Source organism: Desulfovibrio inopinatus DSM 10711 (assembly GCF_000429305.1).
GTDB classification, from domain to species: Bacteria; Desulfobacterota; Desulfovibrionia; order Desulfovibrionales; family Desulfovibrionaceae; genus Alteridesulfovibrio; species Alteridesulfovibrio inopinatus.
In genome coordinates, this window is sequence record NZ_AUBP01000002.1 from 403700 (window position 1) to 461370 (window position 57671).

Annotated in this window: 43 protein-coding genes (2 of these 43 running past the window's edge); 25 read left to right on the forward strand and 18 right to left on the reverse strand. The window is 49.4% G+C overall.

Annotated elements, in window-relative coordinates; all coding sequences use genetic code 11:
- From G451_RS32270 to tssH, 12 genes are all read left to right on the forward strand, one after another.
- On the forward strand, positions 1-2168 hold the 3' portion of the coding sequence (locus G451_RS32270) for a hybrid sensor histidine kinase/response regulator (protein WP_051261110.1). It extends 1021 nt beyond the left edge of the window; the window shows 2168 of its 3189 coding nt (coding positions 1022-3189); the start codon falls outside the window, past its left edge; the stop codon is at positions 2166-2168.
- Positions 2169-2172: 4 nt separating this feature from the next.
- On the forward strand, positions 2173-2964 hold the full coding sequence (locus G451_RS27475; protein ID WP_156921502.1) for a L,D-transpeptidase family protein: 792 nt from the start codon (positions 2173-2175) through the stop codon (positions 2962-2964).
- Between the two features lie 125 nt (positions 2965-3089).
- Complete coding sequence (locus G451_RS0104120; protein ID WP_027183266.1) at positions 3090-5513, forward strand: Lon protease family protein; 2424 nt, start codon at positions 3090-3092, stop codon at positions 5511-5513.
- Between the two features lie 135 nt (positions 5514-5648).
- On the forward strand, positions 5649-6563 hold the full coding sequence (locus G451_RS0104125) for a transposase (protein WP_027183267.1): 915 nt from the start codon (positions 5649-5651) through the stop codon (positions 6561-6563).
- 288 nt (positions 6564-6851) lie between these two features.
- On the forward strand, positions 6852-8531 hold the full coding sequence (gene tssA, locus G451_RS0104130; protein ID WP_084448359.1) for a type VI secretion system protein TssA: 1680 nt from the start codon (positions 6852-6854) through the stop codon (positions 8529-8531).
- Positions 8532-8688: 157 nt separating this feature from the next.
- Entirely contained in the window at positions 8689-9195 is a 507-nt protein-coding gene (gene tssB, locus G451_RS0104135) for a type VI secretion system contractile sheath small subunit (RefSeq protein ID WP_027183269.1), read from the forward strand.
- Between the two features lie 9 nt (positions 9196-9204).
- Positions 9205-10692 (forward strand): type VI secretion system contractile sheath large subunit, encoded by a 1488-nt coding sequence (gene tssC, locus G451_RS0104140; RefSeq protein WP_027183270.1) that lies wholly within the window; start codon positions 9205-9207, stop codon positions 10690-10692.
- A 108-nt stretch (positions 10693-10800) separates the two neighbouring features.
- A complete protein-coding gene (gene tssD, locus G451_RS0104145) occupies positions 10801-11286 on the forward strand; it encodes a type VI secretion system tube protein TssD (RefSeq protein ID WP_027183271.1) in 486 nt (161 codons plus the stop codon).
- Between the two features lie 68 nt (positions 11287-11354).
- Entirely contained in the window at positions 11355-11771 is a 417-nt protein-coding gene (tssE, locus tag G451_RS0104150) for a type VI secretion system baseplate subunit TssE (protein ID WP_027183272.1), read from the forward strand.
- An 11-nt stretch (positions 11772-11782) separates the two neighbouring features.
- The gene (gene tssF / locus G451_RS0104155; protein WP_027183273.1) at positions 11783-13516 is read left to right on the forward strand and encodes a type VI secretion system baseplate subunit TssF; all 1734 of its coding nucleotides are present in this window, start codon (positions 11783-11785) and stop codon (positions 13514-13516) included.
- The gene (gene tssG, locus G451_RS27480; RefSeq protein ID WP_051261112.1) at positions 13480-14523 is read left to right on the forward strand and encodes a type VI secretion system baseplate subunit TssG; all 1044 of its coding nucleotides are present in this window, start codon (positions 13480-13482) and stop codon (positions 14521-14523) included. Before tssF ends, tssG begins: the two co-directional genes overlap by 37 nt.
- The gene (gene tssH / locus G451_RS27485; RefSeq protein WP_051261113.1) at positions 14520-17192 is read left to right on the forward strand and encodes a type VI secretion system ATPase TssH; all 2673 of its coding nucleotides are present in this window, start codon (positions 14520-14522) and stop codon (positions 17190-17192) included. Before tssG ends, tssH begins: the two co-directional genes overlap by 4 nt.
- Positions 17193-17372: 180 nt before the next feature.
- On the opposite strand, the gene treY is transcribed toward tssH, so the two are convergent.
- The 4 genes from treY to G451_RS0104185 all read right to left on the reverse strand — a co-directional run bounded on the left by treY (position 17373) and on the right by G451_RS0104185 (position 23962).
- Positions 17373-20165, reverse strand: coding sequence for a malto-oligosyltrehalose synthase (gene treY, locus G451_RS0104170; RefSeq protein ID WP_027183274.1), 2793 nt, complete (start codon positions 20163-20165; stop codon positions 17373-17375).
- Positions 20162-22585 carry a DUF3536 domain-containing protein gene (locus G451_RS0104175; RefSeq protein ID WP_027183275.1) on the reverse strand — a complete coding sequence of 808 codons (2424 nt, stop codon included), beginning with the start codon at positions 22583-22585 and terminating at the stop codon, positions 20162-20164. Before G451_RS0104175 ends, treY begins: the two co-directional genes overlap by 4 nt.
- A gap of 197 nt (positions 22586-22782) precedes the next feature.
- Complete coding sequence (locus tag G451_RS0104180) at positions 22783-23391, reverse strand: NAD(P)H-dependent oxidoreductase (protein ID WP_027183276.1); 609 nt, start codon at positions 23389-23391, stop codon at positions 22783-22785.
- A gap of 13 nt (positions 23392-23404) precedes the next feature.
- Positions 23405-23962 (reverse strand): DJ-1 family glyoxalase III, encoded by a 558-nt coding sequence (locus tag G451_RS0104185; protein WP_027183277.1) that lies wholly within the window; start codon positions 23960-23962, stop codon positions 23405-23407.
- 210 nt (positions 23963-24172) lie between these two features.
- On the opposite strand from G451_RS0104185, the gene G451_RS0104190 reads away from it, so the two are divergent.
- Both G451_RS0104190 and wrbA read left to right on the forward strand, forming a co-directional pair.
- On the forward strand, positions 24173-24475 hold the full coding sequence (locus tag G451_RS0104190; protein WP_027183278.1) for a hypothetical protein: 303 nt from the start codon (positions 24173-24175) through the stop codon (positions 24473-24475).
- Between the two features lie 175 nt (positions 24476-24650).
- Complete coding sequence (gene wrbA, locus G451_RS0104195; protein WP_027183279.1) at positions 24651-25262, forward strand: NAD(P)H:quinone oxidoreductase; 612 nt, start codon at positions 24651-24653, stop codon at positions 25260-25262.
- Between the two features lie 140 nt (positions 25263-25402).
- Here wrbA and G451_RS34040 read toward each other — a convergent pair whose 3' ends face one another.
- The 5 genes from G451_RS34040 to G451_RS32275 all read right to left on the reverse strand — a co-directional run bounded on the left by G451_RS34040 (position 25403) and on the right by G451_RS32275 (position 32889).
- Positions 25403-25564 carry a hypothetical protein gene (locus tag G451_RS34040; RefSeq protein ID WP_156921503.1) on the reverse strand — a complete coding sequence of 54 codons (162 nt, stop codon included), beginning with the start codon at positions 25562-25564 and terminating at the stop codon, positions 25403-25405.
- A gap of 342 nt (positions 25565-25906) precedes the next feature.
- A complete protein-coding gene (locus G451_RS0104205; protein ID WP_027183280.1) occupies positions 25907-26314 on the reverse strand; it encodes a bacteriohemerythrin in 408 nt (135 codons plus the stop codon).
- Between the two features lie 172 nt (positions 26315-26486).
- Positions 26487-29561 carry an HD domain-containing phosphohydrolase gene (locus G451_RS27490; protein ID WP_084448360.1) on the reverse strand — a complete coding sequence of 1025 codons (3075 nt, stop codon included), beginning with the start codon at positions 29559-29561 and terminating at the stop codon, positions 26487-26489.
- Between the two features lie 579 nt (positions 29562-30140).
- Positions 30141-30518, reverse strand: coding sequence for a hypothetical protein (locus tag G451_RS0104220; RefSeq protein WP_027183282.1), 378 nt, complete (start codon positions 30516-30518; stop codon positions 30141-30143).
- A 31-nt stretch (positions 30519-30549) separates the two neighbouring features.
- Positions 30550-32889 (reverse strand): sensor histidine kinase, encoded by a 2340-nt coding sequence (locus G451_RS32275; RefSeq protein ID WP_156921504.1) that lies wholly within the window; start codon positions 32887-32889, stop codon positions 30550-30552.
- 290 nt (positions 32890-33179) lie between these two features.
- Here G451_RS32275 and G451_RS32280 point away from each other — a divergent pair, with 290 nt between their 5' ends.
- Positions 33180-35000, forward strand: a complete 1821-nt coding sequence (locus G451_RS32280; RefSeq protein ID WP_027183283.1) for a sensor histidine kinase — start codon at positions 33180-33182, stop codon at positions 34998-35000.
- Between the two features lie 91 nt (positions 35001-35091).
- Here G451_RS32280 and G451_RS0104235 read toward each other — a convergent pair whose 3' ends face one another.
- On the reverse strand, positions 35092-37035 hold the full coding sequence (locus G451_RS0104235; RefSeq protein WP_027183284.1) for a metallophosphoesterase: 1944 nt from the start codon (positions 37033-37035) through the stop codon (positions 35092-35094).
- A 311-nt stretch (positions 37036-37346) separates the two neighbouring features.
- Here G451_RS0104235 and G451_RS0104240 point away from each other — a divergent pair, with 311 nt between their 5' ends.
- From G451_RS0104240 to G451_RS0104260, 5 genes are all read left to right on the forward strand, one after another.
- A complete protein-coding gene (locus G451_RS0104240; RefSeq protein ID WP_027183285.1) occupies positions 37347-37748 on the forward strand; it encodes a TadE/TadG family type IV pilus assembly protein in 402 nt (133 codons plus the stop codon).
- A complete protein-coding gene (locus G451_RS0104245) occupies positions 37745-38152 on the forward strand; it encodes a TadE/TadG family type IV pilus assembly protein (protein WP_027183286.1) in 408 nt (135 codons plus the stop codon). The genes G451_RS0104240 and G451_RS0104245 overlap by 4 nt, the downstream gene beginning before the upstream one ends.
- A gap of 17 nt (positions 38153-38169) precedes the next feature.
- Positions 38170-39360 (forward strand): pilus assembly protein TadG-related protein, encoded by a 1191-nt coding sequence (locus G451_RS27505; protein WP_051261116.1) that lies wholly within the window; start codon positions 38170-38172, stop codon positions 39358-39360.
- Positions 39361-39601: 241 nt separating this feature from the next.
- Entirely contained in the window at positions 39602-40789 is a 1188-nt protein-coding gene (locus G451_RS27510) for a pilus assembly protein TadG-related protein (protein WP_034640561.1), read from the forward strand.
- A gap of 144 nt (positions 40790-40933) precedes the next feature.
- Entirely contained in the window at positions 40934-41329 is a 396-nt protein-coding gene (locus G451_RS0104260; RefSeq protein WP_027183287.1) for a response regulator, read from the forward strand.
- Between the two features lie 191 nt (positions 41330-41520).
- Here G451_RS0104260 and G451_RS0104265 read toward each other — a convergent pair whose 3' ends face one another.
- Entirely contained in the window at positions 41521-43092 is a 1572-nt protein-coding gene (locus G451_RS0104265; protein WP_027183288.1) for a type VI secretion system contractile sheath domain-containing protein, read from the reverse strand.
- Positions 43093-43298: 206 nt separating this feature from the next.
- Here G451_RS0104265 and G451_RS0104270 point away from each other — a divergent pair, with 206 nt between their 5' ends.
- Positions 43299-44177 carry a metal ABC transporter solute-binding protein, Zn/Mn family gene (locus G451_RS0104270; protein WP_425387477.1) on the forward strand — a complete coding sequence of 293 codons (879 nt, stop codon included), beginning with the start codon at positions 43299-43301 and terminating at the stop codon, positions 44175-44177.
- 102 nt (positions 44178-44279) lie between these two features.
- Positions 44280-45848 carry an ATP-binding protein gene (locus G451_RS0104275; RefSeq protein WP_027183290.1) on the forward strand — a complete coding sequence of 523 codons (1569 nt, stop codon included), beginning with the start codon at positions 44280-44282 and terminating at the stop codon, positions 45846-45848.
- 274 nt (positions 45849-46122) lie between these two features.
- Here the strand turns inward: G451_RS0104275 and G451_RS0104285 are convergent, their stop codons facing one another.
- On the reverse strand, positions 46123-47037 hold the full coding sequence (locus G451_RS0104285) for a transposase (protein WP_027183291.1): 915 nt from the start codon (positions 47035-47037) through the stop codon (positions 46123-46125).
- Between the two features lie 99 nt (positions 47038-47136).
- Between G451_RS0104285 and G451_RS27515 the strand changes: the two genes are divergently transcribed.
- Positions 47137-47607, forward strand: coding sequence for a pyridoxamine 5'-phosphate oxidase family protein (locus G451_RS27515; protein WP_051261118.1), 471 nt, complete (start codon positions 47137-47139; stop codon positions 47605-47607).
- Here the strand turns inward: G451_RS27515 and G451_RS0104295 are convergent.
- From G451_RS0104295 to G451_RS0104315, 5 genes are all read right to left on the reverse strand, one after another.
- The gene (locus G451_RS0104295) at positions 47602-49146 is read right to left on the reverse strand and encodes an SDR family oxidoreductase (protein WP_027183292.1); all 1545 of its coding nucleotides are present in this window, start codon (positions 49144-49146) and stop codon (positions 47602-47604) included. The genes G451_RS27515 and G451_RS0104295 overlap by 6 nt on opposite strands.
- A gap of 63 nt (positions 49147-49209) precedes the next feature.
- Positions 49210-50439 carry an MFS transporter gene (locus G451_RS0104300; RefSeq protein WP_156921506.1) on the reverse strand — a complete coding sequence of 410 codons (1230 nt, stop codon included), beginning with the start codon at positions 50437-50439 and terminating at the stop codon, positions 49210-49212.
- A gap of 59 nt (positions 50440-50498) precedes the next feature.
- Positions 50499-50762 carry a hypothetical protein gene (locus G451_RS27520; RefSeq protein ID WP_051261119.1) on the reverse strand — a complete coding sequence of 88 codons (264 nt, stop codon included), beginning with the start codon at positions 50760-50762 and terminating at the stop codon, positions 50499-50501.
- Between the two features lie 186 nt (positions 50763-50948).
- On the reverse strand, positions 50949-51290 hold the full coding sequence (locus G451_RS0104310; RefSeq protein WP_027183294.1) for a P-II family nitrogen regulator: 342 nt from the start codon (positions 51288-51290) through the stop codon (positions 50949-50951).
- A gap of 14 nt (positions 51291-51304) precedes the next feature.
- On the reverse strand, positions 51305-52678 hold the full coding sequence (locus tag G451_RS0104315; RefSeq protein WP_051261120.1) for an ammonium transporter: 1374 nt from the start codon (positions 52676-52678) through the stop codon (positions 51305-51307).
- A gap of 495 nt (positions 52679-53173) precedes the next feature.
- Here G451_RS0104315 and G451_RS0104320 point away from each other — a divergent pair, with 495 nt between their 5' ends.
- Both G451_RS0104320 and G451_RS32285 read left to right on the forward strand, forming a co-directional pair.
- Complete coding sequence (locus G451_RS0104320) at positions 53174-54412, forward strand: EAL and HDOD domain-containing protein (RefSeq protein ID WP_027183296.1); 1239 nt, start codon at positions 53174-53176, stop codon at positions 54410-54412.
- Complete coding sequence (locus G451_RS32285) at positions 54409-57273, forward strand: response regulator (protein WP_051261121.1); 2865 nt, start codon at positions 54409-54411, stop codon at positions 57271-57273. Before G451_RS0104320 ends, G451_RS32285 begins: the two co-directional genes overlap by 4 nt.
- Before the next feature lie 2 nt (positions 57274-57275).
- On the opposite strand, the gene G451_RS32290 is transcribed toward G451_RS32285, so the two are convergent.
- A protein-coding gene (locus G451_RS32290) for a LutC/YkgG family protein (RefSeq protein ID WP_051261122.1) crosses the window boundary here: on the reverse strand, positions 57276-57671 show its 3' portion. It continues 342 nt past the right edge of the window; only the last 396 of its 738 coding nucleotides appear in the window; the start codon falls outside the window, past its right edge — the gene reads right to left on this strand; its stop codon occupies positions 57276-57278.

Here is a 57671-nt window from a genome sequence, read left to right on the forward strand (position 1 = left end):
TGATTCATCCCGAGGACATGCATCGCGTGCAGAAGCTGTTTGCCGCACATGCATCTGGGGAAACAGCTTTTTTTCGATGTGAGATGCGCCTCAAAACCCGAGAAGGCGGCTGGCGCTGGACATTGTCTCGGGGGCGGGTGATGGAGTGGGATGAAGGACGCCCCACGCGTTTGGTCGGTTCGCACATGGATATCGAGGAGTACAAACGTACTGAAGCGGCCTTACGCGAGAGTGAGAAAAAGTATCGTGAGCTTTTCGAGCATATTTCGGGGGGGATTTTTCAAAGCACACCGGAAGGTCGTTTTCTCAATGCCAACCCGGCCATGGCTCGTATTCTTGGCTACGACAGCGTTGAGGACATTCTGCAAGTCGATGACCTCGCCAGGGTGATTTATGACGATTTGTTAGACCGGGAAGCCCTTATGCACATCTTAGAAGATTATAGTCGGGTGCAGGGGTATGAAGTGCGAGCAGTACGGAAGGATGGTCGGCATATTTGGTTATCTTTGACCGCTAATGCGGTGCGCGATGAGTCCGGCCGGTTTGTCCGAGTGGAAGGTATCGCTGAAGATGTCACGGCGAGACGACGAGCCGAAGATGAACGTATGCTGCTTGTTGCCGCCGTGGAGCAATCGGCCGAAGGTGTCGTCATCACCAATAGTATCTGGCAAGTCGAATATGCGAATCCGGCGTTTGGTGAAATCATTGGGGTCCACCCCAAAGATATTATCGGCCGCAATGTGTTTGCCTTGTCCAATGCCACGCCCGATCCATCTATGGAAGAGGCTATTCAGTCGGAAATCGAACTGCATGCCGAGTGGTCCGGACTTGTCCGAGGAAAACGTGACGCTCCATTTGTGGTGGAAACGGTTATTGCTCCGGTTCGTGACGATTTCGGTCGGGTCACTTCATATATTATACTGGCACGTGACGTCACGTATGAAGACCGGTTGGAAGACCGATTACGGCAAAGCCAAAAACTTGAAGCCATTGGTACGCTTGCTGGTGGCATTGCTCATGATTTCAACAATATTTTGACTCCGATCATTTTGAATACTGAAATTGCACTGTTTGATATCGATGAGGACGCCCCAATTCGTGGGCCGCTTGAGGATGTTATACGAGCAGGGGAACAAGCCCGCGACCTTATTAAGCAAATTTTGACGTTTAGTCGTCAGGGAGAAGAGGCGAGGCATCCCTTGTTTTTGGCGCCGGTCATCAAAGAAACGCTCAAGCTTATTCGAGCCAGTTTGCCACCGTCTGTAGAAATTGAGCAAGATCTTGATGACGCGGGGTATCAGGTTTTGGCAGGGCCGGCGCAGATACATCAAATCGTTATGAATCTCTGCACAAATGCCACGCATGCCATGGGATTACGCGGCGGAAGGTTGTCCTTGCGCTTGCAGCATAGAGACATTGTCAATCCGAAAACCCAAGCTCGTAGTCCCGAAGTGCGACCAGGAAGCTATTTATGTTTGGATGTGACCGATAGCGGTCATGGAATGAATTCGGATATCGTCGATCGCGTGTTTGAACCGTTTTTTACCACGAAGAAACCTGGTGAAGGTACGGGGATGGGGTTGGCTACGGTCCATGGCATTGTGAAATCGCTTGGCGGAGCGGTCTGGATAGAAAGCGAGTTGGATCAAGGGACAACCGTTCATATCTATTTCCCCGCGATATCAGCGACCAATGAAAGGCATGACCCCAAGCCGATCGACCCGCTGCCAAGAGGACGAGAACACATTCTTATTGTCGACGATCGGGGACATTCCTTGGCGTCGTGTTCCACCACGTTGGAACGACTGGGGTATACCGTGAGTGCGGTGAAAAATCCTGTTCGGGCCGCAGCCATGGTCCAGGCTGAGCCTGATGCGTTCGATCTATTGGTGACGGATCATCTCATGCCGGAGATGAACGGTTTTGAATTGGCGAAAAAAGTTCTGTCCATTCGCCCGGATTTACCGATTATCGTCCTGACAGGATTTACCGGACGTTTCCTGAAGGCCGATGTTATCGAACAAGGGCTGACGGATGTGGTTTATAAACCCGTCGCAGCTTCCCCGCTTGCAAAGGCGGTACGTGCGGCATTGGATCGAAGCCGTCGGCATGTGACCGGGAAAGGCAGAGTCCATGGGCATTATGATACGTTGTTTGATGGGAAATGATGCGATGAAAGTGCAGTGTATCGTATTTCTTTTTTTAGCGTGGCTTGTGGTTGGCCCTGTCGTCTGCCATGCGGGCATGAATGACTTGAAGCTGCAGGACAGTGAGACCGCGGGTGCCATGTCGACGAGCCGGCAATGTGTCGTCGTGACATCGTCTGGTTGGAAGCGTTCTCGTGGGCGGCTCATGGTGTTTCAACGCGATACGCTCACCGCTCCGTGGCGAATGGTCGCGGGACCGTATAATGTCATGTTGGGATTAGCTGGAATGGGATGGGGCGTCGGACGTCATGGGGTGGGGCGACCGGAGGGCCTGGATGGACCGGAGAAACGGGAAGGGGACTTGCGTTCTCCGGCTGGAGTGTTCGATCTGTCGTTCGTATTTGGAGAAACGCATCGTCCAGGATTGGCTATGCCGTTTGTTGCGACACATCAGGATATAGTGTGTGTCGATGATGGAGCGAGCCGCATGTATAATCGTTTCGCTCGTGCTTCGTCAGCAGACAAAGACTGGCGATCCAGTGAAAATATGATGCGGCCTGATGGACAATATCGATTGGGTGTTTTTGTTGAACATAATCCTTCTCCTGCAAAGCCGGGGATAGGGTCATGTATTTTTCTTCACGTTGTCTCGCCTTCCGGCCGTGGAACATCGGGATGTACCGCGATGACACAAGCCCAGCTTGAGCAGGTTGTCGAACGGCTTGACCCCGCGTTACATCCTGTGCTCGTTCAGTTGCCCATGGCAGTCTATACAACCTGGCAAGCTGTTTGGGCGAATGCACCACGTCTTCAATAAAAAACGTGACAATCTCAGGGGAAATTTCTAGTCTATACGATTCCCGATGTCTTGATGTCTCACGCCGCTTGTGCGGCGTTGTTGCATAATCGATATTTCATCCTTTCATTCCCCGAGTATATCACATGACGCGCTCATTACCGTCGCCTTTGTCCCCCGAACAACTTCGCGCCGCGTGCGCTTTGGATAGTCTGCCGGTGGCCGAAGGCTCTGTTGAAATTACTGGTCAACCGTTAGCCGCATTGCATCCTCGCGCAGCCACAGCGCTGAAAACAGCGCTCACCATCGACAGCCCGGAATACAATATTTATTTAGCTGGCGATCCTCATTTGGGCCGGACTCGGTTCCTCAAGGAATTTTTTGAACCAGTGGCGAAAGCCGCCCCGACACCGCCGGACTTCGTCTATGTTTATAATTTTGATGATCCGGACAAACCGAAAATTATTTCGCTCGATCCAGGGCAGGGCAAAGCACTGAAAGCCGAACTGGCGGAAGTGATAGACAACCTGCGTGAAGAGATCCCCATGCGGTTCGAACAAGAGTCTCATGTGGCCAAACAAAACATGCTTGCGAAAACCCATCAGACCATACGTGAAGATCTCCATGCAGAAATGGAAGATTTGGCGAGGGAAGAAGGGTTTAGCATGGACTTCGAGGAATCGGGAACGGTGACGTTGTATCCGGTTATCGAAGGCAAGGCTGTCGGGGGCGAGGATTTTGAACGCTTGCCTTCGGAAATGAAGAAGAGCTTGCGTGCCAAGATTGAAAATATGATGGATCAGTTCAGCGACATTATGCGTCGAGTGAACAAAGAAGATCGGGGATACCGCGAGCAAGAAAAACGTCTTGAACGCGACACGGCCGATCAGGTGCTGTCTGAATTTCTTGACCCGCTCATTGAACGGCATGGACACGTCAAGGACGCGGCGGAGTATTTCGAGGGATTACGGGAAGATATTCTCGATAATCTCGATGCGTTCTTGCCGCGTGGTGAGAGTGCTGCACAGAGCTTTGATCAAGCGCAGGCAGGTGATGACGTTCTGGATCGATACGAAATCAATGTTTTTGTCGATAACAGTCAGACGACGGGGGCTCCCGTTATTATCGAGGGGAATCCTGCCTATTTCAACCTTATGGGATCCATTGAGCGCGAATCTGAGATGGGGGCGCTCTTCACGTCATATCGGCTTATTAAGGCCGGTTCGTTACATAAAGCGCACGGTGGATATCTGATCATCAAGATTGATGATTTGCTGCGCCATCAAGGTTCTGCGTGGGAAGCACTGCTGCGTGCGTTGCGCTTGGGACGTTCTCCGGTGGAAGACCCGGCCGAGTCTGGGGAACAAACGCGGACCAAAACGATTGAACCCGAAGCCATGCCAGCCAAGGTACGGGTCATTCTTGTGGGGACGGACGAGGAGTACGAGTACTTATTGTACGGCGAAGAACGTTTCCGCAAATTGTTCAAGATCAAAGCACACATGCAGAATGATGTCGATCGGACGTCGGAAAATATTGGTCATATTCTGGCGGTGATCAATGGTATTTTGTCTTCGGACAAGCTGCTGCCATTCAGTCGCAAGGGACAAGCTGCACTTATCGAACATCTGTCGAGCATGGCCGATGACCAGGAAAAGCTGTCGCTGCATTTCCCGTTGTTGCGGGAATTGTTGATTGAAGCTTCGGCAATCGCTGCGGGACAACAAAAGGCTGCTGTTGATGACGTCGATGTGGAGACGGCACGCCGGGCCGCGCTGTTCCGGAATGATTTGTTTCAAGAAGAATTTTTGAGTGAATATGACCGTGAGATGATCAAGGTCTCCACCACGGGCCAAGCCATTGGTCGGGTGAACGGGTTGGCCGTGCGTATGTTCGGTGATCATGCGTTCGGGTTGCCGCACCAGATTGCCTGTACCGTCGGCGTGGGGCATGGCGGCATCCTCGATTTGGAACGAGAAGCTGAGCTTGGCGGGCCGATCCATACCAAGGCCATGATGATCTTGAAGAGCTATCTCATTAGCTTGTTTGCGCGAGACAAACCGCTGGTGCTCACCGGTGCGCTCTGCTTCGAGCAAAGCTACGTGGAAGTGGAAGGCGACTCGGCATCGGGAGCGGAACTGGCGGCGTTGCTGTCGGCGTTAGCGGAACGGCCAATTCATCTTGGGTTTGCGTTTACCGGCGCTGTCAGCCAGTCGGGCGCTATTCTGGCGGTCGGCGGGGTGAATCAGAAGATCGAAGGCTTTTTCGCGGTCTGTAAACGCCGCGGCCTGACGGGCTCACAAGGAGTGCTGATTCCGAAAGATAATGTGGTGAACCTTATGCTGCATCCGGATGTTATCGATGCCGTCAAGGCAGGACAGTTCCATATCTATCCGGTGGAAAACATCGAACAGGCGATGGAATTGTTGACCGGTCTGCCCGCCGGCCTTGATCCCCATAGGCCGGGCCTCTTCGCGCTGGATAGCCTCTATGCGTTGGTTGATGAACGCCTCACCCGCCTGGCCCAACTCGCCGTCAAATGGGATCGCGGCAATCGCAACACTCTCTAACCGGCTTCGGCCGGAAGAGAAATAGGGACAGGCAAATTATGTTGACGTGGTTGGGGTATTACGGCAGGGTGTTGCTTGCTTTAACGTCATGTGTCTCGTCCGCGTTCCCATTTAATGCATTTGAGGACTGTCATTATGCCGCGCCTTGCTCGTCTGGTTTGTGATGATCAACCGACCGTTTATCATGTCATGTCTCGTACGGCATTGGACGGTTTCCCCCTTGGCAATGCTGAGAAGGAATTCCTCCTGCAATGTATTACTCGATTTGCCGCCGTGTATTTTGCCGAAGTGCTTGGCTTTTGCATTATGGGAAATCATTTTCATTTACTTGTACGCATGATGCCAGCCGAAATGATGACCGATGATGACGTGGTACAGCGGTATCATCTTGTCTATGGGCCGGATGCTCCTGTGACGGCGGCGAGTCTGGAGCGATGCCGGAGGAAATGGGCGAGTCTTTCCGAGTTCATGCGTGAGGTAAAGCAAACGTTTTCAAGGTATTACAATAAACGGCATGATCGACGTGGATATTTTTGGGGGGAGCGCTTCAAAAGCGTTGTTGTTCAGGATGGTCGGACGTTGGTTCATTGTTTGGCGTATATTGATCTCAACCCCATCCGTGCCGGGTTGGTGCAACGACCTGAAGATTATCGATGGAGCTCCATCGGACATCATGCGCAGACTGGCAATGTTGACGGCTTGCTCAGCCTTGATTTTGGTTTGGCTGATTGGGATATTGAGGACATAAACGAACGCCTTGTTCTCTACCGTCGCTTTCTTTACGAAACCGGCGCACTTGATTCCGTTCATGGCAAATCTTTGGCTTCGCATATTGTTGAGCGGGCTCGATCCGAAGGATATGTGTATACTCGAGTTGATCGAATGCTCTTGCGAACGCGCTGGTTTACAGACAGTGGCGTTATCGGCAGCAAAGAGTTCGTGACGGCGTTACTTGGGAGGGTTTCCCACACGAAAGGCCGGAAACGTTTTCCTCGTAAAATTGACGGATTAGAATTTTACGCGATGAAACGATTGGTAGAAGAATTCTAATCCTCATCAAGATAGACTCGAATTGAGATCTTTTCCAGAATATTCTTCATTTACTTTTTCCTTTCGCTTGATGTTGTATCCCTTCCTCGTTTTGTAAGACGTATCGGTTTTTATTTTCCTGAAAATTGCTTCAGTTTTTCGCAGAATATCTATTCTAACTCCAAAGCGTTCTGCGCAGATGCATTTGCTTATCAAACGGGCATCTCCCTTTCCTCGAATACATAATTCGCCTGTCCCCTTAAAGTTGTCAGCATCAAACGCGAGATTTCTTTTGCGCTGAGATGCGATATGAGGGTAGAAACACGACAATTGGTATTGAAGTTCAACGCTCTTGAAGGATCGACCATGGAATTGATCGAACTGGGTAAAGCGCCCATTGCCGGAGATTCTCCTGTTGGTGAAGACATCCGTTACGACCCGACTTACGATGAATTGCAAACTGAAATCGGGAAGCTTTCCGATGCCACCTCAGGTGGTGTTATTGACTGGAAGCGCGTTATTGAAATGTCTACCGATATTTTATCAAATAAATCAAAAGATTTACTCGTTACTGTCTACTTGGCCGAAGCCCTTGTGCAAACCGAGAATTTTGACGGCATGATGACGGGTTCTACAATCTTACGTGATCTTGTCGTTACGTATTGGGATGGTATGTTTCCGGCCAAGAAGCGGAAGCGAGGGCGCATCAATGCCATAAGCTGGTGGCTTGACCATATGAATGCGTTCACGGAAAATTATCATGGCGACGAGCTTCCCCATGATACCGTGGCCACAATTACCGACAATGTGAACGCTTTGGACGAAGCGTTGAGTGCGGGATACGATGACATGCCGCCGCTACTCCCCTTGCTCAACCGGTTGGGGAATCTTCCTGTTTCGGCTCCGCCTCCGCCACCAGAGCCTGAGCCGGCTCCACAGGAGGCTGCAACCGAGGGGGCTGACTCGGCTCCCGCAGAGGCTTCGACTACCGCGACGCCATCAGCTCCGGCACGACCATCAACGCCTGCTCCTGCTGCCGCACCAGCGTCTGCACCTGCGGAATCGGCTGGTCCGATTGCGTCGGATAGCGATGCTGATCACGCTGCCGCCGAAGCGTTGGGACGTCTTGTCGATGTCGCGCAGTATTATCTTAACAAAATCCCAGCCTCGCCTTCCCCATACCGATTGATACGCCTGGCAGCTTGGATGCCGGTAAAGGGATTGCCGCCGGCCGAAGACGGGAAAACCATGCTTCCTCCACCAGAGGCGGCGGTTCTTTCTTCTATTAAAACGCTTTTGTCCTCCGGTAATTTTCAGGGTGCGCTCGAAGCGTCGGAGTCACGAATTACCCAATATCGTTTTTGGCTCGATTTGACCCGGTTGTCGGCGCAGGCGCTGGAAAACATGGGGCCGGTATTTGCCCCGGCGCTCAATGGGATCAAGATTGAAACCATGTTGTATGTTGAACGGCTGAAAGGAGTGGAGAATCTTAGCTTTAATGACGGAACCCCGTTTGCCGATGCCGATACGAAAGCCTGGTTGAAAACTTTGAGTCTGGCCAATGGAGATGCTGCAACCCCGTCCGGGGGGGATGACTTGGAACAGTCTGTGGCCGAAGGATTTAATGAGGCCAAAAAATTGTTGCGCAGCCAAAAGGGGCCGGAAGCGTTGGCTTTATTGCAAGCCAAACGTGCAGCCGGTGCATCGGGTCGAGAACGATTGTTGTGGACGATCAACGTTGCCCGGGCGTTGTTTCTGCTTGGGCAGAATAGTTTGGCTGGACCATTGCTCGATGAAATCGTTGAAGTCATTGATGCGCATGATTTGGAACGGTTTGATCCTGCTTTGGCTCTGCGTGGATTGTTGGCAGTTCATGAAGGTGTCAGTGCCGGTCAGGATGATGAGGCTAAAACAAAGACGGTATCGGTATTGATGCGCATTACGAAGATCGCACCAGCGGAAGCCATTAAGATTGGTTTCCCAACGTAAAATAAGGGTTTAATGCAAAAGAAAACTTTTTTCTCTGCAATGTTTCTCATAAATATCACAATGAAGCGTTGACAGAGCTCTCAAAAACGGATTTATATTCTGCTAGTATTGATAAAAAGTGGCATTTCTCCTGCGAATCGAAAACATGAGGTGAAGCATGGCCAAGGAAGCTTCCGTCGCCCCCAAAGAGCGAGTCAACATTACGTACAAACCCGACACCGGTGATGCCAAGGAAGAGGTGGAACTGCCTTTGAAGCTCCTGGTGTTGAGTGATTTCACACTGCGTCAAGATGATAGGACTGTTGAAGATCGGGAACCTATCGCTATCGATAAAGACAACTTTAACGATGTCCTGAAAGCGCAGAATCTTGACCTCAAACTTACAGTTCCCAACAAGATTTCTGAAGCCAAAACCGAAGATGGTCAGGAAGAAGAAATGGCCGTCGATTTGAAATTTGATTCCATAAATGACTTCAAGCCCGATGCCATTGTGCAGAAGGTTCCTGAATTGAAAAAGATGATGGAATTACGCGAAGCCCTGAAAGCCCTCAAGGCACCGCTTGGCAACGTCCCTGAGTTTCGAAAGAAGATTCAGGAACTTGTCTCGGATGAAAGCATGCGTGAAAAGCTTCTGAAAGAAATGGGTATCGAGGACAAGGAGTAGAATACGACCATGACCGACGAACAAGTCAAACAAGAGCAGCAAGCCCAACCTGCGGAAGCCACGGCCGGCAGCCTGTTGGACGATATTGTTCAGGCGACGAAGCTGAAGCCGACGGACGAGTATTATGATGTCACCAAAAAAGGCTTGCAGGCCTTTTTGGAAGAAATGACAAAACCGGACCGGAAAGCCGAACGTATTTCCGGTGCCGCCGTAGACGATATGATTGCCCAAATCGATAAGAAATTATCGTCGCAAGTCGATCAAATTTTGCACAATCGAGACTTCCAGAAGCTCGAATCTGCGTGGCGTTCTCTTAGATATCTCGTCGATCACACGGATTTTCGCCAGAATATCAAGATTGATATCATGAACGTTACCAAGCAGGACTTGCTTGATGACTTCGAAGATTCGCCGGAAGTTCCAAAGTCCGGTTTGTATCGACGGGTATACACGGCGGAATATGGCCAATTCGGCGGTCAACCTTACGGCGCCATGGTTGCGAACTTTGATTTCGGCCCCGGCCCGCAAGATATCAAATTGCTGCAATATGTCGCGAGCGTCGCAACGATGTCGCATGCTCCCTTCATCGCCGCGACCAGTAAAGAATTTTTCGGCATTGACGATTGGTCCAAACTGCCTGATCTCAAAGATCTGCATTCCATTTTCGAGATGCCGCAATATACGAAGTGGAACTCCTTCCGCGAATCCGAAGATGCACGAAACGTCAGCTTAACTTTACCGCGTTTTCTGTTGCGCTTGCCGTATGGACCGGAAACTGATCCGGCAAAGACCTTCAACTATCAGGAAGATGTGGCCGGTAGTACTGACGACTTTGCTTGGGGCAACACCGCCTTTGCCTTGGCCGCTCGACTGACCGACAGCTTTGCCAAATATCGCTGGTGTACGAATATCATTGGTCCTCAGGGCGGTGGAGCGGTTGAAGATTTACCCCTGTACCAGTTTGAGGCCATGGGCGCCATTCAGACGAAGATTCCTACAGAAGTGCTTATTTCCGAACGGCGGGAATTCGAACTGGCCGAAGAAGGGTTTGTCGCTCTCACCATGCGCAAAGGCAGTGACAATGCCGCTTTCTTCTCTGCCAACTCCTGTCAGAAGCCGAAATTCTTTGGTACATCCAAGGAAGGCAAGGACGCGGAACTCAATTACAAGCTGTCCACACAATTGCCGTATATGATGATCGTCAACCGGCTGGCCCATTACATCAAGGTCATTCAGCGCGAAAATATCGGCACTTGGAAAGAACGACAAGATCTTGAATCTGAACTGAATAAATGGATCAGCCAATACGTTACGGAAATGGACAATCCCGACCCGTCCGTACGGTCTCGTCGGCCGTTACGTATGGCACAGATCGACGTTAAGAATGTGGAAGGCGATCCAGGCTGGTACAGTGTATCACTGAAGGTCCGCCCCCACTTCAAATACATGGGCGCCAACTTTACGCTGTCTCTTGTCGGCAAGCTCGACAAGCAATAGCAAATTTGAGCGACCATTGTCCGCGAAAGAATACGGGCCCATTGTTTCGCGGAACGTTTCGTTGCATCGTTTGTTTACGACAACCCATTCCTTCCCAGGAGGAACAGCATGGCTCTTACCGCGTATATGAAGGTCACCGGAAAGTCCCAAGGTCAAATCAAAGGCGACTGCACGCAGTCCGATTCCAACAAGAAAGATAACATTCTCGTTTACGATATCTCTCATACGATTGAAATTCCCAAGGACACCCATACCGGTCTGCCCACTGGTCAGCGTATTCACCATCCGCTCATCGTCATCACGCACGTCGGCCCGCAGAGCCCTAAACTGCTGAAATCGCTGTGTACCGGCGAACAGTGCACCGTAAATCTCTACTACTTCCGTATTAAAGATACGGGGGAAGAAGAAAACTACTTTAACGTCGAACTCGACGAAGCCATTATTGTGCAGAAGAAACACTTCACCCCCACGACGTTTCTTCCGGACAACAAACCCTATCATGATATGGAAGAGATTCAGTTTACGTATTCGAAGATTACTCATACCTACACAGATGGGAACATCGAATACACGGATTCGTGGAAAGATTCTTAGGCCGATGCTGCCCGTAGGCCGGTGTGTACCGACCTACGGGCTAATTCTTGTTGGAGACGAGAGACGACATGCATGAACTGCGTCTTTTGGAACGGATCCGAGACTTCGAAAAAAATACAACTCGTTCAGGTGAGATCGACCCACAACGTCTTCTCCAGTCGGTTATGCGGCATTTGCAAAAGCTGCTCAATACGCGACAAGGGTCTGTGCCGATCGATCCGGAATATGGGCTTGCCGACTTTACGGATTTGGCAACGAATTTCGGTACTGACATCATGCAAGAGCTTGAAGAAAATATCTCTATGGCCATCATGCGGTATGAACCACGCCTTGCCGATGTCGATGTCGAGTTTGATCGAGACCCTGCCGATGCCTTGTCCTTGCGTTTCAAGATCAAAGGCCGTATCGCCGTAGAAAGTCTTAAAACCCCGGTTGTGTTTGAATCCGTCGTTCAGTCCGACGGCAAAATTTCTATCATGAGCTAGGCCGTGTCGTTATGATCTCAAATTATTATCAGCAGGAACTTTACCACCTCAAAGAACTCGCCGTCGAATTCTCTAAAGCTCACCCTGCCTTGGCTCCCTTGCTTTCCGGACCGGGATCGGATCCGGACGTTGAACGATTGCTTGAAGGAACAGCTTTTCTCACCGGGCTTGTACGCGAAAAGCTCGACGATGAATTTCCCGAAATCGTTCATAACCTGCTGCGCATCATTTTTCCGCATTATTTGCGGCCTATCCCATCTGCAACCGTTATTCAATTCACCCCGAAGCCAGGGCTCATGGAAATTCTTCATGTTCCCAAGGGGGCGGCCATTGCGTCGGTACCGGTCGACGACACGCGATGTGTGTTCACCACATGTTATGATGTTGATATTCATCCCTTGCGTATTACCGGCGTCAATTTGGAAAAATCTCTGGGCAAAAAGCCGCGTCTTCGTCTTTCTTTTGAACTGACGGGGATATCCTTGACCGAATGGGAACCGAAGTCTTTACGACTTCTCATCGGTGGAAGCTTGGCCGAAGCCTCGGATCGGTATCGGCTGTTATTGACTGAAGCCCGAGAGGTTCGGATTGCTGCTGGCGAAACCGGCGATGTCCTCACCTTGCCCGGTTCGTGTCTCAAGCCGGTCGGTTTTGCTGATGAAGACGCTTTGTTTCCCTATCCTCCAAATTCGTTCCCCGGATTCCGATTGTTGCAGGAATATTTTGTCATGCCGCATAAATTCCTGTTCATCGACATTACCGGACTGGATAAGTGGAAAAACAAAGGGAAGGGATCGAGCTTTAGCATTTCCATCACACTGGATGCACTGCCGCAAAATGCGCCTGATTTTAAACAGGGCCATTTCATCCTGTCCGCCACTCCGGCCGTCAATCTTTTCAAGCACGGGGCCGAACCGATTTTGCTTGATCATAAGCGGACGTATTACCGGGTGAGGCCAAGCGATCAGCATATCAACAACTACCAGGTGTATGATATCAAAAACGTGGTCGGCTTCATCCAGGGGACGGTGAAGCAGCGAAAATACGTTGCGTTTGAGATGTTTCGTCCGAGAAGTGACGATGTTGCCGTTTATCAAGTCTCGCAACGCAATTCGGCAACCGATGACTCCATGGCGCTTAATCTGTCCGTTGCGTATCCACCAGATGCGCCTGCGCCGGTCCCGGAAACGCTTTCCATAGAACTTTTATGCACCAATTTTCGATTGCCTGAGAGTCTTCAAGTCGGTGATATCAATCAACCGACGGAAACATCTCCTTCACTGACCGATTTCAAAAATATCTCGCAGCCGTCGGCAGCCGTTCAGCCGCCACTTGGTCGAGAACTGCTCTGGCGCCTATTGTCGCACATCTCTTTGAATTATTTACCTATTGCGAACGCCGAGAACCTCAAAGCGCTCTTGAGGTTGTATATTTTTCCGGATACCCGGGATCGGGCGTCGGTGGTTGCGAACAACAAACGCGTTGACGGTGTTCTCGAACTGCGTTCCATTCTCAATGAGCGTATTCTTCGGGGGCATATCATGCGGGGAAATATCATTGAGCTGACCCTGTCCAGCCAGAATTTTGCCAGTTTGGGCGATATGTATTTATTTGGGTCTGTGCTTGATACCTTTTTCGGCAGCTATTCGAGCTTGAACAGCTTTACGCAATTCAAAATTATCGACCATCATACCGGTGAGAGTTACGAATGGCCGCTACGGACGGGCGATCGCCCGCTGATTTAAAATCGATTCAGGAAGATCTGCTCGCCGATCCAGCCAGATATTCCTTTTTTCAATCCATACGGCTTTTGAGTTATTTTTTTCAAAAGCAGTATGGCATGGATGCGGCCGAGCGGTTTCTGAAGGATAATCTTCGGGTACGCCCTCAGTTGTCGCTGTCGTTTCCCGGCACCGATATTGTCGACATTTCGCGTGAATCGGCCGAAAACGGCCATGATCTGTATCACCTCACAGCGACGTTCCTTGGTCTTTACGGTGCATCCTCACCCTTACCGACGTGGTACACCGAGGATTTGCTTGATGAAGCCACGGAAGATTCGTCGGTCACTCGTGATTTTCTCGATATCATCAATATTCCGTTTTACCCGCTGCTTGCGCAAGCTTGGTCGAAATATCGGCTCTTCATGCAGGTTGCAGGCAAACTTGATGCAGAAAACATTCAGCGGTTGTACTGTCTTCTCGGATACGGATTGCCCGAATTGCGGCATGAAGTGTCCAATATGTACCGCATGCCGCGCTATATCGGGCTGTTCACACAATGGCCACGCTCGGCAACCGGTCTCAAAACGCTTATTTCAGACGCGTTGGGAGGCATTCCGGTCAAAGTGGTGCCCAATATTATACGAAAGGTGAAGATTCCTCACAGTCAACGTCTACATGTTGGTGTTCAGGGACATCAACTCGGGGAAGATGCCTATCTTGGGGAAGAATTGTCTGATCGCATGACGCGTTTTCGGCTTGTCATCGGTCCTGTCGATGACGAAAAATATCATGCTTGTCTGCCCGACTCCTCGAAGTATTCCTGGGTTCGGGAACTGACCAGGCTCTACCTGCTCAATCCGCTGGACTGCGTGCTGACGCTTCGCCTCAAAAACAGCGACGCCCGCCCGGCCCAATTGGGCGCAAACAAATGGTCTCAACTGGGGTATGATACCTGGGTTTTCTCGCAAAAACCGCCAGAACGCCCAGAGGCGGTCTTTCACATGAATCTTTACGAGGTGCACACATGATCAATGTCGACATGAAGTCCCTTTTGATGAAGCTCAATGGGTTTTGCGCCACCAGCCTGCAAAACGCGGCCGGACTGTGCGTATCGCGCACCAACTATGAAGTGATGGTCGAGCATTTTTTTCTGAAATGTCTCGAAACGCCGGGCAGCGATATGCCGCTTATCCTTAAACGATTCGAAATCGATCCGGGACGGCTCATGCAGGCATTGACCGCCTCATTGGAAGACATCAAGACCGGGAATGCGGGGAAACCTACATTTTCTCCGTTATTGATCGAACTTTTCGAATCGGCTTGGCTTGTCAACTCCATTGATTTGACGGAAGCCAAAATCCGTTCGGGTGGCGTACTCATGGCATTCCTGTCCAAGCCGACCTTTTTCAGTTCCGGGCTTTGGGTCGATATCATCAAAGCGGTCAATCTCCAGACGTTGAAAGACGAATTTTTCACCATCGTGAAAACATCGCAGGAAAAAGCCGTTCACGCGACCGCCGCACCTGGAGAAGGCGAGACGCCTTCGGGAGAAGATACGTTTATTGGTCGCTATTGCCAGGATTTTACAGCCAAAGCGCGTGAAGGCAACATTGATCCCGTGTTTGGCCGTGACCACGAGATTCGACAAATTGTCGATGTGTTGGGACGACGCCGGAAGAACAATCCTATTCTGGTCGGTGAACCCGGTGTTGGGAAAACCGCCGTTATCGAAGGCTTGGCATTACGCATTACGCAAAACGATGTGCCAGAAATGCTGAGTGGCGTGACGTTGCTCGGTCTCGATATGGGGGCACTTGAGGCCGGTGCCGGGATGAAGGGAGAGTTTGAAAATCGGCTCAAGGGAGTACTTAATGAGATCAAAGCTTCAGAAAAGCCGATTGTTCTCTTCATTGACGAAGCCCATACACTTGTCGGTGCGGGGGGGGCTGCCGGTGGATCGGATGCTGCCAACTTGCTCAAGCCGGCGTTGGCACGTGGGGAGCTGAAGACCTGCGCGGCCACGACCTGGAGTGAATACAAAAAATATTTCGAGAAGGATCCGGCGTTGGCTCGTCGTTTTCAACTCATCAAGCTGGCTGAACCTGATGTCAAAACGGCCACGATCATCTTGCAGGGCTTGAAGGATATGTTCGAAAAAGCCCACGGCGTCGTCATGCGCAACGATGCCATAGAATCCGCGGCCATCTTTGCCGACAAGTACATTACGGGCCGGTTCTTGCCGGATAAAGCCATTGACCTGCTCGATACGGCCGGCGCTCGCGTCAAGATCAATCTGACGGACAAACCGTCCAGCTTGGAAGACCTGGAACGATCCATTCAGGCTAAAGAACGCGTGAAAAAGACGTTGGAACGCGACCGTGACGACGGGGTTAAGATCGACGAAGATGAACTGAGCGATGTGCTCGCCGCCATTGATGATTTGACGGCCAAGGCCGAAGCCTTACGAGCGCGCTGGCTGGCCGAAAAGGACGCCGTCAAGGCGTTGCTTGATATCCGTACTCAGATTCATGGATTGACTGAAGATACCGCCGACCAGAAAGCCGATCTGGAAAAACAACTTGCCGAAGCTGAAAGTGCGCTGGCGGAAACACGAAAAGACGGACAGCTCATTCAGATTGAAGTGAATCCCGATGTCATCGGGCAGATTGTTTCCGACTGGACAGGCATCCCGCTCGGTAAAGTCCAACGTGACGAGTCCAAAACCATTCTCAACCTGGAAGAGCGTCTGAAAACGCGCATCAAAGGTCAGGATCAGGCCTTAGCCGTCGTGACCAAGGTCATTCAATCGGCAAAATCGGGTATCAAGAATCCCAATCAACCGCTTGGCGTTTTTCTCCTTGTCGGTCCTTCCGGGGTCGGGAAGACCGAAACGGGCTTGTCATTGGCTGATCTGTTGTTCGGTGGAGAAAAGAATATCGTCACCATCAACATGAGCGAATTCAAGGAATCGCACACCGTGTCCCGCCTCATCGGGTCGCCTCCGGGATATGTCGGATATGGCGAAGGTGGTATGCTGACGGAAGCGGTTCGGCAGCAACCATATTCGGTGGTTTTGCTCGACGAAGTGGAAAAAGCCCACTTGTCGGTCATGGAATTGTTCTACCAGGTCTTTGACAAGGGCATGCTGGCCGATGGGGAAGGCAAGGATATCAACTTCAAGAATACGGTCATTATTCTTACGTCAAACCTTGGATCGGATGTCATTCAGGAGATGACCAAAGACGGCGAAATGCCCATGGATGCCCTGATGGGGGCTCTGCGGCCCATCTTGTCGCAGCATTTCAAACCGGCGCTGTTGGCGCGTATGACGATTGCGCCGTATTATGATCTCAATCCCGACGCCATGAAAGGCATTACCGTGCTCAAGCTGAATAAGCTCAAGCAAACGCTTCTGGAAAACAACAAGATGACGTTGACCTGGGGCGATGCTGTTGTGGATCAAATCACGGCTCGATGCACGGAGACCGAAACCGGTGCCCGCAATATTGAGTATATCCTCAATGGCAATGTGTTGCCCAAGCTGTCGCAGACCATTCTTGAGCATCTCAGCGAAGGGCAGATGCCGGCTAAAGCCCATATTGATGTGTCCGACGATGGCTCTTTTATCTTCAGCTTTGATGACACACCGTCTGCGGCTGTCCAGCCTGCCGCTGATGACACTGCCGACGCAAGCTGATCCAGCTGCATGAACGAACTCGCCAAAGCATGACCGCACGGAAGGCGAGCGTTTCGGAAGACAAATGAAAACCGCGGTCCGGGGGATGTGCCTCCGGACCGCGGTTTATTGCCAGAAGCATCTTGTTATAAAAGACGAGCGTCATCACATCCACTGCATGTTTTTTCGTATCTTCATAAGCTATGCAACAAACAGAAATAATGCGACGGGAAAATGTTGTAATGCGGAATCGAGATGAAGACGGTCTTCCACGGTGATACTCTCTCCCGTGATGACATCTTCATATTCTCCATGAGGAAGATTTTCGGTGATGGCGTCCGTATCTTTGAAGACATCGCCCAACGATAAACCTTCAGTTTTGAGCAGACCGGCAGCGAGTCGGGGTACAAGGACAATGGCTGTCATGGTCTCGATTTGCCGCACGAATCCAAATGCATGCACGCTGTGGCGACCTTCAAAGAGAAGAGGCGTATAATTTCCCTCAAGAAAAAGTTCAGGATGGGCTTTTCGACACATCAATGTGCGCCAAATCGTAAAGAGTTTGATGCGTCCATCCTCGTAGTGGGAGAGAAGCGATTCGCATAGATCGAGAGGCTTACTGGAAAATTCTTTTTTGAGACCGGACAGCATTTTTCGGCGAAGTGTGAAGTCGACCGGTTGCCGATTATCAGGATCCACCAACGACAAATCCCAGAGTTCACTTCCTTGATAAAAGTCAGGAACACCCGGTAGAGACACTTTTAAGACCGTTTGGGCAAGGGAATAGAGCGCTCCAAGTTGGGCTGTTTTGTGGTGAAGCGGGGTGAACACCTTGTTGAAATTACTCTTTTCATCCTCTCCGAGAATTTTGCTGGCGAACGTGGTGTAGGCGTTTTCATACTCTTCGTCCGGGTTAATCCAGCCCGAATGCAATTTGGCTTCGCGTACGGCTTTGGTGAGATAGGCCGCGATGCGTGCAGTATAGTGTTCGTCGCGTGTTTCCGGCCAACTTCCGAGGAGTGTCTGATAGAGGAAGTACTCATCGTTTTTGTCCGGCATGAGTTCGTCGGCATGTTGTGGACGTTTTCGGGCATTAGCGCGGCTAAATTTGTGCAGCGACTCGGACCACTCATCAGCAAGTTCAGATAACGCGCACAAGCGCATGCGCGTATCTTCCCCGCGCTTGGTGTCGTGAGTTGCGGTGGCGTTCATGGATAAGGGCCAGACCTTGCGTCGTTGCTCAATGATTTCGTGGAAATTTTCCGGACGAATACCGAATTGTGTTGGTTCGCATCCGACTTCATTCAGGCAAACAAGCCGATTATAGATATAAAATGCTGTATCTTCCATGCCCTTGGCCATGAGTGGTCCCGTGACTTGTTGGAAGCGCATGGCGAATTGAATCCATTGTCGCTTGTCGTCCTCGGACATGCGGTCATCGAATTCAAGAAGGAGGAATCGTTCGAGAAAGTCGAATTCAAAACGTAAATCGGGATTGCGTCGACGGGCGAGACGAATGGCTGATCGAATATAGTTGAGATCGGCCGGGCGAGCTGCATCATTGCTGATGTACGTTCGATAGACGGGAAATTGGACGAGCAGTTCGGATATGGCTTGGCGGAGAGCACTTTGCGTTATGTCGAATGCGTGGCGGTCTCGACTGGACACGCTGTTGACAAGGCGAGTGAGGTTATCCACATCGCCGGCCATGTGGCGTCGCAGAATTCCACTTTTGGTGCGTTGAGCAATACTTGCCAGGCTACGTTTTTTCTCGATGAACTCTGCATAGATGGAGTCAAACGTTGCTTCATTGTCCCGATCGACGAAAAGGTTTTGACAGAGGCTCAAGGTGTCGTAACCGGTTGTGCCTTGAATGGGCCAGAATCCGGGGAGTGGCTCCTGCCCGATAAGAATTTTCTCTACGACGATATAGGCATTGGGGGCTTCTTCGCGCAATTTTTTCAGGTAGGCCGTTGGATCATACAGCCCGTCGATATGGTCGATTCGTAACCCGGAAAAACGTCCCGCATGGACTTCTTCGAGAATAAACTTGTGGGTATGTTGAAACACCTCATCGTATTCGACACGCAAGGAAATGAGTTCATTAATGCTGAAAAAACGTCGGTAATTGATCTCTTCGCCCGCTACTTTCCAAAACGAGAGACGGAAGTATTGTTTGCCAAGCAGGGCATCGAGCCTGTCAAATCGCTCCGGTCCATCCTGCCCGGTGTCACCGTTGATATATTTGAGGTTGGCGTCAATGAATGCGGAAATCGCCTTGCTGCCTTTCTTGAGCTCATGAAGCATGCGCTTGATGAACGAGATTTGATCGTAGCGTTCGAGTCCTTCAGACCGGGGGGCCAGATTCTTGATGTTGTAGAGTACGCCGAGCAGCTTGATGTAATCGGGATTTTCTCGCCCGAGCTTGGAGCGCAATTGTTTGAGCCCCAAGGTGAGAATGTCATCATAGCTGTCGATACGCAGTGGAAAACGGAGTTCATAATAGCGGACATGAAATCCGTTTTCATCGAATCCAATGGTAATTTCGCCATTCTCCAGCGTTTTTCCGTAAAATGCGCCGAGAAACGGAGCGATCATGCGGCCTTTGATGCTTTCAAAAGGGTGATCCCAGTCGATATCGAAGAATTCAAAAAACCGTGAAGCTTCTCCGTTTTCAAGGACATCGACGAGCATACGGTTTTCGCCGGATACGGCCATATGGTTGGGCACAATATCTTGAACCCAGCCCATGCCATATTCTTTGAGGCTGGTCATCATGCCGTTGTAGGCGGCTTGGTCTCCCAATTCTGGATTGAGTATTTGGTGGTCGCAGACATCATAGCCATGTCTGGAGCCGGGCCGGGCCTTGAAAATGGGAGAAGCATAGATATGAGTGATGCCGAGTTCATGCAGATAGGGAACGAGCGCTTTCACTTCGGAAAAGCCAAATTGTGCATGCAGTTGCAGGCGATAGGTCGCGTCGGGAGTATTCATGGGAGTTTTACCTTGAGGTGTCGGCTGAGAATCGTGAAGGCCTCAACCCATTGTCGGGCATCGGCATCACCAGTTGCGGCTCGTTGTACCATGTTTTCGTAGAGCTTTACACGGAGGCCGAACAGCGTGTTCTGTGCTTTCCAGACAAGCAATCCGAGATGCAGCGGTTCAAGCAAATCAAGGCATGTGGCCAAGGTTTGCATTTTGGCGATATTTTTGGGTGTAGTGGCCAGTTCGGCCATGGCATTGTTGACCCAACCCGCTACGGCAAAACACACTGTTTCATCATGTATATCCACGTTGCGTTTCCGTGCTTCTTCCATGAGTTGACGAAGATCTTCCGGATCTATGTGCGATTGCGAGAAGAGGCGTTTCGCGTCGGTGCGGATGACGAAGGTTGTCGCCTGCGTAAAGTGCGATGGTGGAGGAATATCGAGCCAGTCGAGAAAATTGAGAATACTGTAGTTACTCTCATAGGTTTGGCGGAATGCGTTTTCTGCCAATTTATATTGTGGCGTCAGAATTTTATTGACTACACTGCGCTGTTCGTCGCGGAAGAGGTGCCAGATGGAATAGGTCGCTCGTCCGAAGTGGTTGTCCAAGGCGCGTATGGTTTCGGTAAGGTTGCCTCGGTTGAACGAGTCGGCTAGTTCTCGTTCCATCTTGCGCAGGTTGCCAACATCGTGAAAAAATTGGATGCCGCAAATAATGTTGTGGTCTCCGGGATGGAGCACTGCGTACTGAATTTCAATATATTCTGTCGTAATCTGCGAGGCCATGCCTGCTTTGCCGGTGAGCAAACTGGATCGGCCGGCTGTGTGGCGGTTCGAGAAATCGCTGATGACCTTGTAGCGGCTGATATTGAATTCCTGTGGATAGCTTTCAAAGAGTGAAGATATCGCAAAGTGGGCCGCAACCCGGAGCATATCGACCTGCGAGGGTTTGGCGTAACGAGTATACGCTTCGTCTCCGGAGGAGAGAACATTGCTGGGCGCTTGGGCGAGTTTTTCCACGAAGGTTTCTTCCAGAAAACGTCCTCCGATTTCTTCAGCAAGCTGAATGGTTCTGACCGCGTATTGAAGGATTTGAACGGTTTCGATGCCGGAAATTTCATCGAAGAACCAGCCGCAACTGGTGAAGATGAGTTGGGCAAAACGCTGGAGTTCCATGAGTTTCAAGGCTGAAACCATATCCATGGGGGCAAGAACTCGGGATGCGTGCTTTTTGAAAAACGTGGATACGTTTGTATCGGATCGGTCCAGAATGACATCAATATAGGCGTCGCGGGCTGCCCATGGGTCAGTAAAATAGCGAGGGGCAAGCTTGTCGAACACGTCTGCGGCTTCACGGCTCAACCAGTCTATAGCCTCGCGCAAGGGTTTGCGCCATGCCTGATTCCATCCCGGATGCATGCCCGAATTGCATCCGCAATCCGAACGCCACCGTTCCACGCCATGGACGCAGCTCCACGCCGAGTTGTCATATACTTCGACTTCGAATTGCGGTTCATAGAGGGAAAGGTACTCTCCATAATTCGTCAGCCTGACGCCTGTATCTGCTTCGATGAGCGATAACGCCCAGGCGAGTGCCATTTCACCGGCTTTGTGGTGATGACCGAATGTTTCGCCGTCCGTAGCGATATGGACCAGTTGCGGCCAGTCGCGCCCATTATCGGTAAACGCCTCCATGAGGCGGTCACGCAATGTTTGTCCGTTGTCGAGCAGGCTTCCAAAGGCGATATCCTGACTGATGGGGCCATCATAGAAAAAGAGCGTCAGACTGTTTCCGGAGGGGAGGTGACAGATATACGGTGTCGTGGGATCTATACGTGAGCCCGAGACATCGATCCAATCGTCGTGACCAAGTTGGCGAATACGTTTGGCTTGGTTTTGTGCGAGAATAGTATACGTGATACCGTGTTGGGTAAGCAGCTCGAATGTTTCGGTATCGCATGCTGTCTCCGGTAACCAAATACCCTCAGGATCACGACCAAAACGCCGGGAGAAATCCGTCAATCCCCAGACAATTTGCGTGTGCTTATCGCGTGTAGTGGCCAACGGCATGATCATGTGGTTGTAAATTTGGGCTATAGCTGAACCATGGCCACCGAAGCGTTCTTGTGACAGTCGATCGGCTTCACGGATGGCATCATAGATGAGTGGCTGTTTGCGTTCCATCCAGGAGAGCAAGGTTGGGCCGAAGTTGAAGTTGATACGGGCATAGTTGTTAACGATGTCCATAATTCGGCCTTCATCGTCTTGGATACGAGCGCTAGCATTCGGGCCGTAGCATTCAGCCGTAATACGGTCGTTCCAGTCATGATAAGGATGGGCCGAATCTTGGAGTTCAACTTCTTCGAGCCAGGGATTTTCTCGAGGAGGTTGATAAAAATGGCCATGGATGCAGATGTATCGCTTCATAGGAAAGAATCCTGTCGAGGCTGTGCTCGTGTTCGTCGAAAGAAGGCAAAGATTTTTCGATTACGATCAGGGTTTATCGTACATCGGGAGTGTTTCGCAAGGCGTGTTGAAAAAAGGCGGAAAAAAGAATGAAAATCGAGGAAGGAAAAGGCCAAGGAAGGATGTCCTTCCTTGGCCTTGAAATTGTTATCCCATGTTCATGATGAAGAATGCCGAGCAGGAAAGTATTCACGAACCGTGGACTCAACTTCGTCGAGCCAGGCATGTCGTTGTTCAAGAGTGCTTGTAATGATTGTTTCGAACATGCGTCGGTGAAAGCAGTGAACCCCGCATAAATCGAAAATGCAATCCTTCCAAATACGTTCCAACGGGTCTCCGAAGACTGTTTGTTCCCGATTTTTGGCGGTATTTGACGTGTTGAAGACCAGCGCCGTCTGGGCGCGCAACAGACCTGTCGGGACTCCTTCCCCACTGTCACCTTCGAGGAATTCGTATGCAACCCCCGGCCGGACAATGCGGTCGACCCAACCGGTCAATATGGCTGGAGGCATTCCCCACCAGTTCGGATGTACAATGATGATGCCATCGGCAGAGGCAAGATCCTGACAGTGTGTTTCGATGTTGGAAGGAAGCGGGCTTGAGCGAGAAATTTCTGGACCGGGAAGAAGTGGGTCAAATCCTTGCTCATAGAGATCGTGACGAAGGACATTGTGCCCGAGCGCACCGAGTGTGGAATGCGCCCGTTCGAAAATGGCATGATTAAAGCTGCCGGGGGTGGGGTGAGCGACAATGAGAAGAATTGTCATAGAAGAGAGTTCCTTATTGAACAACAAGCATGCCAGCGCTTACCTCGGCGGCTTTGGCTGGACCGAAGAGTCGAGTTGTCAGACGCAAGGCAAATTCTATTGCGGTTCCTGGACCGGCACTCGTCACGATGTGGCCGTCTTCAACAACAGTATCAGTCGAGCGACGGTCTTCCGGAATAGTATCGATGAATCCCGGGTACGCCGTGGCCATTTTGCCCTCAAGTAAGCCTATTTCGTTCAGTACCACAGCCGGAGCGGCGCAAATAGCGCCGATCAATCCTTGATGTGCGTTCTGTGCGGCCAATATCTTCGTTAAAGCTTCGGAAGCACGCAAATTTGAGGCTCCGGGCATCCCTCCAGGAAGGGCAACGAGGTCGAACGTGCAGTTTTCGACCATGGACAAGGGTTCGTCAGCGATAACACGGACGCCGTGTGCACCGGTCACGGTTTTTTCTTCTGCCAGTGAGCATACGGTAAGGTCGGCTCCGGCGCGACGTAAAACATCTATCATGGTCATGGCTTCAATTTCTTCAAAACCGTCGGCGAGTGGAATCAATACGGTCTTGGACATGCTTTCCTCCTTAACAGGGTGACTGGAAACATGTGCATTTTATCGTATTTAAAATACGTTGCAAGGTGTGGTTGTGAAAGAAAGGCAGAGAAGGGTCAAGTTTTTTTCTTTTGTGCCGATGAAAGACAATGGAAAGGCATCATTGCCTTCTTGCTTAGGCCGTTCTTGTGCGTTAAATAATAATATACACGTGAAAAAAAGAGGTGTGTCATGAATGTTTCCGCGCTTGCTGGCGCCGGGACCATGCTTGGGTATATCGACAAGCAAACGCTCGGGGCTTCTGTTGTCAGTCAAACCCTGGATAACCTCAACAACTCATCCTCTTCTATGAGTTCCATGGCGACAACGCCTAGCGAATTCAACGCCTCCCTTGTTACACAAACCTTGGATACACTCAATTCTGGCTTCAATCCGGGCAGTTCCGACGCGATGAGCCAGACATATGATTTGAGTAAAGACGTCTTGGGGGCGTACATGACGGGGAAGGGGGTCTTTGCAAATTCGAGTGTGTAATAACCTCATCAAGACCTTCGCGCGTTACAAGACCGTGCATGAGCGCGGCAATCGGTGTTCAAAGCCGGTTGCCGCTTTTTTTTGATAAGAGCAGAAGGATTGGGAACACGGTTGTTGCCCATTGCCGTCGAGGTTTGATAGGATGGTACAATATGCACATAAAAGGAGAGCGTTCATGAATGTACTTATCGTCTATTATTCCTTGTATGGCCACATTCACAGTATGGCACAAGCCATGGCTGAAGGAGTGGGGGAAGTTGAAGGAGCCACACCCATCCTCAAACGAGTTCCTGAAACGCTGAGTGATGATATCCTGACCAAAATGGGAGCTCTGGATATCCAAAAAGGTATGTCCAGCATCGAAGTGGCCACCCCACAAGATTTAGCTGCTGCCGATGCGGTCATTTTCGGCACCCCGACGCGTTTCGGAAATATGTGCGGACAGATGCGTCAGTTTCTCGATGCGACAGGACAACTCTGGGATACGGGGGCACTGGTTGGGAAAGTGGGAAGTGTTTTCACTTCATCCAACACGCAGCATGGTGGGCAGGAAAGTACTATTTTAAGCTTTCATATCTCATTGCTTCATCATGGCATGGTCATTGTAGGCTTGCCGTATGCTTATGAAGGCCTCATGAATACGTCTGAAGTCTGCGGCTGCTCGCCATATGGTGCGTCCACGGTTGCCGGGGCTGATGGAGCGAAAACGCCGAATGATACGGAATTGCGTGGTGCTCGTTTTCAGGGACGGCATGTTGCAACGATTGCCAGTAAACTCATTGGCTGATTCAGGTTGAACAAAGAGCTCTTCCATAAATGCCTTATGAGATGATCACGGGCCTGTAGAGCCTGACACACCGAAAGGGCCCCGGCGAATTGAATTCGCCGGGGCCCTTTCGGTGTGTGTGCGTCGTCTGATTCTATTATCTAACCGCGAAGAATGACGGTATCACCATCACGTTTCACGGAAACAGCGGATTTGGTTTCATTCAGAGCGCCGTGGAAAGACATTCCCGTGTTGAAGGACACATTGACATTAGCGTTTTCGGGCATGGCTTCCAAAGCAGCTTTGAGTTCTTTCACGGTCATGGCGCGTCTCCTTATGTAGAGCCAAAGGGCGTCAGAGGTATTACTTTTGTTTTGGTTGGTTAACTAACCAACCGGCAAGGTCGTTTCTAGTTGGTTGACCAACCAATGTCCAGCGTTTTTTTCCATGAATTTGATATTTTTTTCTCAATCTTCATGAAGGTGCTGTAATGTACTGATTTGTATGGTGTTTAGATGGTGTGATTCGTGGAGAAAGTTGTATCTAATCTCGTCCTCAAATTGTTTTGTAGGCGTACTTGGGTGCGAATGCACAGAATGGAGAGAAATATTTCTCCTGGTTGTTGGAAAAAATCTGTAATTCGAGGAATCTTTCATTGGATCAAATTAGTGCACCCCACACGAAGCCAAGTAGGCTCCTAGTTTTTTATCTGTGCCATGGATGTGATCCACGAGCCAATTGCTTAAGAAATTGATGAGATCTATGGAGTTCGCGGCAGTCTCGGTTTGTTCATGAAGACGAATTTGAGAAATCTTATCAATGAACTTCTGGTGTTCTTCTTTATGAGGGAGAATTTCTGGGTAGGTATGTTGCTCCATAAATGCTTCTTCTGTTCCGAAATGCGTTATTGCGTACTGATGCATTTGTTCTAAAATAGAATGAACAGGGTCCGTATTCGTCTGATTCTGCATAGCGTCGTAGAGTGTATTCACCATGCGCAGAAGCTGGTGATGTTGCTCGTCCATAATGTGTATATTGACAGAAAGGCTTTCACTCCATTCAAGTATAGCCATAGTGTGCTCTCTTGTATTTGATGTTGATTTCTTTCATATTTTCCATGAGCAGAAGGAGTAAATGTGAAATATTCTGGCCGCTTTGTTCAGAGCAAGCGGTGTAAAAGTGAAAAATGTAAAAAAATATTTGAGAATTGCAAGAGTATGGTGGATATCGTCTGCTTATTGAGATTTAATTCGGTTTGCCTGGGCGTTTATGGGCATTATTAAGAAATGGAGAAATATCGTCGGTATCGTTTTGCTCCGGACGGAGATATTTTTGCGCATATTCACGGAAAATTCCACTTTTTAGAAAAATATCGAAGAGCTCTGCGTCAATGTGTTGATCATTTCGCATAAAACTCATTATCTGAAGGGCTTCAGAGAGCGTTTTGGGTTTTTTGTACGGTCTGTCAAAGGCAGTTAAGGCTTCGAATATATCGGCAATGGCAAGAATGCGTGATTCTATGCGCAGGTCTTTAGCACTTTTCTTGAGAGGATATCCTGTACCGATCAGTGTTTCATGGTGAGCCAATGCTATGTTCGGGACATTGCGCAAGTTTTCGGGAAAAGGAATTTTCGAGAGCATCTCCAGTCCGCTCAATGTGTGTTCATTGATCTTAAAGCGTTCTTCAGGAGTAAGTGTTCCTCGAGAGATACATAGATTATACAATTCTCCCCGGTTGTATTCATGAGGTGGGATTTCAAGCGGATTCCCAAAAGCGTCGTGCAGGTGCGAGTAGTTTTTTGATTGGGGGACAATATGTTCCGGTTTGTCGGAGAGTAATGGCTCTGCTACTGGCAGCGGCGGGTCCGTGCTATCGCCTTTGGCTCGGTGTTCTGCTCTGGAAATGCCCAAGCGATCACTGAAATGACGCATCCACGTTCTGTTGGCAATGGATTCTAGCCGAGATTGTGTTTCCTCCGTCATAAATTCTGTGCCGAGATTGCAATTGGCAATGAATTCGAAATCGTCCTCAATGGAGCGAAGCGTTTCTTGCAGTTCTTGTTCAAGCTGCTCGATATTTTCTTTGCCTTGAAGTTGTCGTTGTAAAAATACAATTTCGGCATCACGTCGGAGGACTTCGAAACGCATGCGGATTTCATGAATACGGTTGTATATCGTTTCAAGTTTTGTGGCTTTATCGACAACATATTCGGGAGTGGTGACTTTGCCACAATCGTGCAGCCACGAGGCAATGAACAATTGTCGCCACTCGTCTTCCGTGTTCAAGCGAAAATCTGCCAGCGGTCCGTCTTCCTTCTCATGCGCAGCACGAGCCAGCATCTCTGCCAATTCCGGCACCCTCGTACAATGGCCACCGGTATAGGGAGACTTGGCATCGATAGATGCGGCCACAACCTGGACAAGCGCATCGAACAGTTCGGTGAGGGAATTAACGAGATTCCGGTTATCCAGCGTTACCGCTGCTTGAGCTGCCAATGAGGCCACGAATTTGATGCGTTCTTTGCACGTTCCGTCTTCCGTTGTGTCGGTCTCTGTACAAGGATTGAATAACTGTATGACGCCGAGCACTTCATCGCGACGCGTTACGATGGGGACACACATGAGTGAGGAAATCGTGTAATCTTTGGGTTCTTCAGGAAGTCCGGTGGGGAATAAGCTGAAATTCCCGTTAGGTATGACAATAGATTCCCGCTGAGTGAACGCCTGACAGGCAGAATGGAGTACCGAATCTTTGCTCAAGAATGCCATGATTTGCGGTTGAATCATCATACGCGGCGCGGGAGTCTCTGACATTCCACCAAGGTGGATATTTTGTGGACCAAGGCTCAACAACTCGACACCAAGCAGATTGTCTTCTTTGATGTACAGCACTCCGCCGTCAGCCTGGACCAACTCCTTTGCATTGGAAAAAATCAATGAAACCAGTTGGTTCAATTTTTTCTCGGTGGAAAGAGCTACACCACCCTCGACCAGCATTTCCAACTTGCTTTGTGTTTGAATGAGATTCTCTGTTTTTGTTCGGATCGTCGCTTTCATGGCTTCGTAAGTCTGCGCCAGGGTATTAACCTCTTTGATGATCGAATTGATCGGAGGGGAAGGAGAAAAGTCGAAAGACTGAATTTTTTGTGCTTCGGCCATGAGTGCATTGACCGGACGGGCAGCGCGGCGACCAACCAACATAACGATAGGGATAATTATGATGAGCAGTCCCACCGCGATAAATACAATGCGAATAGCCAACCGTTTGATATGTCCTGTGATGTCGCGCAGGGGAGCCGCTATGACAACATGGAGGTGTTGTCCCGAGTCGGGTTCCATACTCATTTGGCTGGCGATATACATTTCACCATCTATGTTGAGAAAGAACGGTTTCCTTGATCCTTTCGTTACATTGTCGTTCTTGGAGGTCATTTCCTTTGCGACAGCGGCAACGACGGGATTTGAAGACGTCGTGGCGTGAGGAAGGTGGAGATCGGTAGAGAGGACGTTTTTCCATGCGAGTCCAGGCAGAGCAATGAGCTGATTGTCTTTATCGACAATCCAAATGACACCGTTTCGAGCAACCTTCTGCGACGCAAGAATGTCGCCAAGTTTGACCAAAGTGACATCGACACCGAGGACTCCGCTACCGTTGGCGAGTTGGCGGGCGCAGGTCAAACCCGGAAGTCTGGAACTACTGAAAATATATGGTGTCGTGAACGTTGTTTGCCCTGTTTCTTGCGCCTGAACAAACCAAGGGCGTATTCGTGGATCGTATTCGACAACTGAGTCTTGCCGTGTACGAATGATGTCCAAATTGTGTTTACGAAATTGCCATACCTGATGGCGAGTACCCTCTATCGAAGTGGTGATGACTCTATCTATATATGCCGTTTCAGGTGGAGCATCGTATGTGCGGAGGATAGTCTCATTGTTTCTTGGCGCGATAAGTTGATGGAATGTGCCATCGTTGTATCCTGTATAGATGGAGAGAAGGACTGGCGTGTCGTCGAGAATAGCCTTCATTGTGATAGTACTATCTATAAATGATGCAGGATCTGTATGGTCGAGAGCAGCCGTCATAGGGTTAAGGGCTGCGGTTTCGGTGAGGGTGGCAATGGATGAAATGACGACGTTGATACGAGCGCTGGTTTTCGTCGTGATTTCTTCAAACAATGTTTCCGTTGATTCAAGTGCAGACATTCTCCCTTCATATTGAATGACAGAAAGGAGCATGACAATAAGGATCATCGCCGTACTAAAGGCAATCCAGGAAATGAGGGAAGAGAGACTAAATGTGGATTTGTTTTGTATCTTCATGACCTTCAGCGATGTTGAAATGAGCTACTTTCTCCAGTCAATATATGGAACCATGCATTATTCAGTGTTTCGAGCAAAGAAGAGCTGTATGGCAGTGTACATGCATATAGTTTTCCAGAAAAGTCATTTTTTCTTGTTTGTATGAGGCGTAATGTTTTAATATTGTTACTTTTGTGTTTGACAATATGCTTGGAATAATATGCTCCGAGACACCAAGATCAAAGTCAGACATTGCTCTTCTCGTGTATATTATTGCGAATTGCAAAATATATTTCGATGTCAAAGCGTACGCGGTAAGTTTGGATCGATATATAAATTTTATAGGATTGGTTCTCTGGGAGATGATTGTATAATAACTGGAGCAGGGATGTCTTCCATTATGACGGTAACGCCGTAGATCTTTGAAAAAAAACGGTGCATGGGTGAAGGTATGGGAAATGATGTGAAATAGGTTTTATCTATGTGTCATAAATGATTTTCTCGATCAGTATAATAAGAGTTGGTTATTTCCCCCCTCGTTCCCCTCTATACGTCAAGAGCATAAGGGCATGAGTGAGAAAATTGATCGGAAAATGCATGTTAAGGTTTCGGACTCTCCGTCAACGTAATGCCGTACTCCGGGGCATATTCGTCGGCAATGAAGACGGATTTGATAATCTGCATATCAATATTGCTCTCGGCTGCCTCGACATATTGTGTGGTGGTATAGAATTCGATAACAATGGGAAGCTTGGGCTGAACTTGGTCCAGAATATCCGTAAAGAGCGGGCTGCTGAAGAAGGATCGAGTCTCATTCTTCGTGCGCAAAAGCAGGTAATTGAAATCACCGGTTTCAGAGCCGGCATATGTTCCTTCGAGAAAAGACGTTTTGTCTTGGGCGAAACCGGGACAGGCAAAACATAACCAGAAGATACAGCATACGAGGAAGAATGGAGCACATCGAAGACGACTGTGCATATATTTCTCCAAGAGGTTTGAGAGCATTGTATCAAACGGGCAATGAAAAGGTAAATGTACTGCCTTTGCCAAGAACAGACTCGGCATGAATGTGACCTTTGTAATGTTCGATGATTTGCTTACAAATGGCCAGCCCGAGTCCTGTTCCTTTGGGGGTCTCCGGTGTGGTTTCTCCACGGCCGACTTGATAGAATTTGTCAAATATATTGACGAGGTCTTTGGCAGGGATACCAGGGCCTTCATCGGTCACACGAATTTCAACAGCATTGTTGTGTGTGCTGACATCAATGATGATGCTTTTATCCGGTGGGGTAAATTTGGCTGCATTGCCAAGAAGGTTTGTTAAAACCTGCATGATACGGTCGGGATCGGCATGGAGAACAGGGAGGTCTTCATGGATTTCCATATGAATTCGCGCGGCGGCCCCTTTGGGCATGAGACCTGATACAACCGCTGTGGCTTGCTGTATGAGTCGTGCGATGTCGATTTTCTGGTCATGCCATTCCGCACTGCCCGACTCGATGCGTGTAAGATCAAGAAAGTCGTTGATGAGTCGTTTGAGGCGCTCGCCTTCTTCTTCAATGATGGCAAGGTTGGTAATGATGCGATCGCGTTTTTTGGCGAGTCGGCTGTCTTCTTCCACTAATCCGACAAACGATGATTTGAATTCTTTGCTGATGAGTTTCGTGAAGCCGATGATAGAGGTCAGTGGCGTGCGGATATCATGTGATACCGTAGACATAAACGACGACTTGAGTTCATCGAGTTCCAGGAGTTTACGGTTGGCGATTTCGAGTTCGCTTGCCTTTTGATCCAGAGTTTTCGTACGTTCAAAAACAAGATTTTCCAGTGTCTTGTTGATTTCGGCAAGTTTGACTTCGATAAGCTTGCGTTCCGTAATATCTCGTACAACGAGTACACCTGCTTTGATGCCATGAAAATCCATCTGCTTGATACGCATTTCGACGGGGAATGTTGATCCTTCTTTACGCATCGCTAAGACATCGAAAGGCGTCGTGTCGTCTTCCCGGAGGTGGCGGCGAAATTCTCGGCGAGACTCCGGCGCGATGAGCATTTCAACGGAGTCGATTTTTTTGGATTCAGCGAGACTATACCCAAACATGGGATAAAATTGATTGTTCACTTGGTGGATAATACCTTCGTCCTGGATGATAATTGCTTCCCAGGCTGCGTCAGCAAGCTGTTTGAACCGTTCTTCGGTTGATGACATCGCTTGGGCTGCTATCCGTCGAGTTTTGATATTGTAGTGTAAAAGCAAAGACACTGCGATAATACAGAGTGACACGATGATAAGAATAATTCCGGTCGAACGATCGATAGTAAAAAACGGAGTAGGAGCATTGAGTAATATATAGGAGGAGGGCAGGCGATTTAAAGGGATATTGTAACGCTGGAGTTCAATATAGTCGAAAATATTGGCATTGGGGCTTTCTTGGAATGGGATGTGGTCGGCACTTTCACCGTTGAGAATCATAATGGCAAGGTTGGCAGCGGCAGCTCCTTGGTGTTTACCACTGACAAGGTTGCCACCCACAACACCCGGCTTCATGGCAAAATCCCAGGCGGTGTATATAGGCCTGTTTGTTGCTTGAGTGATGAGGTTGATACCTTGATCCACAGTGAAAATATGACCGTCAGTGGATCGAGAAAGCCCCAGATTGAGCACGACAGACGTCGAATCAAGCTTGTTTAACTGGGCTTGGATTTCATCAACTGGAAGTTCACTCAAATCGAGTGCAGAGAGTTCGTCGACATGCTGTATAGCTTCTCGGAACAGTTTGAGGTTAATACGACCGCTTTCTGACATACCGGCAATTACAGCCACCGTCGTGACATCAGGCTGAAGCTGCTTGATGAGGTTTAACGTCGATTCAATCTCGATCTTCTCAGCAACTCCCGTGATGTTCTTACTTTTACGTAAGCGTGCGTTGTCAAGATTGTTGATACCACAGAACACCACAGGCGTTTTGGGAAACAGTTCATCCCGGTAACGAAGAATAAATTCAAGCGCGTTGTCGTCCGTTGTTATAATAAGGTCGAAGTGGGTATTGCGATAAATATCGGCGTAGAGCACTCGGAGGTGGGGGAAAATGAGTTCTGTAGGATGTCGTTTTGTATTCATATACTCGACAACGATGTTATCGAGTGGAGCTTTATCGGCAAAGGTTGAATAGATACCTTCTGTGAGCGAATCGGTCCACGTGTAGCCGTAGTGATATGAGTGCAGAACAAGCACATGGGCAGCTGTTCTGGCACGAGCTTCTCCCGATAAACTCGCAACGATGAAAATACATACCATCACACAGAGTGACAATCGGAGAATCCTTGGGAGAATCTGATATGCTTTCACTCTGGAATCCACATTTAATAACCTACGGTGAAAGATGACCTCATGTCATATTATTGATTATTCCATTAAAGGAATCTCCGTCAAGAACAGTTCATGATCTTTTGCAGAATGAAACGTTGACATTCTCCACAGAAAATCGTGCGGTTGAAATTTTCAAGAATAAAACACTGCTAACGATGTGTTCGTGGATATGATCGAATTTATTGATCCATCCGTATTTTCTTTGTATGGATGATATAACACATTGTGTGTTGACATGCATATAGTAACATGTGAAGCCAAGAACCATTATGCTTCAATCTCGTACAGCATGGAATCATCCTCTTAAACGCCAAATCATAATTGGTGGAATCTTTTTTGTCACACTTGTTTTAGCAAGTCTATACGGCTTTCTCTTATTTCATTGTCTCGCTGAAATGTTTAGTGTCGTTATTGCGTGCGGGGTGTTTTTTGTCGCCTGGAATACACGACATTATCTGGAAGACCACTCTCTTGCCTTGGCGGGTTGTATTTTTCTCGCCGTTGCGGGCTTCGATTTTCTTCATCTTCTTGCCTATGAAGGCATGCAGATTTTTCCTGGGTACAACGCTGACTTGCCAACACAACTTTGGATTGTCGGCCGGTATTTCGAAGTCAGCGCATTGTTGAGTATCGCGTTTCTTGCAGGAAAAAAAATTCATCTTGGAGTTTGGTATTCTCTTCTTTCGGGATTGTTTTTCCTCTGTGTTATTGCGATTTTCACAGGGGTGTTTCCCGCGTGCTATATTAATGGGCAGGGCCTGACTTCGTTCAAGATTGGCAGTGAATATTTTGTGATGGGAGGATGTATCCTCGCTACGTATCTTTTCTTTGTTCGGCGATCCCGATTCGATTCTGATGTCATCCGATACTATATTGCATCTGCTTTGCTCACGTTTGCGGCGGAGTTTGCGTTTACCGTGTACATAAATATTTATGGCCTCACCAATATTGTTGGTCATTTTTTCAAGGTTGGCGCATATTATTTTTTTTATCGCGCTGCTATTGAGACCGGTTTATCCCAACCTTTTGCGCTTATTTTCAAAGATCTCAAGATGCGTGAGGACGAGCTGGCACAAGAACGCGAGCTCCTTATTACTTTGGTTAATGCCACTGAGGATCTCGTCGTGTTGCTCAAGCCTGACGGAACTCTTGTTGCAGCCAACCAAGCGCTTCAAAAGCATTTTGATCTTTCAGAGCAGGGTATCACCGTGCAGAATTTTTTCTCTCTTGCTCCGCAGGGAATGCAAGACGGTCGGAAGTCGGCTATCGCAACATGCTTAAAAACAGGCCAGCCTGTACAAATTGAAGAGCCAGGTCCGGATAGCATCTATTATACAAGCTACTATCCGGTGTATGCCGAAAATGGAAACATTCGCCTCATTGCTGTTTTTTCTCGCGATATTACGGAAATGAAACGATTAGATGCCCTTCGAGAAGATGTGGATCGGATTATGCGTCATGATCTGAAAAATCCACTCAATGTCATTATCGGATTCCCGCGTCTGCTTGAGGAAGAAGGAGATTTGAATGACCTCCAACTTGAGTATCTTAAGCATATTCGGGAGGCTGGTCTTCACATGCTTGAGCAAATCAATCAATCATTGAGTTTATATCGTATCGAACGTGGTACGTATGATTTTCAGCCTTCAACTGTCGATCTTGGGGCTCTTCTGCAACGTGTCTGTGGCGACATGATGAGCAAGGCCAAGGCTGCCCAGGTTCATCTCTACGTAGATGTATGCGAGTCTTCGCCCCTCGCCTTGGCGGATGAAAATTTATCATATTCCATGTTTGCGAATCTCATCGACAACGCCATCGATGGGTCCAATTCATCGGATGGTGTTTTCATCACCATGCCGTGTCCAAGGGGCGATATGATTGATGTGGCTATTCACAACGCCTTACCTATTCCCGCGGAAATCCTTGATCGTTTCTTTGAGAAATACGTGACCAAAGGAAAAAGGAACGGGACGGGACTTGGTGCTTATTCGGCGCGTCTTCTCGCACTCGCTCAGAACGGCGATATTGTTATGGACAGTGATGAGCATTCAGGAACAACCATAACGGTGCGTTTACCTGCGGCGTCGTAAGGCAAGACAACACGGTCGTCACGGAATCCGGGAAGCGGTTGTCCGTTTGCAGAGAAGGGGCATGGGGAAACATCTCATGCCCCTTCTTGCTTTATGGATTTTTTAAAACCATATCGATGCCAAGTTCGATAGGTGCCAGGGACACCGGGTCAATGACGTCCATACTGGCAAACTTGCCGTTAACATGGATAAATACCAGGGCATGTTGTGAGGAAAAACGTTTCAGCTCTCCGGATTCGGGAAAACCTCTATTCCAGGGTGTCGATTCCATTCCATAGGCAGGCGCGCCGAGGGCGCCGTTGCAGATTTCCCACAGTGGCCGGCTAATGCTGACAGGATCTTGCGGAACGTATTTTTCCGGATTGTACAGCGTCATTCCGGGAGCGATGCGGGTTCGATAGTATACATGCTCGTCACCGACGAGCAGTGCTCGGACTTTGGTGTTTTTAAGAAGTTGCCGAAGATAGGCGTCACGTCGGTCGATAAAGCCGGTAATACGGTCTTCGGGGATGCCTTGTATCACCGGTTTGATGGAGTTATCGCCGCCGGCCCACATGCTTTTGGCTCCCGTATAATGAGCGCTATTGGGAAACATCGGGGTGTGTTGCGTGACAAAAATATGGTCGACGCGACTGTCATTCTGATAGGTCTCAAGCATATCTGTTATCCACTTGAGCTGGTTGTCCATAATATATCCCCAGACATTGCCGCCAATGATTTTATTGGCTGGCATGGATGCCGCCATGAAGTATTGGGAGTTCACCATAATGACGGCCACATTGCCGTAAACGAACGAGTACGCCGTTTCGCCATAGTCTGGAAAATCTCCCGGTGTCTCCGGGCGAGGGTCGAGCGCACTGCCGTCTTCACTGAGCGGACCATTGCGCGGATTGACGAAGATTTTAGAGAACACGGCTTCGCTTGAGTCCGTGTTGAATGGAAAGCGATCGCAGGACAGTCCATATTTGGAGCCATCGTCGAATGTCATACTGATGGTTTCATGATTCCCGACGCCAAGAAACAGCGGAAGCGAGCCGGCAAAGGGAAAAAGGGCCGATTTGAAGTTGGCGTACATACGTTCTTGATCTGGGACATTCGACGCATAACCGTTCATCGTATCGCCCGTGAAGAGAAAAAAACGAGCTTGCTTCGCAGTGGCAAGAGCCATGGCGCGCGACATGACGTACTGATTGACTCCCCCCATGTTTCGTTCTCCAGAGGATATATTCCCCCGACAGTCTGAACCAAACGCAAAGGTAAAGGGAGCGCGAGAACCCGGCGTGGGAGCAGTCATCAATGTTCCATAAAAAACATCGGTTCCGGCCTCGACACGGTATTGATAAAAAATTTCCGGTTCAAGCCCGTCAATCCGAAGGGCATGTTCCGTCCCTGGGGTGGATTCGGCAATGATTTTGTCTTGAATGTGAACCTTTGCAGCTATCGAATTGTTGGTAGTAAACGCAATGATGACATGCGTGGACGTTAGATCGGCTAACATCGGGCCTTCCACAATGGAGTCTGCGACGGTGAAAGGACCGTTTCCTCGAAAATGCAAGCGGCTTTCAAAAAGAATATGACCTGTTTCGTCTGCGACTCGATAATAGAGATGCCCCCGAGCCCGTTGTTGCCAGGAGGTACAGTCTTTTTTCCCGGCGAGCGTTTTCATCTTCACAACCGCACGCCCTTCATGAATGGGAACTGCATCTTGAAAAATGGGTTGAGGAAATGCTCCCATGTCTGGGCTCCATAAGCCGTAATAGAGCGTTCCGTCTTCAAGCTTGAGACCATGTTCCGGATCCTCGAAGGAGAACACAAATCCCTCTTTGTCTCCCTTGGGATGGCCACGCAATTCCATAATTGTTTGCGAGGGGTGATTGTGGAGAACCGGCAAGAGATGGCCGTTGTCTTCTCCAAATAATTGACCGTCATGCTCTTCGATATGGCTGTAAACAGCTGGGATTTCAGCAGCAAAGGGACATGTCGGTAAGAGTGCGCACAAGATCGCGGTGAGCCAGAATACCTGAGAGCGTCCCATGGAGGCCTCCTCAATCAGTTTTGTGTGGTGTGCGGTGAAGATGGATTTCTTTTTCAGGAACATAGCAAAGCAAAAACATCTTGTCGCGAATTCTCACACAGAACCTTGTACGCATGGTTTCTTGGACCCTGTATTGTTCTGTGTCTCTTTTCCCGATGCACTCGGGAGTATTTCCCAAGCTTTTCAATAAAAATCCTCTGCAAAATGAATAGGATCCCTCATCGACGTCTTCCCCTTTCAGGCTTATCTCATAACCATAGAAAAAGCGAAACGAACGCTGTGAGAGCGTTTTTTAACAAAGGATATCTGCCATGAAACACGAAAAGAAAAGCATACGAAGTCAGCTCGGTCACTCAGCCCTGGAGTTTGCCTTGATCGTTCCCATCTTCGTGATGTCGTTGTTTTCGGTGGTGGAGCTTGGCCGGTATTTCTGGATACAGCATGCCATTTCCTCCGCCGCCATCGAAGGAGCCAGATTGGCGATTCTCAATGGTCCTACGGATGCTGAGGTCGTCAATTATGTTCAAGACCTGCTCACCGATTCCGGCGTACCAGGGGCGCCACAAGTCACGATTTCGCCCCGTACTCCTTCGCAGGATGTGACGGTGACGGTGCAGACACCATTTCAATTCATGATTATGCCCGGTTTCGTCGAAGGTCTTGTTCAACCCAACCCGCTTTCTCATGCGGCCGTCATGAGGCATGAGCCATGAACACGACACAACGACGCAAAGCAAAACACATGGCTGGGGTTGTCTCTGTTGAGCTTGCCTTGGTCATGACGTTCTTACTGATGCCGCTTTTTATTGGTGTACTCGATTTTGGTCAGATCATGCATGCACAGTATGTGATTACCAGAGCTGCTCGAGAAGGCGCCGTCACGGCTTCGACGAATGGAAACGTCGATTTGACAGTGCGCAATTATATTGCTGCATCCAATCTCAATCCTGGACAGGCTCAGGTTTCGGGGAGTTTTTTAAGCGGTACGGTAATGCCGGGGAATCCTGTCAGTGTCACCGTGACGTTTGACATGACGGGGTACATGATTCTTCCTTGGAAAGACATTGTTCCGGCTTTGTCCACTTTGTCTGCCACGGCAGAAGCCAGACAACGCTAAACCCCAAGGAGTCAGTCATGAACACGATACGAAATGATATGCGGCAGAGGGAACACGGAATGGTCGCCGTCATGGCAGCGTTGTCCCTGGTCATTTTGGCTGGGGTCTCTGCCTTTGCAGTGGACTATGGACTATTACAATACAAGAAAAGCGAGCTGCAAACGGCTGCCGATACGGCGTCTTTAGCAGGGGCACAGGCACTGGTATCGAGCGGGACCGATTTGGATATTGTCCGTGCAACAGCATTGGAATATGCCAAACGCAATCTTCAGGACATGGATTTTCCGGATCAGGCTGTGACGACTGGAGATATCAGTTTCTACAAAGACGGTGTCCAATCTTTGGATAAGCCGAATCAGGTGGAAGTTGTTGTGGGGCTGGAAGCTTCGCGTGGCAATCCATATGAATTGATCCTGGGTAAGGTGGTTGGAAAAAATCAGGCCGATGTGCGAGCCGCAGCCCGTTCGGAAACATTTTGTTCCAACGGTTCCCAATGCCTCAAACCGTTTTCTCCGCCTGCCAAGTTCACCTGGGATGACAATGCCGATACAGACAAGAAATATGCGGGCAACGGGATGTTTGACCCGGAATCGGCTCCAGAAGTCGCGTCCGTGGTCGTTCAAGGATACCAAGAAGCCGACATTGGGACGCTTGTTCATCTGAAGCTTGCGTCGGTCAAGGATGCCATTGTTCCAAGCAATTATTATGCTATTGACTATCCGGCCTTAAACAAAGGAAACCCGGTTTCCGGGGCTGATATGTACCGCACCAATATCGCCGGATGTGACGGGTCCAACCGGACTGTTGTTGAAGAGAACGATGAGATTGTTGTGGAGCCTGGGAACATGGTCGGTCCGACAGAACAAGGCGTATCCGATCTTATTGCATTGGACCCGGGTGCATATTGGGATCTCGCGACACAATCCATTAAAGGAAGCGCCTATCCTGATCCCATATCTAGTCCGCGTGTTGCCATTATCCCGTTTTTTGATCCGTCCAATCCTCCGAATTCCGGTCGAAATAGTATCTTTGTCTATCAACTTGGTGCCGTGTTTGTAGAAGGAACGGGACAACAAGGTGAAGTTATCGGCCGATTTGTCAAGGGATTAGCCGTATCTCCTCGACGCGATGCGAATGTTAATGATTGTCTGTTAGCCGGTGTCAGCTTGTCCCTCGATTCCAAAAGAGGAGCAAAATTGACTCCGTAGAATTGTTACCCGTACCCCCCTTTGAAAGCGGATCGATTGATGAAATATCGCAATCGATCCGCTTTTTTTCCAATTCTTATGGGCATTCATTGTGGCTGTATCCATAATACATGGTGTGCGCTATTCAGAAATCATTGCTATTGGGTGATTTTCCCGGTTGAATCGGGTGTGGCATGGTCATTGCTGTGTATTCTCCATGGTGTATTTTGTGGACCACTCACGAAGCATCTTGGAGGACACTATGATACAATACACAGCACTTCAAAAAGAGAATCAGGGTGGCATGGTCGTCGTTATGGCGGCATTGGCACTTGTCGCTTTGGCGGGATTTTCTGCCTTTGCAGTGGACTATGGGCTCATTCATTATAAGAAAAGTCAGCTCCAAACCGCAGCGGACTCTGCCGCGATGGCCGGAGCGTCGGTTCTCATGGCGAGCGGTGGAGATGTCAACGAGGCAAGAACTGCGGCATTGGATTATGCCCGACGCAATCTCGTCTCTGCAGACAATCCCACATCAGCTGTCGTTGATGCTGACGTGATATTTTATAGAAATGGTACACAGACCGTGATTGATCCCAATCAAATTGAAGTTGCAGTCGGGCTTGAAGCCGATCGTGGAAATGCGCTTGATATGGTTTTAGCGCGTGTTCTTGGAAAAAATGAAACCGATATTGAGGCTGTAGCACGTGCCGAATCGTTTTGTTCAGATGCGTCGAGTTGCCTCAAACCGTTTTCACCGCCGGCAAAATTTACGTTTGACGATAGCTGTGACAGCAACAAGAAATATAAGAACAATGGGTTGCTCGATCCGGATAGTGCTTGTGAAGTCGCATCCGTGTCCGTGCAGGGGTATTCTGAAAACGACATCGGTGCGGCAATTGTCCTCAAACTTTCCAGCCTTGGGGATGCGGTTAATCACGGCCAGTATTATCCTATCGATTACCCGGCTTTGAACCGCGGGACTCCCGTCCCTGGTGCCAGCATGTATCGGACCAATATCCAAGGTTGCCAAGGATCTAATCAAACACAAGTTTTTGAAGGCGATACGATTCAGGTAGAACCGGGCAATATGGTTGGCCCGACGAAGCAGGGCGTTGAGGCGCTCATTGCTCAAGATCCGGGAGCCTATTGGGATTCAGCGAGTGATTCCATTAAAGGGAGTATTTTTGATGATCCTCTGCGGAGTCCTCGCGTTGTAGCCATTCCATTTTTTGATCCGACACAACCTCCGAGCTCCGGGCGCAACATGGTCGTTGTGCATCAGCTTGCGGCTGTTTTTATCGAATCCTATTCAAAACACAGTGAAGTGATGGGGCGGTTCATTCGAGGGTTGGCCGATAGTCCGAATCGGTCTGGTGCATCCGACTGTCTTCTCGCTTCGGTCGGCTTGGCTTTGGACTCAACACGGCTCCAGGCTTTGGGACACTAAGGAATTGCATTCGCTGGCTTGAATGAATGGCGGGTGGAATACTTTGAGTAAGAGTAAAATTCTTGCCCTTTGTGAGGAAATATCACATGAAATTGGAGGATATCGTGTTAAGTCTATTCTATTGTTTTGAGGAGAAAATCGACCATGAAGGTGCTGATTGTCGATGATGACCAGGCTCATCGAGTGCTCTTGGATAAGGTTATCAGTGCATACGCGACATGCGAACAAGCCGCAGATGGAAAGACAGCGATTGCTCGATTTATACATGCTCTTGAATCAGGATATCCCTATGATCTCGTTTGTATGGATATCGGTATGCCAGAGCTGAATGGTCATGATGCATTACGGGGTATTCGTTCTGCCGAGAAAAATTATGGTGTAAAGCCAGGAGCAGAATGTAAAGTTCTCATGGTGACATGTCATGGAGATACAAAAAACGTCTGTAAATCTTTCTTTGAAGGACAAGCGACTGAATATCTCGTGAAACCTGCGTTGCCAGAAATGATAAGAGAAAAACTTCGTAATATGAAATGTATATGAAGAGAGCACGTGATCGGTATATGATGGTTGAATACGAAGAATCTCATAAATTGCCTCGTGTTTTTCCCTTGTAATACTCTTCTTGGATTATGGCTGAGGAGGGGACCGCTCCCCAGCCGCAACGGCTTGCATATATTATGTTTATAGACACGGCCCCTCTTCTCAATTCGTTGTCATGTTTTGCCTTCTGTTTACCAACTGAATGAGAAACTCACTGGCTGTGGGCGGCGGAGAATCGTTGCCGGGGGCGTGAATGTGATAGAAAGTGGAATAGCCCCTCCCGCAGGTTGGTCCGCGTGAATGACAAGGTCGGTTGGCGTTTGATGTCCGGTCTGTTCGAAGAAAAGACTCAATGCTTTGGTTAGTCCCTGCGCGACAGTCAAGTAATCGAGTTCGGGCAGTGCGTCTTTGGCGGCAAAAAGGAAACTGAACAGCCGCGAGAGAAAGCATTTGAACGCGATAGATTCTCCATCAACAGCAACTTCCAGAGGGATGATGGCAAAATCTTTCATAATTGGTCCAATCAACGCACACATGCCCGCATCGCGGAATTCATGCGCTCGGTCGTCGGACAACGCGGCTTGCGTTACGAGTGCGCCATGTTCGGAAGAGAGCACGGGAAGATCGCCGAGTTGAATCGTATTGTAATCCGTGAAGCGGCTTGGCCAGCCGTATTGCGCTTGACTTTCAGCAATCAGCGCGCCCACGGCCCAGGTTGGATTGATCCATAACGGATCGGTTTCCAGGAACGCGACGGGGCGGGCTGGGTTCTCAGGACTGAACGGTAAGCGCAACACGAACGAGTTGACCGCAGCCAAAATCCAACCTGCGCCGGATTGTTTGGCCAGCGTGCGCCATTTGGCATACGCAGCATCGTCGAGAGAGTGTTTGATATATTGAACTTTATCAAGCTCGGCGAACGTATTGAGTTGAAAAAATTTGGCTCCCAGAGAAATGACCACCGGGCAGAGTAGGGTTTCGGCAAAAGAAGCCAGACCGGCCAATATTTCGGTTCGCGCCGGAGCGTTATCAAACGCGAAATCAACCAAAACAAGGTTGGGAGGCGATTCGATAAGCTGCGTTGTCAATCCGGCAACGGCATCAAGAAGGGTTTCTTGTGTCGTCGACATGATGGAGACGCGTACGTGTCCTGCTATCATACGATCCCGAGTCAACAGGTTCTTGAGGCCTCTCCAGGCAGCTTCAGACGCACGCCAATTCGGATCGGCAAAAACAAGTTCAAGAAGACGCGCGAGCAATTGTTCGGCTTGGCGTGCCACGGCCGCAAGACCGCCTTGGGGGGCTGTCGGGTGGGTTGGCGCAGCAACCATGGATAAAATATCGTCAATGGCTGATCCGCTACCAGCGGGTGATGGTTGGGACGAGGCGTCGGCTTGACCTGCTGCTGGAAAATCCAGGGGCAGGCCCGCATATTTTGATGCTAAACTGGTCAATACCGCGGCTTCATTTGGTTGCCCTATGCCAGCTTTCGTTTCATCCAGGCAGGATTTTACTTGAGCAAGATAGTCGGTGTTGGCGATGACACCAGTCGGCGCAAGCGATTTTATGGATGTCACGGGGACACTCAGGTATCCGTCGGGGCACATGTTTTGCGGCACATCGATACGTAACGTCGGACCGAGTTCTGCCAAAGCTGTATCAATGTCGATGTCATCAATGGCAATACGGCGAGAGGGGGTCGTCAAAACCGGGTTGAACGGCGCCAAGACCAGGATGGAATAGGGAATTTCGGGAAAAGGCATGCGTCTCTCCTTGCTTACAGTAGCCATGTCGGACGTGATTTTTTGAATTCACCTTAGTGAAACACGAAAAAATGGAAAGAGATTTTTTTATTTTATGGGGATTCGATTGACAGGACGTACAGATGATGCAACTGAGTTGCATTAAAAAATTTCAGACGAGGTGAGCAATGAGACGAGGACTCATACTGATTATATGCATGACCTTTATGTTGATTGCAAATGTAGCAAGTGGGGCGCCGTTGGATGTAATGGTGAGCATTTTACCCCAAGAATATGTTGTGAAAAAAATTGGAAAAGCCTTGGTGACAGTACATGTCCTGCTTCCTCCAGGAGCTTCACCGGCAACATATGAGCCCAAACCGGCGCAAATGGCAGCGCTTTCTGCATCGCGTATTTTCGTGGCGCAGGGGGTGCCGTTTGAATCGGCTTGGCTTCCTCGGCTTGAAGCCTCCAATCCCAACCTTATCGTGGTTCATGCCGATGCGGGTATCAAGAAGATGCCCATGACGCGCCACGACCATCATGATGAGATGGGAGAAGGCCATCAGGACGACGGCGAACATGAAGTACATCATCATGCCGAATCAGCTGATGGAATGGTGCTTGATCCTCACATTTGGTTATCTCCCGAACTCATGCGAACGCAGGCTGCGACCATTGCTCAAGCGCTTCAAACTGCCGATCCGGCGCATAAAGATGAGTATGCCGCCAATCTCGCCGCTTTTGACAAAGAAATTACGGCATTACAAAAAAAACTGCATACTATTTTGCCGAAAAACGGGCTGTTTATGGTGTTTCATCCTTCGTGGGGATATTTTGCTCGCGAATTTGGACTCCAGCAGATCCCGATAGAAAATGAAGGTAAAGAGCCCAGCCCAAAAGCATTGGCCCTACTTATCAAGCGTGCCAGAGAAAAAAACGTTCATGTTGTTTTTGTGCAACCACAATTTTCCAGAAAGAGTGCAGAGCTTATTGCAAGTCAGATTCCGGCTCGAGTCATTGTGATTGATCCTCTGGCGGCGGATTGGGAAAAGAATCTGCAATTTGTTGCTCAAGAATTTGCGCAGGCTCAAACCATACAATAATATGGCGATTATGATTGCACCGCGACGCGTGAGAATTGCAACAACGGGCGAGCTCAGGTACAAGAAAGGAGTAGTATTGCACGTCAACATGGGAGAGCCTGTATGGCCCAACGAATTGCTGTTGTGACGTCCGTCGCCGGTGCAAAAGTATTTGCGGAGCTTGACGGTGAAATGAAGGATCTGGGACGTATCGGATCGCTTGTGAAGATTAAAACTCCACAGTCTTTGACTTTCGGCATGATCGGTTCTGCGAAGAGAGCAGAGACCGATCATGGAATAAAGCGTATTATAGAGATCAACCTTCTGGGTGAGGCATTGGAGTTCGATGAGGCTGCGGGAACATTCAAGTTTCAGCGTGGTGTTTCCTATGCGCCGAACCTTGATGAAGAAGTGTTTCCGACGGTTTCACAAGATCTTGCTCAAATATATTCCAAACCAAAGACGTCCAATGTGCAGGTCGGGTGGCTCTATCAAGACACATCACTGCCTGCTTATGTGGTGACCGATGCGCTGCTCGGCAAGCATTTTGCGGTTCTCGGAACGTCGGGTTCAGGGAAGTCGTGTACCGTTGCCGTCATTTTACGTTCGGTGCTGAATGCGCTGCCAAACGGCCATATTGTCTTGCTCGACCCACATGATGAATATTCGCGATGCTTTGGGGAGAAGGCCAACATTATTACGACGGATAACCTCGAATTGCCGTATTGGTTTCTCAATTTTGAAGAAACCGTCGAGGTGTTGTGTTCCGGTGATGAAGCGGCCCGTGAAATGGAAGCGGCAATCTTAAAAGATGCGATTTACACGGCGAAGTTTGATTATGTCTCCAAGATGGAAAATCCGTTTCCGCTGACGGTCGACACGCCGACGCCATATAGATTGAATCGGCTCGTGGAAATTCTCAAGGAAGGCATGGGAAAGCTCGATAAACCCGAAAGCTCGTTGCCGTACATGCGTATTATGGCGCGTCTCGATAGTTTGAAGAAGGACCGACGTTTCGCGTTTATGTTTTCCAGCTTGGTTGTGCAAGATGTCATGCCTGATGTGCTGTCCCAAATATTACGCATTCCGTCGTCTGATAAACCGATTACGATATTCAATATTTCGGGTGTCCCGTCGGAAATTGTGGACGTTGTCGTGTCGTTGCTGTGCCGAACGATTTTCGATTTCAATTTATGGAGTCCACGCGGAGGAAGCGCACCGGTTCTGCTCGTTTGTGAGGAAGCACACCGCTACATCCCGACGGATGAGTCAAAGGGATTCGGTCCAACCCGGAAAGCGATTGCGCGTATTGCTAAAGAAGGTCGAAAATACGGCGTGTCGCTCGGATTGGTCACACAGCGTCCTTCGGAACTGTCGGAATCGATTTTGTCACAATGCAATACGCTGTTCGCGCTACGTATGTCGAACGAACATGACCAACGATTTGTGGAACGCGCCATGCCGGAAAATGCGGCAGGCCTGTTGGCATCCCTCCCCGCTTTACGGACGCAGGAGGCTATTGCAGTAGGCGAAGGCGTTACCGTTCCTATGCGTATTCGCATGAACGACCTCGATGAAGCACACCGTCCCCACAGTGACACGGCGGCCTTTTCCCTTGCCTGGAAGGAAGATTCTCTTTCTACCGATTTCGTTCGTAACAGCATTGAACGCTGGCGCCGACAGAAACGCTAGAGAAAAGAAGTATGGTCGATGTTGATTGCTGCTGATTCCAAGAAATTGGGGACAGGCATATTATGTATCTCACACGTTTTTCAGACAACATCTGCAGAAGAAGCGTATGCGACCAATCGTACGTTCATCTTTGCGAGCTTTGGATAAGGAGAAGATATTCAGAAGAAGTGGAGGTGTGGAGAACTACGACACAATAAAGTGCTGATAGTGATTTTCACAGCACCACAATACGCAATAGTATAGAAGGGGATGGTCAGTTCGTTCGATATGGTGTCTACAGATTTTCCGCTAACCGTTTCAAAGCGTAAAGTTCGAGCCCGGCGATGGATTTGGGAGTACGTGTCTTTGATCCTGGAAGATCGAGATGGAGTGCAACCGACTGGATGAAGGCCTTGGACCCGATGATACCGGCATCACTGAACCACCGAGTACGCAAGAGAAATCGATCCACTCGTGTGTATGTATAGTCGGATTGACGGGCTCGTTCGACAATGTCTGTACGAAGCGACGCCCCTTTGGATGTCTCTATTGTACCGGTTTCATAGAGGAATTGCCGATAGAGGCGTTGGCGTTCGGATGGCGTGTCGATGTCCCATGTATCCATGCCGAATTCGAGATTCAGAAAATCGTCGCGATTGTTGGTTTGGAGGTGGTAACCGATGGAACACCAGCGATAGTCTTCGGGACGACATACAATGCCGGCGCGAACGGGATTGAGATCAATGTATGCCAGACAATGCAGCAATGTGGATCCTTCCTCCACAAGTACACTTTTGAAGCGTTCTCCCCAGAGTGTGCCACGCCGCGAGTGGCGTTTATTGTAATAGCGGGAGAATGTTTGTTTTATTTCACGAATAAATTCGGACAGACTGGTCCATTTGCGGCGAAGATCGGCAAGTTGCATTGCGCTAGGAGGTATCGAGTCGCCATAACATTGAGTGAAGTGTCTTTTGACATCGTCATCAGTAAGTGAAGAAGCCGGAGCCATCCGAACGAGCAGATGGAAATGGTTTCCCATGAGTGCGAAGCCAAGGATATCGCAGAAATATATGGCGGAGAAGCGTTTGATGATAGCGAGGAGTGTATCTTTTTCAATATCACCAAATGGGAGGCCATCCAAAGCGGTGCGTGACATAACATGATAAACGGCGGGACGATCTTCGAGAAGTAAGCGGGAGGTTCTTGGCATGAGCAACTCACATTCAAACATGTTGGTATGTACGACAAGTGTGATTGATTACGGAGTTGATGTCAACATAATTAACCTGTCCCCTATAGGAGTGTTGCGATGTGGACAATTGCCGATGCCGCGTCGGTCATGACGTTGGCGTCTTGTTCTCGGCATGGGCCGTGGGCGGCCGATGTATATTTTGCTCGGAGTGAGGACGGGTTGTATTTTTATTCTTCGCCGCAGAGTCGGCATTGTCAGGACTTCGCAGCGGATTCCCGAACTGCGGCAACGATTCATGTGGCATCCGAACATTGGCGAGATATTCGTGGTCTTCAAATCGTTGGGAAGGTTGTTCCTGTTATTGAACGCTCTGCGAAAGCGGCGGCTATGGCCGTCTATCTCGCAAAGTTTCCGTTGGTTCGCGATTTTTTTCAATCTCCCAAAAGCATGGGGAAAGCTATTGCCGACAAAATGGGGCGTGTTGCTCCGTACGTACTTTGGGCTGAGACCATCTATGTGACAGACAATACATCAGGCTTTGGAAATCGCCAGGAGTATCATGTTGCTCAGCTCGATTCACACTCATGATTTCTTCTGTATACGACACTGCTTCCTGGGAAACGTTGGTGTGAAACGTTGTGGTGAGTGTTTCAAAGGAGAGCCGCTGGCACGGGCAATATTTTTGAGCATATTTGAAAATATCATCACATGAAACGGATAGGTCCCATACCAATAGGCTAAGCCGGCAATGCCTCGCGGTAAGAAGTAGGAATGTAGTTCACACTGACAGCGGTGTTCTCCCAGAGGATCCAATCGGAATTCGAGCATTGCTTCGCCTGGCATACGCATTTCAGCCTGAAGTTTAAGCAGATGTGGTTTTTCAAGTGCGAGCACACGCCAAAAGTCGAGTGCATCCCCTTGCCTAATCTCGTGTGGATCGCGTCGTCCCCGGTTGAGACCGACGCCACCGGCGAGTTTATCCATCCAACCACGCATTTTCCACAGCAAATCTCCAGCATACCAGCCGGTTTGCCCACCAATGGAAGTCAGAATCGGCCAAACGGCATCGGGATCAGCGTCGATTTCCGCACGAAAACCGCATTCGAGCATCGTCCCGCCAGCATAGGCGGCATCGCCGCACGTCATCCATTCGGGGGGCGTTGTAAAACCGGCGTCGGACCAACAGCTTTCGATGTTGTGTTGACGGGTGCGTTCAAGAGCGAGTCGGATGGTCTCACGACACGGCAGCAGCGTTTGAGGAATAATTTCCCGTATACGGTTTTCGCGACAGACCGCTTCATTGCGCAATCCGGAAATGAGTGGGACAGCTAAAGATGCCGGAATGGGAGTGACGAATTGGACCCAATACGACGAAAGTTTGGGCGAAAGCACTGGGACGGGGATGATAAACCGTTTTCCAAGGCCAGCTTCTTCGGCATAGATGTGAAACAGTTCTTCATACGAAACAATATCGGGACCACCGATATCGAACGTCTGTCCGATGGTTTCGGGATGATCCAGACAGTCGACTAAGTAGTTGAGCACATTGGAAACTGCTATCGGCTGGCTTTTGGTTCTGACCCATTTGGGTGTGATCATGATCGGCAAATGTTCAGTGAGATACCGCAAAATTTCAAACGAAGCCGATCCCGACCCGAGAAGCATGGCGGCTCGAAAGAATGTTACCGGAACAGGTCCGGATTGCAATGCGCGAGCCGTATCCAAGCGTGAACGAAGATGTGTGCTGAGGTCGTCGTCTTCATCACCAAGTCCACCGAGATAAATAATACGTTCCAGTCCGGCTTCGGCGGCAGCGTGAGCCATATTCTGCGCGGCCTGGAGATCGGCGCGGGCAAAATCTTGGTTTTGAGGATTCATGGAGTGGACGAGATAATACGCCAAACAGCACCCCGCAGCCGCGTGTTGAAGGGCATCTGCGTCCATGACATCCGCGGCAAAACATTCCACACCGGGCAGGTGAGCCCATGGTCGGTCAAGTAATTTGTCCAAAGAGCGGCCGATCGCCCGTACAGTCCATCCGGCCTGAAGCAAGCGAGGAACAATACGTCCTCCGACATATCCAGTTGCTCCAGTGACAAGAATGGGGCGCTCATCCCTTGGCGACATCGGATATCCTCCTGCGTTCATACCGTCTTCGTGTGGTATTGTATTATGTGTTACGAACGGTGATTACGGCTGCACCGCTTTGTCCTGCACGTTCTCACCGTGCTGAGAGTCTGAAATTTTCCAGAGTACAGCGGCCGTTCCGACAAGAGTGAGGCCTGCGGCTGCGGCAGAAATATAAAAAACGGTATTATAATCCGTGAAAAAGAGGAGTCCGCCAGCGAGATAGGGGCCGATAGCCTGACCGAGTCGCATGATGGTTCCGTACGCTGCATTGAATGCTGCGCGCTTTTCCGGGCCGGCGAGTTTCATAATAGTCGTTAGGATTGCTGGCAATACCAAGCCGTTGCCGATACCATATAATGTCATACAGAAAAAAAATCCTGAGAACGTTGTGGTATAGGGAACACTCAGGCAGCATGCGACATAAAGACAAAAGCCCAAAACAATGAGCCGCGGTGCGCTGGCAAATCGTTCGAGCTTGTCCATTGTGAACGAGAGAATGACGGTATAAATGGCAGCATAGGAAAACAGCATACCGATTTGTGCCGGTCCCTTGTGATAGACGTTGCCTATAAGTATCGGCAAAATGGTGAGCATACTTCCAAAGATGAACATAAAGCACATAAACGCAGCAATATAGACGACAAGACTGGTTTTGCAGGTAAAGCCGAGAGCAATATTGTGCAGATAATGGCCGAGTGATGCTGGTCGTACTGGCGTAGCAATGTGCAATCCAAACCAGACGACAAAGGCCAAAATCATGGATACTGCGGGTAATGCAAAGGGATAGCGCCAATTTAATGCGCCGAGCACTCCTCCCAAAGCTGGGAAAACGGCGACAGCAGCAATTTGGATTCCAACGTATGTGCCGAGGGCTTTGGACAGTCTCGGGCCATGATAGAGATCGCCGAGAACCGTTCCGGCAATAACGACCAAAGGAGCTACTCCAAGCCCCTGCAGGAATCGAAAGAGTAAGAGTGTGTCGAAATCGGGGGCGAGGGAACACAAGCTGCCGAAAAAACCAAAAATAAACAGACTTGGACTTAATACTTCTCGTCGTCCAAAATGGTCCGCAAGATATCCGGCTACAGGCGAAAGGAATATGCCTGGCAATGTAAAATAGGTGGTGATGAGGCCTATCCGATCGGAGCTGACATGGAGTTCCTGCATGATGACCGGGAAGACAGGAATAATGCTGGCCACTCCAATGACGATCATGAGCGTAACACAACAAATAATAATGAAATGGGGATCTTTGGTGAGTGAGCGCATAGAATTTTTACTGTAATACACGGTGGTTCCGGTTTGCCCGGATGGAAAGAAGGAGGGGCAAAGAGTCGATATTCCAGAAATTAGGACTCGTTGCTTGGGATTCCTGATTCGGTTTTGGCTGCTTCGAGATCTTCATGGCATTTGGTAATTACTCGATCGGCAAAGGCTATAGCGATTTTTTTCGCGTCTTCGACATTGGCGAATTTATCCTTGAGGACGCGGCGACCGACTTGCACCTTCCAGCCGGGCTGTCCTAATCGTTCATAAGTGACAGTGACAAAAAAAGCTCCGCCAATTTGAAGAAAATGAGTAGAATCGTCGTGCTGTGTCCACTTTGTACTCATGCCGACCTCGTTTGCTTGGTGGTATGAAAAACAGAGAAAAGTTTAGCAAAGTTTGTTGTGGAGGCATAGGCTTTTGAAGACGAATTTGTTTTCGTAACGACAAAAACGCATACGATATTTTCAAAAATCCAAAAAAAACGGGACAAGCACTTGGCTTGCCCCGTTTTTTGTAATCGTATGTGACGTTTAGTTGACGGCAGTACCGTCTTCTTCGCCGGTACGAATGCGGCGGGTTTTTTCAACGTTGAGAACAAAGATCATGCCGTCGCCTTCGCTGCCGGTACGGGCGCCAGCCGTGATGGCGTCCAGACCTTCTTGAACTTTTTCATCGGGCAGGCCGACTTCCAAGCGAATTTTCTTAAGCAGGTTCACTTCCATGACAACGCCACGGTAGGTTTCGGTGAAGCCTTTCTGTCGGCCAGCACCAAGGCAGTTCGTGACGGACATGCCATAGATTTTTTTCGAGAACAGGGACTTCTTGACCGCGTTGAGCTGTTCGGGTCGAATGTATGCTATAATGAGTTTCATGGCGTGTTCTCCTTTTACTCGGTGGTGAAGATCTGGAAGCCGTTGTATGCTTCCATGCCGTGTTCACCGATGTCCAGTCCACGAATTTCTTCTTCCTCGGAGACACGCACGCCGACAGTGACCTTGAGGACGGTGAAGAGGATGTAGCCTGTGCCCAAAGCCCAGATGAAGACACTTGCGACACCAATGATCTGGGTGATGAGCAGGCTGACGCCGCCGCCGTAAAACAGGCCAGCTTCGCCACCGAAATCCGGGCTGGCAAGGAGGCCGACAAGGAGTGTGCCGCAAGCGCCACAAACACCGTGGACAGAGATGGCACCGACCGGGTCGTCAATTTTGAGGACTTTATCGATGAATTCAACGGACAGGACAACAAGGATACCGCAGATGAAGCCGATAATCAGCGCGCCAGTGGGGCTGACGTTGGCACAACCGGCAGTAATGCCAACCAAGCCGGCGAGAACTCCGTTGAGGCTCATGGACGGGTCAGGCTTGCCGTAGCGCATCCATGTGACCATCATGGCAGCCAAGCCACCCATGCAGGCAGCCAAGTTGGTGGTCGTCGCGATGACGCCGATGGAGCCGGAAGCTTCCGTGGTCGAACCGGGGTTGAACCCGAACCAACCGAACCAGAGAATGAAGACACCCAAGGCGACCAAAGGAATGTTATGGCCGGGAATAGCGCGGGCAACACCGTCACTGGTGTATTTGCCAATACGAGGACCGACAACCATAGCACCGGCAAGAGCAATCCAGCCACCGACGGAGTGAACGACCGTAGAGCCGGCAAAGTCAATCATCGGAGTGGACAGGGACGAAAGCCAACCACCGCCCCAAATCCAGTGGCCCGAAATGGGGTAAATGAAACCGGTGACGACCACGCTGACAACCAAGTACGCAACAAATTTTGTACGTTCGGCAATGGCACCGGACACGATGGTGACGGCGGTAGCGGCGAACACGGTCTGGAAGAACCAGAATGTGTAGGTCCAGATGGCATCGTCGCTGCCGGTTCCGCCGGCCGAGAGGCCGAAGTTGGACCAGCCGATGAAGCTGCTGATGTCATCACCGAACATGAATGCGAAGCCGCACAAGAAGAAAATCACGCTGCCGGCCGAAAAGTCGAACATGTTTTTCATCAAAATGTTACAGGCGTTTTTGGCTCGGGTAAGCCCTGTTTCGACCATCGCGAAACCAGCCTGCATGAACATGACCAAAATGGCTGCAATAAGCGTCCATACAACGTTGCCGTTGAACTGAGTTAAATACTCGGGAGCTGCTGCATCCTGGGCCATTGCGTTTTCGGGCATAATCGAAGCCAAAAGGAGCGCCGCGCCTCCAAGAGCGAGACCTTTGGCCAAGGTGCCGTTTACCGTCCTTCCATCCATAAATCCTTCCTCCTTAACGTAGTGTTGCTTTTCCTGGCAGGGACTGCAGGGACCAATTTGTTCCGTCGGGGAAACGGAAGACGGAATTGTCTAAGCAAGACCCAGGCCAAATGCTAACATTTTGAAATTTAAAGAAAAGCTTGTCGCACCCTCGGTGGGCATTACATTTTTGTTTGCCCCACCGGGAGCATGTGTTACATAATTGTAGCTCAATGGCAACAAAAAATTATCTTGGAGTAATAGAATTCGTAAAGTCTACGATTTCGGTATGTTGATCTCTGAGGCGGAAAGACCATTTTGTACATTGTGATTAGCAAAATCGAAAATCAAGCCCGAAGCGAGCGGTGTTGTTTCGGAATTATGACAATTCGAGACAGGAATGCGCTGTGAGTGGCCCACTATGAGAAGGTAATGTGAGACTGTGGTGTTTTTGTCAATAATACGGTAAAAAAAAATATACAAACCGTTGATTGTCGTGTGTGTAAAGGAGCTTGCATGCCTCACACCGTTCCTGAGTTTGAAAATCGGAGTATCCCGGTATTTATCTCCAGGCAGCCTGTATTTGATCGTAAAAAAATCCTACAGGCGTATAAGGTTATGCTGCATCATGCCGCGGGTGAAGATGCTGGCGTGGCTTTGGCTACGGAGGGGATGGCAAACGCATTGCAAGGAATTGGTGAAAACGCACGAATTTTTATCGCGTCTCCTCCATCTGTTTCATCTCCGGATGAACTTTTTCATATCCACAAAGACCGGCTTGCGCTTATTATGGATTGTTCCGGAGACAATTTGGAACTGTGCATCGCCGGCTATCAAGAATTGAAACAACAAGGATTTTGCTTGATCCTTGATAACTACGACGGACGGTCTGAACATGTTGCATTGCTTCATCTGGCCGATATCGTATCGTTATCTATTGGTCGTTTGTCGGCGGCGGACGTGCTTGGCTTGTCCAGGCAGGTGAAGAAGGTTGGCGCCGATGTTATGGCTTCAGATATTCAGGATTGGGAGAGCTTTGAAGGGGCAAAGGCGCTTCGGTTCGAGTATTTTCATGGTCCTTTTTTCGGGAAACTTCATATGGTGCCGGGCCGTTCCATGACAACGGCATCATTGTCTCGTGTGCGTTTGTTCAAAGCACTCAATGCACCAGACTCCACAGTAGATCAGCTTGCCGATGTCGTGGCCATGGATCCAGCGCTTGTCTATAAGCTACTTAAATTTATCAATGCGGCCTCCATGGGATTTAAAAGTCGTATCACGTCTATTCCACACGCAATCAATTTACTTGGCATTGTGCCGTTTCGGCGGTGGGCTCTCGCTGTAATCATGTCGGATTTCGATAACACGACGAGGGGACGTGAACTGGTCTATCTTGCGCTTCAGCGTTCACGGTTTTTAGAGTTAATCGGGACAACAGCGCAGAGGGGAGGCTATGCTCCTGATACGTTGCTGCTGTTTGGACTCTTTTCTAAACTTGATGCGTTGGCGGGAAGGCCCATGGATGAACTCATTGACGATATGGCCTTGAATCCTATTATAAAAGATGCACTCAAAGGGCGTAAGAATAGTGCACATGATTGGCTCGATCTACTTGAAGCCGTGGAGACCGGGGATTGGCAGATCGTTTCCAATATTGTCAATAAATATGCTATCCCTCCGGCAGAAGCTGCGAAGAACTATTTTTTGTCCGCTTATTGGGCTAAAACTGTCATCGGAGTTCTTGAAAGACAATGAGCCGGTCCAACGACGACAAAAAGCGTCTTCTTGTCATTGACGATTCCTGGCCCGTCAGACTCTCGTTTGAACGTATGCTTCGGGAGGCCGGATACCATGTGAGTTCGGCCGCAACGTTTGAAGAGGGAGAGCGATTTATTGCGGAAATTGCCTTTGACTTGGTTTTAACGGACATCATTCTTGATGAATCATCAGGGCTTGATCTCCTGGCGTATGTAAAAAGTGTTGCCCCGGAGACGCCGGTTATTGTTATTACGGGGCAGCCCGATATTGATGTTGCAACAAATGCGTTACGACTCGGAGCATTCGATTTCTTGCAAAAGCCGGTTGTTCGTACCGAGTTGTTGCGTTCCGTGACACGAGCCCTCGCCTACAGGGCTGTTGTCGATGAGAAGCATGAACTTGAACGCACCCTTGCATTTCGTGAAAAAACACTTTCCGCTTTGTTTGACGCCTCGCTTTCTCCGATGCTGCTTCTCTCTCCTCAATGTGAAATCATGGCAATGAATGCCGCAGCTGCAAAAGTTTTGCAAATTGGACGAGATGACGCTCTTGGGAAAAACATTGCTGAATTCATCCCAGATAACGTCAAAGCCACGAACATCATGTTTTGGGAACAGGCCTTATGTGAAAAACAACCGGTTCGATTCGAAGCGCGATTCGATGAGGTTATTTTTGACGTTAATTTTTGTCCTGTTCTTGATGACGATAATACCGTGACGAGTGTGGCCGTGCATACGGCAGACTTGACGCGTCATGCTGCGTCAGAACGTGCTTTGCTTGAGATAAAGTCACACTTGGAAGACCTCGTTGTGGAGCGCACACGGGAGCTGACGAGTGCGAATACTCGCCTTACGCGTGAAGTGGCGGAGCGCGAAGATGCCGAGCGTATCATTTCGCGACAAAAGGCTTTTCTTGCACAAATTGTTGAAAATCTCCCCGTTGGTGTTCTGGCAAAAGACGTGAATGATAATTTTCGCGTGATGTTATGGAATGCCAAGATGGAAGAAATTACCGGGATTTTTCGCGATGACGCTCTCGGCCACGAGTTTTCTTCTTTTGTAACAGATGAACAAGCCCAAAGCATTCGACGATCTGACTTGGAAGCCATCGAGCGTGGTGAGCCTATTGAGGTTTCATCGGAAAGCTTTGATATGCCAACGGGTAGAGTGCTGATCAAAGTCGTCAAAGCTGCTGTGTTTGGCGAAACAGGTGAAGCAGAATATGTGATGTCCATTGTCGAAGATGTATCCAAGCGTCTTCGCATGGAGCAGGAATTGGTTGCTGCCAAAGAACAGGCCGAGGCCGCCAACCAAGCGAAAAGTGCATTTCTTGCATCCATGAGCCACGAGATTCGTACGCCAATGAATGCCATTATTGGTCTTACGGATCTTACGCTGAAACATACGAAAGATTTCAAGCAACGTGACAGGCTCCGGACCGTCAAAGAGTCGGCCCGGATGCTGCAACAAATTATTACCGATATTTTGGATTTGTCTAAAATTGAGGCCGGTCGCATGGAGCTTGACTCCATTGACTTCGATCTCCGAGATATTGTTTCATCCACGATTCGCATTATGGCCGTGAATGCGCGAGAGAAAGGTCTCCCCATCATCTATGAAATCGATCAGGATGTGCCGCAATATGTCAGAGGTGATCCTATTCGATTGCGTCAGATCATACTCAACCTTGTTGGAAACGCGATTAAGTTTACATCAGAAGGCGGTATTGTCGTCAGTGTGAGCAAAATGCGTCATCATCGTGAAGCTCCCGGTACGGTCAGTTTGCTTTGCACGGTGAGTGATACGGGGATGGGAATAGCCAAGGACAAAATCGATGATGTTTTTAATCGGTTCAGCCAGGCAGATAGCTCGACGACACGAGAATATGGCGGCACGGGTTTGGGATTGACGATCAGTTCGGAACTTGTGCGCATGATGAATGGGTGGATATGGATGGAGAGCGCATTGGGTGAGGGGACCGATGTCTTCTTTAAAATCGTCTTGGAAATCGGGGATCCGGAAAAAGCCAAAGCTATTCAACATGAGCAGGCTATAGCAAAACCGCGCCCCGTTATGACCAAGCGTCGCATTTTGGTTGCAGAAGACAATCCGATCAACGCAGAGGTGACACGAGAGATCTTAAGTGAGTTAGGACACTCCGTTTTTGTGGTAGAAAATGGCAGGCAAGCTGTCGATGCCATGCGTGATGCCCACTTTGACCTTGCATTTATGGATGTGGAGATGCCGGTCATGGACGGGATTGCAGCGACACGGCGCATCAGACGAGGAGAAGCCGGTGAACATGCTGCCGATGTTCCCATCATTGCGTTGACTGCTCATGCTTTGGTTGAAGTCAGGGAGAAGTGTCGTCGAGCCGGTATGGATGACTATATGACAAAGCCCGTTGATTTCGATCAGCTTATTCCTATTATGGAGAATGTGATTAGGAATCGTTTCGAAGTCCATTCGGCAAATGATGTGCAACGGGATGGTCTTTCGGAAAATGCGCAGAATCGTCCGGTTTTTGACCAAGAAGGTGCGCTCACACGCTTACTGGGCAACGAAAAATTGCTGGAACGTATCATTATTGCGTTGTTGGATGATATGCCCAACCGTTTAGAAAAACTCCAGCAAGTGGTTGAGGAAGGTGACGTAGAGAATATTCGGCTTATCACGCATAATCTTAGTGGGGCATTGGCGGCCGTTGGAGCCGTGTCCTCTCAGTATCTGTCCGATAATTTGCGCGAAACGGCAAAAAGCGGGGAGATGGAGAACCTTCCAGTTCTCTATGCGAACCTGAAGGCCGAGCTTGAAGCGTTTACTGAAGCGGCTCGCCCCAGAGGAGCCGCTTCAGAATAGCATTATTCCCCAAGAACGATGAAAAGACAGGCTGCACGGGGACCATGTGCGCCGTGGACCATGACGGCCTCGATATCTGCGGTTTTGCTTGGTCCGGAAACAAATGTGACCGTGTTTGGCAATCCGTGTTCGTGATGATATTCACGAAGGAGACTGTACAATTCTCCATAATCGGCGCAGATTCTGTCCAGACTGACGATTGCCGCATGAATTGAGGGTAAGAGCGACGTAGATCGGGGGCGCCCTGGACCGGAGAGCATGAGGATTGTCGCTGATTCCGCAACGATGAAATCGGCGCCTGTGATACCGATAAAACTTGACCGGGCGCGTGAGTGGTACTGTTCGGGATCTCGAGACAATGTACTCAACAAAGCGTCGGGAAGTGCGGCGGTGATGGA

What these genes read in the sequence shown, in the direction of transcription:
- G451_RS27475 (WP_156921502.1), top strand. Translation starts at nt 2,173, where the DNA reads ATGAAAGTGCAGTGTATCGTATTTCTTTTTTTAGCGTGGCTTGTGGTT.
- G451_RS0104120 (WP_027183266.1), top strand. Translation starts at nt 3,090, where the DNA reads ATGACGCGCTCATTACCGTCGCCTTTGTCCCCCGAACAACTTCGCGCC.
- G451_RS0104125 (WP_027183267.1), top strand. Translation starts at nt 5,649, where the DNA reads ATGCCGCGCCTTGCTCGTCTGGTTTGTGATGATCAACCGACCGTTTAT.
- tssA (WP_084448359.1), top strand. Translation starts at nt 6,852, where the DNA reads ATGAGGGTAGAAACACGACAATTGGTATTGAAGTTCAACGCTCTTGAA.
- tssB (WP_027183269.1), top strand. Translation starts at nt 8,689, where the DNA reads ATGGCCAAGGAAGCTTCCGTCGCCCCCAAAGAGCGAGTCAACATTACG.
- tssC (WP_027183270.1), top strand. Translation starts at nt 9,205, where the DNA reads ATGACCGACGAACAAGTCAAACAAGAGCAGCAAGCCCAACCTGCGGAA.
- tssD (WP_027183271.1), top strand. Translation starts at nt 10,801, where the DNA reads ATGGCTCTTACCGCGTATATGAAGGTCACCGGAAAGTCCCAAGGTCAA.
- tssE (WP_027183272.1), top strand. Translation starts at nt 11,355, where the DNA reads ATGCATGAACTGCGTCTTTTGGAACGGATCCGAGACTTCGAAAAAAAT.
- tssF (WP_027183273.1), top strand. Translation starts at nt 11,783, where the DNA reads ATGATCTCAAATTATTATCAGCAGGAACTTTACCACCTCAAAGAACTC.
- tssG (WP_051261112.1), top strand. Translation starts at nt 13,480, where the DNA reads ATGGCCGCTACGGACGGGCGATCGCCCGCTGATTTAAAATCGATTCAG.
- tssH (WP_051261113.1), top strand. Translation starts at nt 14,520, where the DNA reads ATGATCAATGTCGACATGAAGTCCCTTTTGATGAAGCTCAATGGGTTT.
- treY (WP_027183274.1), bottom strand. Translation starts at nt 20,165, where the DNA reads ATGAATACTCCCGACGCGACCTATCGCCTGCAACTGCATGCACAATTT.
- G451_RS0104175 (WP_027183275.1), bottom strand. Translation starts at nt 22,585, where the DNA reads ATGAAGCGATACATCTGCATCCATGGCCATTTTTATCAACCTCCTCGA.
- G451_RS0104180 (WP_027183276.1), bottom strand. Translation starts at nt 23,391, where the DNA reads ATGACAATTCTTCTCATTGTCGCTCACCCCACCCCCGGCAGCTTTAAT.
- G451_RS0104185 (WP_027183277.1), bottom strand. Translation starts at nt 23,962, where the DNA reads ATGTCCAAGACCGTATTGATTCCACTCGCCGACGGTTTTGAAGAAATT.
- G451_RS0104190 (WP_027183278.1), top strand. Translation starts at nt 24,173, where the DNA reads ATGAATGTTTCCGCGCTTGCTGGCGCCGGGACCATGCTTGGGTATATC.
- wrbA (WP_027183279.1), top strand. Translation starts at nt 24,651, where the DNA reads ATGAATGTACTTATCGTCTATTATTCCTTGTATGGCCACATTCACAGT.
- G451_RS34040 (WP_156921503.1), bottom strand. Translation starts at nt 25,564, where the DNA reads ATGACCGTGAAAGAACTCAAAGCTGCTTTGGAAGCCATGCCCGAAAAC.
- G451_RS0104205 (WP_027183280.1), bottom strand. Translation starts at nt 26,314, where the DNA reads ATGGCTATACTTGAATGGAGTGAAAGCCTTTCTGTCAATATACACATT.
- G451_RS27490 (WP_084448360.1), bottom strand. Translation starts at nt 29,561, where the DNA reads ATGAAGATACAAAACAAATCCACATTTAGTCTCTCTTCCCTCATTTCC.
- G451_RS0104220 (WP_027183282.1), bottom strand. Translation starts at nt 30,518, where the DNA reads ATGCACAGTCGTCTTCGATGTGCTCCATTCTTCCTCGTATGCTGTATC.
- G451_RS32280 (WP_027183283.1), top strand. Translation starts at nt 33,180, where the DNA reads ATGCTTCAATCTCGTACAGCATGGAATCATCCTCTTAAACGCCAAATC.
- G451_RS0104235 (WP_027183284.1), bottom strand. Translation starts at nt 37,035, where the DNA reads ATGGGACGCTCTCAGGTATTCTGGCTCACCGCGATCTTGTGCGCACTC.
- G451_RS0104240 (WP_027183285.1), top strand. Translation starts at nt 37,347, where the DNA reads ATGAAACACGAAAAGAAAAGCATACGAAGTCAGCTCGGTCACTCAGCC.
- G451_RS0104245 (WP_027183286.1), top strand. Translation starts at nt 37,745, where the DNA reads ATGAACACGACACAACGACGCAAAGCAAAACACATGGCTGGGGTTGTC.
- G451_RS27505 (WP_051261116.1), top strand. Translation starts at nt 38,170, where the DNA reads ATGAACACGATACGAAATGATATGCGGCAGAGGGAACACGGAATGGTC.
- G451_RS27510 (WP_034640561.1), top strand. Translation starts at nt 39,602, where the DNA reads ATGATACAATACACAGCACTTCAAAAAGAGAATCAGGGTGGCATGGTC.
- G451_RS0104260 (WP_027183287.1), top strand. Translation starts at nt 40,934, where the DNA reads ATGAAGGTGCTGATTGTCGATGATGACCAGGCTCATCGAGTGCTCTTG.
- G451_RS0104265 (WP_027183288.1), bottom strand. Translation starts at nt 43,092, where the DNA reads ATGCCTTTTCCCGAAATTCCCTATTCCATCCTGGTCTTGGCGCCGTTC.
- G451_RS0104270 (WP_425387477.1), top strand. Translation starts at nt 43,299, where the DNA reads ATGTTGATTGCAAATGTAGCAAGTGGGGCGCCGTTGGATGTAATGGTG.
- G451_RS0104275 (WP_027183290.1), top strand. Translation starts at nt 44,280, where the DNA reads ATGGCCCAACGAATTGCTGTTGTGACGTCCGTCGCCGGTGCAAAAGTA.
- G451_RS0104285 (WP_027183291.1), bottom strand. Translation starts at nt 47,037, where the DNA reads ATGCCAAGAACCTCCCGCTTACTTCTCGAAGATCGTCCCGCCGTTTAT.
- G451_RS27515 (WP_051261118.1), top strand. Translation starts at nt 47,137, where the DNA reads ATGTGGACAATTGCCGATGCCGCGTCGGTCATGACGTTGGCGTCTTGT.
- G451_RS0104295 (WP_027183292.1), bottom strand. Translation starts at nt 49,146, where the DNA reads ATGTCGCCAAGGGATGAGCGCCCCATTCTTGTCACTGGAGCAACTGGA.
- G451_RS27520 (WP_051261119.1), bottom strand. Translation starts at nt 50,762, where the DNA reads ATGAGTACAAAGTGGACACAGCACGACGATTCTACTCATTTTCTTCAA.
- G451_RS0104310 (WP_027183294.1), bottom strand. Translation starts at nt 51,290, where the DNA reads ATGAAACTCATTATAGCATACATTCGACCCGAACAGCTCAACGCGGTC.
- G451_RS0104315 (WP_051261120.1), bottom strand. Translation starts at nt 52,678, where the DNA reads ATGGATGGAAGGACGGTAAACGGCACCTTGGCCAAAGGTCTCGCTCTT.
- G451_RS0104320 (WP_027183296.1), top strand. Translation starts at nt 53,174, where the DNA reads ATGCCTCACACCGTTCCTGAGTTTGAAAATCGGAGTATCCCGGTATTT.
- G451_RS32285 (WP_051261121.1), top strand. Translation starts at nt 54,409, where the DNA reads ATGAGCCGGTCCAACGACGACAAAAAGCGTCTTCTTGTCATTGACGAT.